54 protein-coding genes, 1 other RNA gene and 1 pseudogene (1 of these 56 running past the window's edge) are annotated in these 50116 nt (G+C 40.1%); 42 read left to right on the forward strand and 14 right to left on the reverse strand.

The features are described 5' to 3' along the window. From pbp1b to HMPREF0848_RS09090, 4 genes are all read left to right on the forward strand, one after another. Positions 1-1562, forward strand: the 3' portion of a protein-coding gene (gene pbp1b, locus HMPREF0848_RS09075; RefSeq protein WP_008536095.1) for a penicillin-binding protein PBP1B. It extends 862 nt beyond the left edge of the window; the window shows 1562 of its 2424 coding nt (coding positions 863-2424); the start codon falls outside the window, past its left edge; the stop codon is at positions 1560-1562. Positions 1563-1905: 343 nt separating this feature from the next. After that, a complete protein-coding gene (rpoB, locus tag HMPREF0848_RS09080) occupies positions 1906-5487 on the forward strand; it encodes a DNA-directed RNA polymerase subunit beta (protein WP_008536096.1) in 3582 nt (1193 codons plus the stop codon). Positions 5488-5588: 101 nt separating this feature from the next. Continuing rightward, entirely contained in the window at positions 5589-9227 is a 3639-nt protein-coding gene (rpoC, locus tag HMPREF0848_RS09085; RefSeq protein ID WP_008536098.1) for a DNA-directed RNA polymerase subunit beta', read from the forward strand. Positions 9228-9384: 157 nt separating this feature from the next. Further along, positions 9385-9747 carry a DUF1033 family protein gene (locus tag HMPREF0848_RS09090; RefSeq protein ID WP_002887450.1) on the forward strand — a complete coding sequence of 121 codons (363 nt, stop codon included), beginning with the start codon at positions 9385-9387 and terminating at the stop codon, positions 9745-9747. A 237-nt stretch (positions 9748-9984) separates the two neighbouring features. Here HMPREF0848_RS09090 and gap read toward each other — a convergent pair whose 3' ends face one another. Together gap and HMPREF0848_RS09100 are read right to left on the reverse strand one after the other, a co-directional pair. After that, positions 9985-10998 (reverse strand): type I glyceraldehyde-3-phosphate dehydrogenase, encoded by a 1014-nt coding sequence (gene gap, locus HMPREF0848_RS09095; RefSeq protein WP_008536101.1) that lies wholly within the window; start codon positions 10996-10998, stop codon positions 9985-9987. Between the two features lie 316 nt (positions 10999-11314). Continuing rightward, the gene (locus tag HMPREF0848_RS09100; protein ID WP_002887448.1) at positions 11315-11794 is read right to left on the reverse strand and encodes an RrF2 family transcriptional regulator; all 480 of its coding nucleotides are present in this window, start codon (positions 11792-11794) and stop codon (positions 11315-11317) included. Positions 11795-11986: 192 nt separating this feature from the next. Here HMPREF0848_RS09100 and HMPREF0848_RS09105 point away from each other — a divergent pair, with 192 nt between their 5' ends. The 14 genes from HMPREF0848_RS09105 to HMPREF0848_RS09170 all read left to right on the forward strand — a co-directional run bounded on the left by HMPREF0848_RS09105 (position 11987) and on the right by HMPREF0848_RS09170 (position 21464). Then, positions 11987-12889: a DMT family transporter gene (locus tag HMPREF0848_RS09105; protein WP_002887447.1), complete on the forward strand. Its 903-nt coding sequence runs from the start codon at positions 11987-11989 to the stop codon at positions 12887-12889. A 305-nt stretch (positions 12890-13194) separates the two neighbouring features. Further along, positions 13195-14136 carry a competence type IV pilus ATPase ComGA gene (comGA, locus tag HMPREF0848_RS09110; protein WP_008536104.1) on the forward strand — a complete coding sequence of 314 codons (942 nt, stop codon included), beginning with the start codon at positions 13195-13197 and terminating at the stop codon, positions 14134-14136. Further along, entirely contained in the window at positions 14018-15118 is a 1101-nt protein-coding gene (gene comGB / locus HMPREF0848_RS09115; protein ID WP_156781001.1) for a competence type IV pilus assembly protein ComGB, read from the forward strand. The genes comGA and comGB overlap by 119 nt, the downstream gene beginning before the upstream one ends. Positions 15119-15126: 8 nt before the next feature. Next, a complete protein-coding gene (comGC, locus tag HMPREF0848_RS09120; RefSeq protein WP_037609465.1) occupies positions 15127-15441 on the forward strand; it encodes a competence type IV pilus major pilin ComGC in 315 nt (104 codons plus the stop codon). Then, positions 15401-15829, forward strand: a complete 429-nt coding sequence (comGD, locus tag HMPREF0848_RS09125) for a competence type IV pilus minor pilin ComGD (RefSeq protein ID WP_008536109.1) — start codon at positions 15401-15403, stop codon at positions 15827-15829. Before comGC ends, comGD begins: the two co-directional genes overlap by 41 nt. Continuing rightward, positions 15801-16091 carry a competence type IV pilus minor pilin ComGE gene (gene comGE / locus HMPREF0848_RS09130; protein WP_008536111.1) on the forward strand — a complete coding sequence of 97 codons (291 nt, stop codon included), beginning with the start codon at positions 15801-15803 and terminating at the stop codon, positions 16089-16091. The genes comGD and comGE overlap by 29 nt, the downstream gene beginning before the upstream one ends. Further along, positions 16078-16515, forward strand: a complete 438-nt coding sequence (gene comGF, locus HMPREF0848_RS09135) for a competence type IV pilus minor pilin ComGF (RefSeq protein WP_021152629.1) — start codon at positions 16078-16080, stop codon at positions 16513-16515. Before comGE ends, comGF begins: the two co-directional genes overlap by 14 nt. After that, the gene (gene comGG, locus HMPREF0848_RS09140; protein WP_008536113.1) at positions 16493-16810 is read left to right on the forward strand and encodes a competence type IV pilus minor pilin ComGG; all 318 of its coding nucleotides are present in this window, start codon (positions 16493-16495) and stop codon (positions 16808-16810) included. The genes comGF and comGG overlap by 23 nt, the downstream gene beginning before the upstream one ends. Positions 16811-16854: 44 nt before the next feature. After that, positions 16855-17811 carry a class I SAM-dependent methyltransferase gene (locus HMPREF0848_RS09145; protein WP_008536115.1) on the forward strand — a complete coding sequence of 319 codons (957 nt, stop codon included), beginning with the start codon at positions 16855-16857 and terminating at the stop codon, positions 17809-17811. 56 nt (positions 17812-17867) lie between these two features. Next, on the forward strand, positions 17868-19061 hold the full coding sequence (locus HMPREF0848_RS09150; RefSeq protein WP_008536116.1) for an acetate kinase: 1194 nt from the start codon (positions 17868-17870) through the stop codon (positions 19059-19061). A gap of 245 nt (positions 19062-19306) precedes the next feature. Further along, positions 19307-19504, forward strand: a complete 198-nt coding sequence (locus tag HMPREF0848_RS09155) for a helix-turn-helix transcriptional regulator (RefSeq protein ID WP_021146567.1) — start codon at positions 19307-19309, stop codon at positions 19502-19504. Between the two features lie 11 nt (positions 19505-19515). After that, positions 19516-20172 carry a CPBP family intramembrane glutamic endopeptidase gene (locus HMPREF0848_RS09160; RefSeq protein ID WP_037609445.1) on the forward strand — a complete coding sequence of 219 codons (657 nt, stop codon included), beginning with the start codon at positions 19516-19518 and terminating at the stop codon, positions 20170-20172. 73 nt (positions 20173-20245) lie between these two features. Continuing rightward, positions 20246-20689 (forward strand): hypothetical protein, encoded by a 444-nt coding sequence (locus tag HMPREF0848_RS09165; protein WP_008536123.1) that lies wholly within the window; start codon positions 20246-20248, stop codon positions 20687-20689. A 112-nt stretch (positions 20690-20801) separates the two neighbouring features. After that, positions 20802-21464, forward strand: a complete 663-nt coding sequence (locus tag HMPREF0848_RS09170) for a CPBP family intramembrane glutamic endopeptidase (RefSeq protein WP_008536126.1) — start codon at positions 20802-20804, stop codon at positions 21462-21464. A gap of 26 nt (positions 21465-21490) precedes the next feature. Here the strand turns inward: HMPREF0848_RS09170 and proC are convergent, their stop codons facing one another. Then, positions 21491-22261, reverse strand: coding sequence for a pyrroline-5-carboxylate reductase (gene proC / locus HMPREF0848_RS09175; protein WP_008536128.1), 771 nt, complete (start codon positions 22259-22261; stop codon positions 21491-21493). Positions 22262-22276: 15 nt separating this feature from the next. Beyond that, positions 22277-23344, reverse strand: coding sequence for a glutamyl aminopeptidase (pepA, locus tag HMPREF0848_RS09180; protein ID WP_008536130.1), 1068 nt, complete (start codon positions 23342-23344; stop codon positions 22277-22279). A 99-nt stretch (positions 23345-23443) separates the two neighbouring features. Here pepA and HMPREF0848_RS09185 point away from each other — a divergent pair, with 99 nt between their 5' ends. The 7 genes from HMPREF0848_RS09185 to tadA all read left to right on the forward strand — a co-directional run bounded on the left by HMPREF0848_RS09185 (position 23444) and on the right by tadA (position 28032). Next, positions 23444-23728, forward strand: a complete 285-nt coding sequence (locus HMPREF0848_RS09185; protein ID WP_008536131.1) for a DUF4651 domain-containing protein — start codon at positions 23444-23446, stop codon at positions 23726-23728. Continuing rightward, positions 23725-24039, forward strand: coding sequence for a thioredoxin family protein (locus tag HMPREF0848_RS09190; RefSeq protein WP_008536132.1), 315 nt, complete (start codon positions 23725-23727; stop codon positions 24037-24039). The genes HMPREF0848_RS09185 and HMPREF0848_RS09190 overlap by 4 nt, the downstream gene beginning before the upstream one ends. A gap of 9 nt (positions 24040-24048) precedes the next feature. Beyond that, positions 24049-24672, forward strand: coding sequence for a YtpR family tRNA-binding protein (gene ytpR / locus HMPREF0848_RS09195; RefSeq protein ID WP_008536133.1), 624 nt, complete (start codon positions 24049-24051; stop codon positions 24670-24672). 137 nt (positions 24673-24809) lie between these two features. Further along, entirely contained in the window at positions 24810-25841 is a 1032-nt protein-coding gene (locus tag HMPREF0848_RS09200) for a YeeE/YedE family protein (protein WP_008536134.1), read from the forward strand. 14 nt (positions 25842-25855) lie between these two features. Further along, on the forward strand, positions 25856-26083 hold the full coding sequence (locus HMPREF0848_RS09205; protein WP_002887422.1) for a sulfurtransferase TusA family protein: 228 nt from the start codon (positions 25856-25858) through the stop codon (positions 26081-26083). 206 nt (positions 26084-26289) lie between these two features. Continuing rightward, positions 26290-26682 carry a single-stranded DNA-binding protein gene (locus tag HMPREF0848_RS09210; RefSeq protein WP_002888680.1) on the forward strand — a complete coding sequence of 131 codons (393 nt, stop codon included), beginning with the start codon at positions 26290-26292 and terminating at the stop codon, positions 26680-26682. 831 nt (positions 26683-27513) lie between these two features. Further along, positions 27514-28032, forward strand: coding sequence for a tRNA adenosine(34) deaminase TadA (gene tadA, locus HMPREF0848_RS09215; RefSeq protein ID WP_008536135.1), 519 nt, complete (start codon positions 27514-27516; stop codon positions 28030-28032). A 78-nt stretch (positions 28033-28110) separates the two neighbouring features. Here the strand turns inward: tadA and HMPREF0848_RS09220 are convergent, their stop codons facing one another. From HMPREF0848_RS09220 to HMPREF0848_RS09230, 3 genes are read right to left on the reverse strand one after another with little or no spacing between them, the layout of a single operon-like run. After that, positions 28111-28374, reverse strand: coding sequence for a hypothetical protein (locus tag HMPREF0848_RS09220; RefSeq protein WP_037609448.1), 264 nt, complete (start codon positions 28372-28374; stop codon positions 28111-28113). Positions 28375-28427: 53 nt separating this feature from the next. After that, a complete protein-coding gene (locus HMPREF0848_RS09225; protein WP_008536136.1) occupies positions 28428-28595 on the reverse strand; it encodes a class IIb bacteriocin, lactobin A/cerein 7B family in 168 nt (55 codons plus the stop codon). Between the two features lie 20 nt (positions 28596-28615). Continuing rightward, positions 28616-28780 carry a class IIb bacteriocin, lactobin A/cerein 7B family gene (locus HMPREF0848_RS09230; RefSeq protein WP_008536137.1) on the reverse strand — a complete coding sequence of 55 codons (165 nt, stop codon included), beginning with the start codon at positions 28778-28780 and terminating at the stop codon, positions 28616-28618. A gap of 309 nt (positions 28781-29089) precedes the next feature. Here HMPREF0848_RS09230 and ffs point away from each other — a divergent pair. From ffs to HMPREF0848_RS09260, 7 genes are all read left to right on the forward strand, one after another. Further along, positions 29090-29186: signal recognition particle sRNA small type (gene ffs / locus HMPREF0848_RS10545), an RNA gene on the forward strand. A gap of 8 nt (positions 29187-29194) precedes the next feature. After that, positions 29195-30028 carry a putative RNA methyltransferase gene (locus HMPREF0848_RS09235; protein WP_008536138.1) on the forward strand — a complete coding sequence of 278 codons (834 nt, stop codon included), beginning with the start codon at positions 29195-29197 and terminating at the stop codon, positions 30026-30028. Between the two features lie 118 nt (positions 30029-30146). Beyond that, the gene (locus HMPREF0848_RS09240; protein ID WP_037609470.1) at positions 30147-30899 is read left to right on the forward strand and encodes an HAD family hydrolase; all 753 of its coding nucleotides are present in this window, start codon (positions 30147-30149) and stop codon (positions 30897-30899) included. A gap of 85 nt (positions 30900-30984) precedes the next feature. Continuing rightward, the gene (gene dapD, locus HMPREF0848_RS09245; protein WP_002886999.1) at positions 30985-31683 is read left to right on the forward strand and encodes a 2,3,4,5-tetrahydropyridine-2,6-dicarboxylate N-acetyltransferase; all 699 of its coding nucleotides are present in this window, start codon (positions 30985-30987) and stop codon (positions 31681-31683) included. Positions 31684-31756: 73 nt separating this feature from the next. Then, positions 31757-32890: an N-acetyldiaminopimelate deacetylase gene (locus HMPREF0848_RS09250; RefSeq protein ID WP_008536143.1), complete on the forward strand. Its 1134-nt coding sequence runs from the start codon at positions 31757-31759 to the stop codon at positions 32888-32890. 67 nt (positions 32891-32957) lie between these two features. After that, entirely contained in the window at positions 32958-33485 is a 528-nt protein-coding gene (locus tag HMPREF0848_RS09255; protein ID WP_008536145.1) for a 5-formyltetrahydrofolate cyclo-ligase, read from the forward strand. Continuing rightward, a complete protein-coding gene (locus HMPREF0848_RS09260; protein WP_008536148.1) occupies positions 33476-34150 on the forward strand; it encodes a rhomboid family intramembrane serine protease in 675 nt (224 codons plus the stop codon). Before HMPREF0848_RS09255 ends, HMPREF0848_RS09260 begins: the two co-directional genes overlap by 10 nt. A 43-nt stretch (positions 34151-34193) precedes the next feature. Here HMPREF0848_RS09260 and galU read toward each other — a convergent pair whose 3' ends face one another. From galU to HMPREF0848_RS09290, 6 genes are all read right to left on the reverse strand, one after another. Continuing rightward, on the reverse strand, positions 34194-35108 hold the full coding sequence (galU, locus tag HMPREF0848_RS09265; RefSeq protein WP_002888695.1) for a UTP--glucose-1-phosphate uridylyltransferase GalU: 915 nt from the start codon (positions 35106-35108) through the stop codon (positions 34194-34196). Between the two features lie 18 nt (positions 35109-35126). Then, entirely contained in the window at positions 35127-36149 is a 1023-nt protein-coding gene (locus HMPREF0848_RS09270; protein WP_002888697.1) for an NAD(P)H-dependent glycerol-3-phosphate dehydrogenase, read from the reverse strand. A 117-nt stretch (positions 36150-36266) separates the two neighbouring features. Then, on the reverse strand, positions 36267-36827 hold the full coding sequence (locus HMPREF0848_RS09275; protein WP_008536151.1) for an MptD family putative ECF transporter S component: 561 nt from the start codon (positions 36825-36827) through the stop codon (positions 36267-36269). Between the two features lie 8 nt (positions 36828-36835). Continuing rightward, positions 36836-37627, reverse strand: a complete 792-nt coding sequence (locus HMPREF0848_RS09280; RefSeq protein ID WP_037609453.1) for a formate/nitrite transporter family protein — start codon at positions 37625-37627, stop codon at positions 36836-36838. A 116-nt stretch (positions 37628-37743) separates the two neighbouring features. Next, positions 37744-38994, reverse strand: a complete 1251-nt coding sequence (locus HMPREF0848_RS09285; RefSeq protein WP_008536154.1) for an NAD(P)H-dependent oxidoreductase — start codon at positions 38992-38994, stop codon at positions 37744-37746. An 18-nt stretch (positions 38995-39012) separates the two neighbouring features. Further along, complete coding sequence (locus HMPREF0848_RS09290; RefSeq protein WP_002888707.1) at positions 39013-39615, reverse strand: NADPH-dependent FMN reductase; 603 nt, start codon at positions 39613-39615, stop codon at positions 39013-39015. Positions 39616-39836: 221 nt separating this feature from the next. On the opposite strand from HMPREF0848_RS09290, the gene HMPREF0848_RS09295 reads away from it, so the two are divergent. The 5 genes from HMPREF0848_RS09295 (at position 39837) to HMPREF0848_RS09315 (ending at position 43553) form a co-directional block, all read left to right on the forward strand. Further along, complete coding sequence (locus HMPREF0848_RS09295) at positions 39837-40283, forward strand: dUTP diphosphatase (RefSeq protein ID WP_002888708.1); 447 nt, start codon at positions 39837-39839, stop codon at positions 40281-40283. A gap of 10 nt (positions 40284-40293) precedes the next feature. After that, positions 40294-40761, forward strand: a complete 468-nt coding sequence (locus HMPREF0848_RS09300) for a cysteine hydrolase family protein (RefSeq protein WP_008536157.1) — start codon at positions 40294-40296, stop codon at positions 40759-40761. Continuing rightward, positions 40758-42119 carry a DNA repair protein RadA gene (gene radA, locus HMPREF0848_RS09305; RefSeq protein WP_083802115.1) on the forward strand — a complete coding sequence of 454 codons (1362 nt, stop codon included), beginning with the start codon at positions 40758-40760 and terminating at the stop codon, positions 42117-42119. The genes HMPREF0848_RS09300 and radA overlap by 4 nt, the downstream gene beginning before the upstream one ends. A gap of 90 nt (positions 42120-42209) precedes the next feature. Beyond that, positions 42210-42905 carry a TIGR00266 family protein gene (locus HMPREF0848_RS09310; RefSeq protein WP_008536168.1) on the forward strand — a complete coding sequence of 232 codons (696 nt, stop codon included), beginning with the start codon at positions 42210-42212 and terminating at the stop codon, positions 42903-42905. Between the two features lie 150 nt (positions 42906-43055). Further along, complete coding sequence (locus HMPREF0848_RS09315) at positions 43056-43553, forward strand: beta-class carbonic anhydrase (protein WP_008536172.1); 498 nt, start codon at positions 43056-43058, stop codon at positions 43551-43553. 96 nt (positions 43554-43649) lie between these two features. On the opposite strand, the gene HMPREF0848_RS09320 is transcribed toward HMPREF0848_RS09315, so the two are convergent. Further along, entirely contained in the window at positions 43650-44003 is a 354-nt protein-coding gene (locus tag HMPREF0848_RS09320) for a DUF3397 domain-containing protein (protein WP_008536173.1), read from the reverse strand. A gap of 171 nt (positions 44004-44174) precedes the next feature. Here HMPREF0848_RS09320 and rplK point away from each other — a divergent pair, with 171 nt between their 5' ends. From rplK to HMPREF0848_RS09345, 5 genes and pseudogenes are all read left to right on the forward strand, one after another. Beyond that, on the forward strand, positions 44175-44600 hold the full coding sequence (gene rplK, locus HMPREF0848_RS09325; RefSeq protein WP_002885648.1) for a 50S ribosomal protein L11: 426 nt from the start codon (positions 44175-44177) through the stop codon (positions 44598-44600). Between the two features lie 98 nt (positions 44601-44698). After that, entirely contained in the window at positions 44699-45388 is a 690-nt protein-coding gene (gene rplA / locus HMPREF0848_RS09330; protein WP_002888715.1) for a 50S ribosomal protein L1, read from the forward strand. A 181-nt stretch (positions 45389-45569) separates the two neighbouring features. Beyond that, complete coding sequence (locus HMPREF0848_RS09335; RefSeq protein ID WP_008536174.1) at positions 45570-47540, forward strand: peptide ABC transporter substrate-binding protein; 1971 nt, start codon at positions 45570-45572, stop codon at positions 47538-47540. A 235-nt stretch (positions 47541-47775) separates the two neighbouring features. Beyond that, positions 47776-49230 carry a glutamate--tRNA ligase gene (gltX, locus tag HMPREF0848_RS09340; RefSeq protein ID WP_008536178.1) on the forward strand — a complete coding sequence of 485 codons (1455 nt, stop codon included), beginning with the start codon at positions 47776-47778 and terminating at the stop codon, positions 49228-49230. A 121-nt stretch (positions 49231-49351) separates the two neighbouring features. After that, positions 49352-50116: pseudogene (locus HMPREF0848_RS09345) on the forward strand (transposase); the annotation flags it as partial.

The following is a 50116-nucleotide window of genomic DNA, read 5'->3' on the forward strand; positions in this document are numbered from 1 at the left end:
TCTATTCGCCTTATACCGCAGATGGTCAACTCAAGAACGCAAATGACCTGTCTTATGGCTTAGCGCGTCAAAAAGATGTCCTTTACAATCTCTATCGAGGCGGCTACCTAGATAAGTCACAATACGATAGTTACAAGAATTATGATATTACTAAAGATTTCAAGGCTGGAGAAAATCCAGATGCTGTCAGTCATGACTATTTGTACTATTCAGTCATGTCTGAAGCTCAGGATGTCATGTATGATTATTTGGTGAAGCGTGACAAGGTATCAAGTCAAGAGTTAAAAAATGATAAGACAAAGGAAACCTACCGTGAGATGGCTCTTCGAGAGCTACAAACAGGTGGTTATCATGTCAAGACAACAATTGACAATGCCGTCTATAATGCGATGCAAAATGCTGCTAGTCAATATGGTGGCCTACTCGATCAAGGTGGCAATAGTGGCGTTGAAGTCGGAAATGTACTGATGGACAATGCGACTGGAGCAATTCTAGGATTTGTTGGTGGTCGTAGTTATGAAAATAACCAAAATAACCATGCCTTTGATACGGCACGTTCCCCTGGTTCTTCTATTAAGCCCATTATCGCTTATGGTATTGCTATTGATCAAGGTTTGATGGGAAGCTCCAGTATTCTTTCCAATTATCCAGCCAATTTTACGGGTGGGACACCGATTCTTCACGATGGTAATAAGGGTACGGCTATGATGAATCTGCAGGAGGCTCTTAATACCTCATGGAATATTCCTGCTTTTTGGACCTACCAAATGCTTCAGCGTAATGATGTTGATGTTGAGGGATATATGACCAAGATGGGTTACAATATTGCTAACTATAATATTGAGAGTCTACCTCTTGGTGGTGGGATTGAAACGACAGTCGCCCAACAGGTCAATGCTTATCAGATGCTTTCAAATGGTGGTGTCTACGAAAAAGGTTATATGGTTGATAGTATTACTGATCGTACAGGCGAGGTTATTTATCAGCATAAATCCGAAGGGGTTCAAGTTTTCTCGAGGGCTACGGCAAGTATCATGGATAATCTCCTCAAAGAAGTTGTCGTTAAGGGGGCAACGACCCAGTTCCATTCTGAATTGAAAAATGTCAATGGTTCAGCAGCTTCAGCCGATTGGATGGGTAAAACAGGAACGACAGATAACTTTGCGGATGCTTGGCTGATTGTGTCAACTCCTGGGATTACCCTTGGTGGTTGGGCTGGTTATGACAATAATACGCCGACCGATTCTAAAACAGGTTACACCTACAATGCCCAATATATGGCTCGTTTAACGTCAGCTATCTACAATGCTAATCCAGGTATTTTTAAGACGGGTGATAAGTTTAACATGGATTCAAGTGCCATAAAAGCCAGTGTGCTCAAATCAACAGGTCTTAAGCCGGCAACAGTGTCGGTCAATGGCCGTAATGTTTCCGTAAGTGGTGAAATGGTTGATAGTTACTGGGCCAAAAATGGGCCTGGCGACACCACTTACAAGTTTGCTATCGGAGGAACGGATAGTGACTATCAAAAGGCTTGGTCTAGTATTCTTGGAGGTCATTAAAATCTCCCAAAAACTTGCAAAAAAGCTAAAAATTAGGTATAATATAGGCAACTATTTGTCGTCTTACTTGGTTGAAATATTGTCCAATCAAGAGATACAGCAGTTAAATCAACGTTTTTTCGGTCAGATTTAGCTGCTATTTTTGTGCTTATTTTTAGGATTTTCAAGCATTGTAATGCATATTTAAAGGTTCTAAAAATTCACATCTTGCCCTATCTCTGATTATCTGTTATTAGAGTGGTCAGATTTAGCATTTGATTGGATAAAGCACTAAAAAAATGGCAAATATTTAAAGTGCACGACTTGCAAAGCAGGTCTCGAATGTAGAAAAGGAGTAGAAGACTTGGCAGGACATGACGTTCAATACGGGAAACATCGTACCCGTCGTAGTTTTTCAAGAATCAAAGAAGTTCTTGATTTACCAAACTTGATTGAAATCCAAACGGATTCATTTAAAGATTTCTTGGATACTGGTCTTAAAGAGGTTTTTGAGGATGTACTTCCTATCTCAAACTTCACAGACACTATGGAATTGGAATTCGTTGGTTACGAATTGAAAGAGCCTAAGTATACACTTGAAGAAGCTCGTATCCACGATGCATCATACTCAGCACCAATCTTTGTGACTTTCCGTCTTATTAACAAAGAAACTGGTGAAATCAAAACTCAGGAAGTCTTCTTTGGAGATTTCCCTATTATGACTGAGATGGGTACTTTCATCATCAATGGTGGTGAACGTATTATCGTTTCTCAGTTGGTGCGCTCACCGGGTGTTTACTTTAACGATAAGGTTGATAAAAACGGTAAAGTGGGTTATGGCTCAACAGTTATCCCTAACCGTGGGGCATGGCTTGAACTTGAAACAGATTCAAAAGACATCGCCTATACTCGTATCGACCGTACACGTAAGATTCCATTCACAACGCTTGTGCGTGCGCTTGGATTCTCAGGTGATGACGAAATTGTTGATATCTTTGGTGATAGCGAGTTGGTTCGCAACACTGTTGAAAAAGATATCCACAAAAACCCAGCAGATTCACGTACTGATGAAGCGCTTAAAGAAATTTATGAACGTCTTCGTCCAGGTGAACCTAAAACTGCCGACAGTTCACGTAGCTTGCTTGTAGCTCGTTTCTTTGATCCACGTCGTTATGACTTGGCTGCTGTTGGTCGTTACAAGGTTAACAAAAAACTTAACATCAAGACACGTCTTTTGGGACAAACAATTGCTGAAAACTTGGTAGATCCTGAAACAGGTGAAATCCTTGTTGAAGCTGGTACTGAAATGACACGTGATGTGATTGATTCAATCGCAGAACACTTGGATGGTGATTTGAACAAATTTGTATACACACCAAACGATTATGCGGTGGTTACAGAACCTGTTGTTCTTCAAAAATTCAAGGTTGTTGCACCAAATGATCCAGATCGTGTGGTTACAATTGTTGGTAATGCCAATCCAGACGATAAGGTTCGTGCTTTGACGACAGCGGATATCTTGGCTGAAATGAGCTACTTCCTTAACCTTGCTGAAGGTATCGGTAAAGTAGACGATATCGACCACCTTGGTAACCGTCGTATCCGTGCCGTTGGTGAATTGCTTGCTAACCAATTCCGTATTGGTTTGGCTCGTATGGAACGTAACGTGCGTGAACGTATGTCAGTTCAAGATAACGAAGTCCTGACACCGCAACAAATTATCAATATTCGTCCTGTAACTGCAGCGGTTAAAGAATTCTTTGGTTCTTCTCAATTGTCACAGTTCATGGACCAACACAACCCATTGTCAGAGTTGTCACACAAACGTCGTTTGTCAGCCTTGGGACCTGGTGGTTTGACACGTGACCGTGCCGGATACGAAGTTCGTGACGTGCACTATACACACTATGGTCGTATGTGTCCAATCGAGACACCTGAAGGACCTAACATCGGTTTGATTAATAACTTGTCTTCATATGGACACCTTAACAAGTATGGTTTCATTCAAACACCATACCGTAAGGTTGACCGTGCAACTGGTAAAGTAACCAACGAAGTGGTTTGGTTGACTGCTGATGAAGAAGATGAGTACACAGTTGCTCAGGCCAACTCTAAATTGAATGAAGATGGAACATTTGCAGAAGAAATCGTCATGGGTCGTCACCAAGGTAATAACCAAGAGTACCCATCACACCTTGTAGATTTCGTAGATGTTTCTCCTAAACAGGTAGTTGCCGTTGCGACAGCATGTATTCCATTCTTGGAAAACGATGACTCTAACCGTGCCCTCATGGGTGCCAACATGCAACGTCAAGCTGTGCCATTGATTGATCCAAGAGCACCATTTGTTGGTACTGGTATGGAATATCAAGCTGCCCACGATTCAGGGGCTGCTGTCATCGCTCAACATGATGGTAAAGTTGTTTACTCTGATGCCGATAAGGTTGAAGTTCGTCGTGAAGATGGTTCGCTTGATGTTTATACTGTTCAAAAATTCCGCCGTTCAAACTCAGGTACTGCTTACAACCAACGTACTTTGGTTAAGGTTGGCGATATTGTCGAAAAAGGTGACTTCATCGCTGACGGTCCATCTATGGAAGGTGGCGAAATGGCCCTCGGTCAAAACCCTATCGTCGCATACATGACATGGGAAGGTTACAACTTCGAGGATGCCGTAATCATGAGTGAACGTCTTGTGAAAGATGATGTTTATACATCTGTTCACTTGGAAGAATTCGAATCAGAAACACGTGATACAAAGCTTGGGCCTGAAGAAATCACACGTGAATTGCCAAATGTTGGTGAAGAAGCCCTTAAAGACCTTGACGAAATGGGTATTATCCGTATCGGTGCTGAGGTTAAAGAAGGTGACATTCTTGTTGGTAAGGTAACACCTAAGGGTGAAAAAGACCTTTCTGCTGAAGAACGTCTTCTCCACGCTATCTTTGGTGACAAATCTCGTGAAGTACGTGATACGTCACTTCGTGTTCCTCACGGTGGTGATGGTGTCGTTCGTGATGTTAAAATCTTTACACGTGCCAACGGTGATGAATTGCAATCAGGTGTTAACATGCTTGTTCGTGTTTACATTGCTCAAAAACGTAAGATCAAGGTCGGAGATAAGATGGCCGGTCGTCACGGTAACAAAGGGGTTGTTTCTCGTATTGTTCCGGTTGAAGACATGCCTTACCTTCCAGACGGTACACCAGTTGATATCATGTTGAACCCACTTGGGGTGCCATCACGTATGAATATCGGACAAGTTATGGAACTTCACCTTGGTATGGCTGCTCGTAACTTGGGTATTCACATCGCAACACCAGTCTTTGATGGAGCAAGTTCAGAAGACCTCTGGGATACTGTTCGTGAAGCTGGTATGGATAGCGATGCTAAGACAATCCTTTACGATGGACGTACAGGTGAGCCGTTTGATAACCGTGTGTCAGTTGGTGTCATGTATATGATCAAACTTCACCACATGGTTGATGATAAACTTCACGCTCGTTCAGTTGGTCCTTACTCACTTGTTACTCAACAACCTCTTGGTGGTAAAGCACAATTTGGTGGACAACGTTTCGGTGAGATGGAGGTTTGGGCCCTTGAAGCTTACGGTGCTTCAAACATTCTTCAAGAAATCTTGACTTACAAGTCTGATGATGTTAACGGACGTTTGAAAGCCTATGAAGCGATTACTAAAGGTAAACCAATTCCAAAACCAGGCGTTCCAGAATCATTCCGAGTACTTGTTAAAGAATTGCAATCACTCGGTCTTGACATGCGTGTCCTTGACGAAGACGATCATGAAGTTGAATTGCGTGATCTTGATGAAGGTGAAGATGACGACGTTATGCACGTTGACGATCTTGAAAAAGCACGTGTGCAACAGGCCAAAGAAGCTGCTGAATTAGAAAAAGCTAAAGAAGAAGCTTCAAATAAAGAAGAATAAACATAAGCTTTAGAAGTGGAAGATTCTTCCCCCTCTAAGGTAGCTGATAAAGGTGACAATAGAGCTACTATTGTCAATAGAAAAAAAGAAAGGTAATACTAGTGGTTGACGTAAATCGATTTAAAAGTATGCAAATCACACTAGCTTCACCAACTAAAGTCCGTTCATGGTCTTATGGTGAAGTTAAGAAACCTGAAACAATCAACTACCGTACGCTCAAACCAGAACGTGAAGGTCTCTTTGATGAAGTGATCTTTGGTCCAACTAAGGACTGGGAATGTGCGTGTGGGAAATACAAACGTATCCGTTATAAAGGTATCGTTTGTGACCGCTGTGGTGTTGAAGTAACACGTGCTAAGGTTCGTCGTGAACGTATGGGTCACATCGAGTTGAAAGCACCAGTATCACATATCTGGTACTTCAAGGGAATCCCTTCTCGTATGGGATTGACTTTGGATATGAGCCCTCGTGCGCTTGAAGAAGTTATTTATTTCGCAGCTTACGTGGTTATCGATCCAAAAGAAACACCACTTGAACCAAAATCTCTCTTGACTGAACGTGAATACCGCGAAAAATTGCAAGAGTATGGACATGGTTCATTCGTCGCTAAAATGGGTGCAGAAGCCATCCAAGATCTCTTGAAACAAGTGGATTTGGAGGCTGAAATTGCTGAACTCAAGGAAGAATTGAAGACAGCAACTGGTCAAAAACGTGTTAAGGCTGTTCGTCGTTTGGACGTTCTTGATGCCTTCTACAAGTCTGGTAACAAACCAGAATGGATGGTACTTAACATCTTGCCAGTATTGCCACCAGATCTTCGTCCGATGGTTCAATTGGATGGTGGCCGTTTTGCAGCATCTGACTTGAACGATCTTTATCGTCGTGTTATCAACCGTAACAACCGTTTGGCTCGTTTGCTTGAATTGAATGCCCCAGGTATCATCGTGCAAAATGAAAAACGTATGTTGCAAGAAGCGGTAGATGCCCTTATTGATAATGGACGTCGTGGTCGTCCAATCACTGGACCAGGTAGTCGTCCACTTAAATCTTTGAGCCACATGCTTAAAGGTAAACAAGGACGTTTCCGTCAGAACTTGCTTGGTAAACGTGTTGACTTCTCTGGACGTTCTGTTATCGCTGTTGGTCCAACACTTAAAATGTATCAATGTGGTGTGCCACGTTTGATGGCCATCGAACTTTTCAAACCATTTGTTATGCGTGAAATCGTTGCGCGTGAATACGCAGGCAACGTGAAAGCCGCTAAACGTATGGTTGAACGTGGTGATGAACGTATTTGGGATATTCTTGAAGATGTCATTAAGGAACACCCAGTACTTCTTAACCGCGCACCTACCCTCCACCGTTTGGGGATTCAGGCCTTTGAACCAGTCTTGATTGATGGTAAGGCCCTTCGCCTCCACCCACTTGCCTGTGAAGCCTACAATGCCGACTTTGACGGTGACCAAATGGCCATTCACGTTCCATTGTCTGAAGAAGCTCAAGCTGAAGCACGCTTGCTCCTCCTTGCAGCAGAACACATCCTTAACCCTAAAGATGGTAAACCAGTCGTAACACCATCTCAGGATATGGTTCTTGGTAACTACTACTTGACAATGGAAGAAAAAGGCCGTGAAGGTGAAAGTATGGTCTTCAAGGATATTGATGAGGCAGTGATGGCTTATCGTAATGGTTATGTTCACTTGCATAGCCGTGTCGGTATTGCTGTAGACAGCATGCCTGATAAACCTTGGAAAGAAAACCAACTTCACAAGATTATGGTAACAACCGTTGGTAAAATCTTCTTTAACGAGATTATTCCAGCAGAAATTCCATACCTCCAAGAAATCACAAATGAAAACTTGACCGATAGTACGCCAGATAAATACTTCCTTGAACCAGGTCAAGATATCCAAACCGTTATTGATAGTTTGGAAATCAATGCACCATTTAAGAAGAAAAATCTTGGTAACATCATCGCTGAAACCTTCAAACGTCTTCGCACGACTGAAACGTCAGCTTTCCTTGACCGTTTGAAAGACCTTGGTTACTATCACTCAACACTTGCTGGTTTGACCGTTGGTATCGCCGATATCCCAGTTATTGATAACAAACAAGAAATTATTGATGCTGCTCACCACCGTGTTGAAGAAATTAACAAAGCCTTCCGTCGTGGTTTGATGACAGATGATGACCGTTATGTTGCTGTTACAACAACATGGCGTGAAGCTAAAGAAGCACTTGAAAAACGTCTTATTGAGACACAAGATTCTAAGAACCCAATCGTTATGATGATGGACTCAGGAGCTCGTGGTAACATCTCTAACTTCTCCCAACTTGCCGGTATGCGTGGTTTGATGGCCGCTCCTAACGGACGTATCATGGAATTGCCTATCCTTTCAAACTTCCGTGAAGGTTTGAGCGTTTTGGAAATGTTCTTCTCAACTCACGGTGCTCGTAAAGGTATGACCGATACGGCCCTTAAGACAGCCGACTCAGGTTACTTGACTCGTCGTTTGGTAGACGTTGCCCAAGATGTTATCATCCGTGAAGATGACTGTGGAACAGACCGTGGTCTTCTTATCCGTGCGATTACTGATGGTAAAGAGGTTACAGAAACACTTGAAGAACGTCTTCAAGGTCGTTACACTAAGAAATCAGTTAAGAATCCTACAACAGGTGAAGTCATCGTAGGTCCAGATACCTTGATTACTGAAGAAATGGCTGCTGCTATTGTCAATGCTGGTGTTGAAGAAGTCACTATCCGTTCAGTATTTACATGTAACACACGCCACGGTGTCTGCCGTCACTGTTATGGTATTAACTTGGCAACTGGTGATGCGGTTGAAGTTGGTGAAGCTGTTGGTACTATCGCTGCCCAATCTATCGGGGAACCTGGTACACAGCTTACTATGCGTACCTTCCACACCGGTGGGGTAGCCTCAAACACCGATATCACACAAGGTCTTCCACGTATCCAGGAAATCTTCGAAGCTCGTAACCCTAAAGGGGAAGCGGTCATTACTGAAGTTAAGGGTAATGTTATCGAAATCGAAGAAGATGCTGCAACACGTACTAAGAAGGTCTTCGTTCAAGGTAAAACTGGCATGGGTGAATATGTTGTACCATTTACAGCTCGTATGAAAGTTGAAGTGGGAGATGAAGTTCACCGTGGTGCCGCTCTTACAGAAGGTTCAATCCAACCAAAACACCTTCTCGAAGTTCGTGATACCTTGTCAGTTGAAACTTACCTTCTTGCAGAAGTACAAAAAGTTTACCGTAGCCAAGGGGTAGAAATCGGAGACAAGCACGTCGAAGTAATGGTTCGTCAAATGCTTCGTAAAGTACGTGTCATGGATCCAGGTGACACAAATCTTCTTCCAGGAACACTTATGGACATTGCAGATTTCACAGATGCTAACAAGGATATTGTTATTTCTGGTGGTCTTCCTGCAACATCACGTCCAGTTCTTCTTGGTATCACTAAAGCCTCACTTGAAACAAATTCATTCTTGTCTGCGGCTTCCTTCCAAGAAACAACACGTGTCCTCACAGATGCTGCTATCCGTGGTAAGAAAGACCATCTTCTTGGTCTTAAAGAAAATGTTATCATTGGTAAGACTATCCCTGCTGGTACAGGTATGGCTCGCTACCGTAACATTGAACCACTTTCAGTTAACGAAGTTGAAGTTATTGAAAACATTGCTGTTGATGAAGCAATTGTGGAAACATCTGAAGACTAATATTACAGTAAAAGGGCTCACAGCTGTGAGTCCTTTTTGTATTTATATGACCAGAATGCCTCTTTTCTTGATAAATATGAAAAATAAAACCATTTTTTTTATCTTTCCCAGAAAATTTTGTATAATAGGAAAACAAAAGATGAAGTGAGAAAGAAAGATGTACCAAGTAGTTGAGATGAAAGGTGACTTGGAGCCGTGGTGGTTCTTAGAAGGCTGGCAAGAGGATATTATCAGCATAAAGGAATTTGAAGATTTTTACGATGCTCTAAAGTACTACAAAAAACTTTGGTTTGCCATGGAAGAAATCTTGCCAAGCTATATTAGTCGTAGTAGTGTCATGACTGCCTTTTGGGATCAAAAGGATAAGCATTGGTGTGAGGAGTGTAACGAATATCTGCAGGTTTACCAATCTATCGCCCTCTTGGATGATTGGAAGGAAATTCCTGAGGAAAAATATCGTCCAGGCTATGAAAAGCGTAATGATCTTCCAACTCATGCTCATTGTAAAATAAAACGATAATCAGGATTATTGAATTGAAGCTCGAAGATTTTCGTTTTTTCTGATTATTTGATTAAATCTATAAAATTGTCAATATTGTAGAGTTTTGGATTATTTGGTTTTTATGGGTAAAAACAAGTTAGAATAAGGAATTCCTCTGTGATGTAAGAGAAAAGTAGAATATTGTGTTAAATAAAAAGTAGCGAAGATATTTTCTAAAAACATCTTCGCTGCTTTTTATTGATTCTTACTATTCAATTATTTGGAAATATTAGAAAAATATTCTAGGGTGCGGATTAATTGAGCTGTGAAACTCATTTCATTATCGTACCAAGCTACAGTCTTAACAAGATAGTTTTTTCCATCTGTAGTAACTTCTGTTTGAGTTGCATCGAAGATTGAACCATGGGTGTCACCGATAATATCACTAGAGACAATGAAATCCTCATTATAGGCAAAACTTTCATTTTGTGCGGCTTTCATTGCAGCATTTACCTCTTCGACAGTGACGGGTGTTTTTACGAGACTAACTAGTTCTGTCAGAGAGCCAGTAGGAGTTGCCACACGTTGTGCATGGCCTTTTAGCAAACCATCTAATTCTGGAATAACTAGCCCAATAGCTTTGGCAGCACCAGATGAAGTTGGAACCGTATTTACTGCGGCTGCTCTCGCACGTCGTAAATCTCCTTTGCGATGAGGAGCATCAAGAGTCATTTGATCTCCAGTATAGCTATGAATTGTTGTCATAGTACCAACTAGAATTCCGAATTTTTTATTTAAAGTGTCAGCCATAGGAGCTAGGCAATTTGTTGTACATGAACCTGGTGAAATTACTGTTTCTTCACCAGTCAAGGTTTTATGATTGACATTAAATACAACAGTTTTTACATCATTTCCACCTGGTGCTGTGATGATTACCTTCTTTGCCCCACCATTTTTATGGAGATGTTTTTCTGCTTTTTCTTTCGTTGCAAAGAAGCCTGTTGCTTCTAGCACAATATCTACACCAGATGAAGCCCAATCAATTTTTTCAGGATCAGGCTCACTAGTTACTTTGATAAACTTGTCATTAATAACAAAACCATCTTCTTTAACATCAATTGTTCCCTTAAATTTTCCTTGAGTGCTATCATATTTTAAAAGATGAGCTAACATTTTTGAATCAGTTAAATCATTAACGTGGGTAACTTCTATGTTATCGAGTGTTTGAATACGACGTAATGCCAAGCGACCAATTCGACCAAATCCATTAATTCCGACTTTAACTACCATTTTAGTGGTCCTCCTTTATAGTATTTATACAACTTGGATTTTATTAAAAATCAGCTGTAAAACTCGCTATAACCTTATTAAAACTCTCTAGTCTATTATAGAAACTATCACTTTATAATCAGTATCTAGCACTAAATTTTTAGTAGAAATATTTCTCAAACTATAGTTAGAAAAGTTTCATAAGAATTTGCTGTTTTCATCTAGATGAAGTGTACAATATATATTACGATAAAGAAGATATATTATATCTTCAAATAAAATATAAAACAAATGGAGATTTTTGTCAAGAATTTATAAAAAGTTGAAGATTTATTCTTCAACTTTTTTGATGTTTGTTAATCCAATTTCGAATATCAGTTAAATCGTAGTTCATTTCAGCTTGAAATGCAACTTGACTGAGAGTGATAGAAATTAATGTGGAAACTAGTGTGTTTTCAATGACATCAAGTGAATTAGTGACAACACATTTTTTAGCTCTTGAACCTTCCTCGTCTCCTAAAAATTTTTTTAGGAGGTTTTGACTTTCAAAGATTCTATTTTTCCCCTCGATTGCAACAAAGACATCATAAAAACTGATTTTACTCAGAGGTTTGGAGAGGGCTATTCCTCCATTTTTTCCTCGAACTGATTTCACTAACCCCTCGTTATCTAATAGCTTAATAATTTTTTTTAAATAAGAATCTGAAACTCCCAGTCGTTCACTCAAGAAAACAGAATTGATATATTTTCCTTCTGGTAGTTGATCTAGCATGAGTAAAACATAGATAGATTGCTCCCATCCTGATGATAAACGCATCTTAGCACCTCCGTATAAAAGATAAGTTTCATTCAAAGTAACAGTATAGACTTTTTTTTTATTTTTCTCAATACGCAATAAAGTAAAATATCATTTTAGGATTTTTGATAAATATCTTGACAATTCAATTTTATTGACTATAATAAAAGACAAAAAATACCATAAATATCTTTTAATAAGGATGTGCTATAAATGAAGAAAAATTCTGACATTATTTTTGTTATTTCTATTCTACTTACAACTATTTTTATGGGCTCCTCTTTTCCAACAGGAAAGTATCTAATAGCGGTTGAAAATACTCCACCATTATTGATTGGAGGTGTAAGATTTATTATTGCGGGAGTAATAATGCTTGGCTTAACAATTATAAATAGAAACTGCTTTTCTATTATTCCTAAAAGTGGAGAAAGTAAATTAAGAGGACTTGCTCTTGTAGCAACTATTGGGTTGTTGCAAACTGCGGGAACTATGGGTTTTCTTAATCTTGCTTTAGCTTATGGTGTTTCGTCCTCAATGTCTTCAATTATTTTATTTACGAATCCCCTTTGGTTAGCACTTTTAGCTCACTTTTTTCTTAAAGATAAACTCACATTTAAGAAAGTTAGTGCTTTACTATTAGGAATTGCAGGAGTTTCAACTTGTATTGGATTGGATAGTACAGCATTTAATTTTGGTTCTCTATTTGCTTTACTAGGTTCATTTTGTTGGTCTATTAATACGATTATTACCAAAAAAGTTCCATTTGATAATGGTCCGTGGGTTTTTACAGGATGGCAACTGTTGCTTGGTGGGGTATTTCTTTATTTGTTTTCATTGCCTTTACATGAAGGTTATGATTTCTTGAACTTGGGCTTATGGGGTTGGATTTGGTTTGTATGGTTAATTATACCTGCCTCTGTTGGTTCGTTTGGATTATGGTTTTTTAGTTTAGGACAAAAAGGAGCAACGGTGGCTAGTAGTTTTTTGTTTTTAGTTCCTGTATTTTCAACTATCTTTTCAATTATAGGGTTGCATGAAAAATTTTCTTTAAATTTGTTGATAGGTGGTGTCATGGTAGTATCTGCTCTAGTTTTGGTAAATTGGAAATACAAATAATGATGGAGTGATTTATGGAAGTTGGAAATGAAATTTTTATTCGAGATGAAGGCTTTTGGTTTGGAGCTTTCCAAAAGGTATAGGTTGATTTATATTGATATTAAAGTAATTAAATATATATGTTATTAGAGATTATAATTTGACGTAAGATACCTAAATTCCCAAATTGTTTGGAATTTGGATGTATTGACTAATTAATAGCTTCATGACATGAAAAGAGGAATTTGCACTGATTTTAGAGTTAATCCTCTTTTTTTTTAGTCCTTTTTACAATCTTTTGCGAATAGGACTATGAGGAGGTCCTTATGGTAACAGAATTTGCTAAGGAAATGATCAAAAATGCTGATAGTTGTGGGGCTCAAGACATCTATATTATTCCACGTCAGGATAATTACGAGCTCTATATGCGAATTGGGCAAGAGAGGAGATTGATTGATGTATATCGGCCTGATTTCATGGCTAGTCTTATTGGTCACTTTAAATTTGTGGCAGGAATGATGGTAGGTGAGAAACGTAGGAGTCAATTGGGCTCTTGTGACTATGATTGTGGTGATGGTCACTTGGTTTCTCTGCGTTTATCAACTGTTGGAGACTATCGAGGCTTGGAAAGCCTGGTTATTCGTGTTCTTCATTCCGAACGAAGAGAGTTAACGTACTGGAATCAAGGAATTCAGCCAATTGTGGATGCATTGGATTATCGAGGTTTGTACCTTTTTGCAGGTCCTGTGGGTTCTGGGAAGACGACGCTTATGCATGCCTTGGTACAGGAGCGTTTTAAGGGGCAACAGGTGATTTCAATTGAGGATCCTGTAGAGATTAAACAGGATAATGTCTTGCAGCTCCAGGTTAATCAGGCGATTGACATGACCTATGATAATTTGATTAAGCTATCTCTTCGTCATCGTCCGGATGTTCTGATTATTGGAGAAATTCGGGATAGAGAGACTGCCCGAGCCGTTATTAGGGCTAGTCTGACAGGAGTGACTGTTCTTTCAACCATTCACGCCAAGAGTGTGGCCGGTGTTTATGAACGCCTCCTGGACCTTGGTGTAGACAAGTCTGAATTGGATAATGCGCTTCAAGGTATTGCCTATATGCGTTTGATAAAGGGAGGAGGGGTGATTGATTTTGCCAAAGAAAGTTTCCAAAACCATTCGTCAACCAGCTGGAACCAGCAACTGGAAGACTTGGTTAAACAGGGACATCTCACTGAAAGGGATATCCAAGGGGAGAAAATTAAAGATTAACCAACAAGTCAAGGTTATTCAGCTTTTCAAACAACTCTTGAAGGCAGGATTCACCCTAACTGAAATTGTGGCTTTCTTGGAGCGCAGTCATTTGTTGAAAGAATCCTCATTATCTCTTATGAAAGAGAGTTTAATGCGAGGTGAGAGATTGGACCAGATGTTTGCATCAGTGGGCTTTTCGGATAATATTGTCACTCAGATTGCACTTGCTGACAAGCATGGAGATCTTTTAGGGAGCTTGACTAAGATTGAAACCTATATGCTTCGCATGACCAAGGTTCGTAAGAAACTCATGGAAGTGGCGACTTATCCTATCTTGCTTTTGGGGTTCCTGATTTTGATTATGTTGGGACTCAAAAATTATCTTTTACCACAACTTTTAGAAGGTGATGGTAAGGATAACTGGGCAGTACAACTGGTTCAAATGTTTCCTCAGTTGTTCTTTGTGAGTTTGTTTGGATTCCTTGTGTTAGGGATTCTCCTCTATGTCTGGGTGAAACGCCAGTCAGCTCTTGTTTTTTATAGGCGAATAGCCAAAATCCCATTTATTGGTCAGACAGTAAGGCTTTACACGACAGCCTATTATGCTAGGGAGTGGGGAAATCTATTAGGTCAAGGCGTTGACTTGCTAGATTTAGTGGCTCTTATGCAAGAGCAAAAATCCAAGCTCTTTCGTGAGCTGGGGACCGATTTGGAAGAAGCCTTGATGCTGGGGCAGAGTTTCCCTGAACGTATTGCCAGTCATCCGTTTTTCACTGAGGAGCTCTCCCTAATTATTGCTTATGGGGAGGCTAATGCGAGGTTGGGATATGAGCTTGAAGTCTATGCTGAAGAGGTTTGGCAGACCTTCTTTAACCGTCTTAATAAGGCGACAACCTTTGTACAACCCCTCATTTTTATTATTGTTGCTGTCGTGATTGTAATGATCTATGCAGCCATGTTATTACCGATGTATCAAAATATGGAAGGAATGATGTCATGAAATTGATGTTGAAAAAATTGAATGCCGTTAAGTTACGTGCTTTTACTCTGATTGAAATGCTGGTCGTGTTGCTCATTATCAGTATTCTTCTTTTGCTCTTTGTTCCTAACTTGAGTAAGCAAAAGGATTCTGTAAAAGAAACTGGAAATGCAGCTGTCGTCAAAGTTGTGGATTCTCAAGCAGAACTCTATGAAATGAAAAATAACAAGACAGCTAGTTTAGCAGCTCTTGTTTCATCAGGTCAAATTACACAAAAACAGGCAGATTCATACAATGATTATTATGCGAAACATGGTGGTGAAAGCCGCTCAGTTGCCAATTAGGGCCTTCACCTTGTTGGAAAGCTTGGTGACATTAGCAGTCGTTGCTTTTCTTACTCTGAGTTTGTCAGGGTCAGTGACGGGTATTTTTCAGCAAGTCGAGACTAATCTTTTTTATCTACGCTTTGAGTATCTGTACCGGGATAGTCAGCGCTTGGCAGCAGCGGAAGGGACTAACATTGAATTGCAGCTGACTAAGGATAAGATTAGTAATGGAAGAACCAGTCTCTCTATTCCTGAAAACATTCATCTGGATAAGGGGCAGACCCTAGTATTTGATGCTAAAGGAGGCAATTCTAGTCTTAGTAAGATTCGTTTCTCAAGTAACAAGGAGGTGGTGACTTATCAGCTTAACATGGGCAGTGGAAAATATAAAAAGACGGTCTCTTAGAGGCTATATTCTCATCGAAAGTTTGGTAGCCATGGCCGTTTTAGTGCTTGTCAGTAGCCTCATCTTAGAGCAAATTAACACTAATCGTAGGTTAATGGCTAAGAATCTTCATCAACAAGAGGTCTTGAGTGTGGCAACTATGGCCGTCCAGACCAAACAGGATCAGTTGACCTTAAATGGCATCACGGTAACAGTGAAACGTAGCAAGCAAGGCATCACAGTTTATGAATCAGGAAAGGAAATTACTCATGTCTCTAAATAGTAAGGTTCGCGCCTTTACCCTTTTGGAATGTCTGGTAGCCTTACTGGTTATAGCTGGTTCTGTCCAAGTATATCAAGGCTTAACCACCGTTCTGGTGAGCAATGTTAAACAGGTAAGACAACAAGAAAATCAAGATTGGCTTCTGTTTGTCCAACAAATGGAGGCAGAGTTAGAAGGTTGTCAGTTGGTTAAAGTAGAAGGCAACAAGCTTTATGTCAAGCAGGATAATCAAGACTTGGCATTTGGTATCTCAAATGCTTCTGATTTTCGAAAAACTAACGCCGATGGTCGAGGCTATCAACCCATGCTTTTCGGTTTAAAATCTAGTACAATCAGTCAAAAAAATCAGATAGTCACCATTGAAGTTATTCTTAAAAATGGTCTGCAAAGGAGTTTCGTTTATGCTTTTGAAAAAACAAGTTAGGGGAGGTGTTCTCCTCTATTCCCTTTTTATGGCTGGCATTTTTACACTTCTTCTTCAGGTTTATTTGGATAGGGTAGTTGCTAGCTCTAGACAAAATCAAGCACAAACAGTAGCTAGTCAGAGTCGACTTATGGCAGAAATGACGGTGGATTTGGCTGATAAGGAGTCGGGTTCTTTTAGTTTTGCTCAGGGAAATACGACTTATGAGGTAAAAGACAAGAAGATGATTATTAGAGTTGAGAATGAAGGACACACCAAGACCTATCACTATGTGAAGAAAGAGGACCAGAAATAGCAATTCTCCCCCCTTTTTGATATGATAGAGGGACGGAGGAAATCATGAATTTTGAAGCAATTGAGACAGCTTTTGCGCTGTTGTTAGAAAATGTCCAAACCATTGAAAATGATCTTGGGACCCATGCTTACGATGCCCTTATCGAGCAAAATTCCTATTATTTGGGGGCTGACGTTGATAACGAACTTATCATCAAAAATAACGAGAAATTACGTGCCCTTAATCTAAGTAAAGAGGAGTGGCGTCGAGCCTTTCAGTTTTTGTTTATCAAACTAGGGCAGTTGGAAGCCTTACAAGCCAATCACCAATTTACACCAGATGCTATTGGATTTATCATTCTTTACCTACTTGAGGGTTTGACTAAGGACAATCAATTAGATGTCTTGGAGATTGGTTCAGGTACAGGTAACTTGGCAGAGACTCTTTTAAATAATAGTCACAAAAACCTTAATTATATGGGGATGGAAGTTGACGATTTGCTTATTGATTTGTCAGCCAGTATTGCGGATGTAGTGAACTCAAAAGCGGTTTACATTCAAGAAGACGCAGTTCGCCCCCATATCCTCAAAGAAAGCGATGTTATTATCAGTGACCTTCCAGTAGGTTACTACCCTAATGATGAAATTGCGAGTCGTTTCAAGGTGGCAGCAACTGGTGAACACACTTATGCCCATCATCTTCTTATGGAGCAATCGCTTAAGTACTTGAAGAAAGACGGTATTGCTATTCTTTTGGCACCAACTAATCTTTTAACGAGTCCACAAAGTGATTTGCTTAAGAAGTGGCTATCAGGATATGCTGATATTATTGCTGTAATCACTCTTCCTGAAGCAGCTTTTGGCAATAAACACAATATGAAGTCTATCTTTGTGCTTAAAAAGCAAACAGAAAATGCTCCAGAGACCTTTGTTTATCCACTTAGTGATTTACAAAATCCAGAGATTCTCAAAGATTTTACTGAGAATTTCCAAAAATGGAAATCAGACAATTCCATTTTATAAAAAAACATGATAAAATAAGACTATATTACTGAAAGCGTTTTACAAAGAGGTGACTTATGACAAAAACAATCGCAATCAATGCAGGAAGTTCAAGTTTGAAATGGCAATTGTATGAAATGCCATCTGAAGTTGTACTTGCCAAAGGGTTGATTGAGCGTATCGGATTAAAAGACTCTATTTCAACAGTTAAGTTTGATAATGATTCTGAAACGCAGATTTTAGATATTACCGATCATGTTCAGGCTGTAAAAATCGTACTTGATGATTTGATTCGTTTTAATATCATCAAGAATTATGATGAAATCACAGGTGTAGGTCATCGAGTGGTTGCTGGTGGTGAGTATTTCAAAGAATCAAGTTTGGTAGATGATGAAGCATTAGCGAAAATCGAAGAATTGTCTGCTTTGGCTCCACTTCATAATCCTGGCGCAGCCTCAGGGATTCGTGCCTTTAAGGAGCTCCTCCCAGATATTACCAGTGTTGCTGTTTTTGACACAGCCTTCCATACATCTATGCCAGAAGTGGCTTACCGTTATCCAGTGCCTAATCGTTATTATACAGACTATCAAGTTCGTAAATACGGAGCACACGGAACAAGCCACCAATATGTTTCTCAAGAAGCAGCTAAGCTACTAGGAAAACCTATTGAAGAAACTAAGATTATCACAGCCCATGTCGGAAATGGTGTTTCAATTACTGCCGTGGACGGTGGTAAATCAGTAGACACGTCAATGGGATTGACACCACTTGGTGGGGTTATGATGGGAACACGTACTGGGGATCTTGACCCTGCGATTATTCCATTCATCATTGACCGTGAGCCTGATATGGCCGATGCTGAACGTATTCGTCATGTCTTTAATAAAGAATCAGGACTCCTTGGTATCTCTGAAAGATCAAGTGATATGCGTGATATCATTGCTGGTAAAAATGAAGGAGATGAAAAATGTATTTTAGCCTACAATCTTTATGTAGATCGTTTGCGTAAATACATTGCTCAATACTTTGGTGTATTGAACGGAGCAGATGCCATTGTCTTTACGGCAGGTATCGGTGAAAATTCTGCAGAAGTTCGTTCTTCAATTTTAGATGGTTTGACTTGGTTTGGTATTGAAGTGGATCCTGAAAAGAATGTCTTTGGACATGTTGGCGATATTACAACAGCAGAGTCACCTGTTAAAGTTTTTGTCATCCCAACAGATGAAGAATTGGTGATTGCGCGTGATGTTGAGCGCCTTAAATCTAAATAAGTTATCAAAAAATTGATAAGACCAGAAAAGTTGGCTGAGTGATTGGCCAGCTTTTTTGAGTACTCGGAAAGAATTATTCGCCTATATCCGGATATGTCATTCGATAAGTAAAGAAAACTTTACAAAAAATGTAAAATAGACTTTACAAAATATGTTAAGTGAACTATACTATAGATGTGAAGTTAACTTAACAAAGAGATGGGAGTTTAACTATTTGAGAATAAACTATAAGGTTGAGGCATCATATGGAAACAAAGATTCAGGAACTTCGCAAGGCTAATAAGATTAGTCAGGCAGAGTTAGCAGATGAGATGGGAGTCACGAGGCAGACCATCATTTCACTCGAAAAAGGTCGCTATAATGCGTCCTTGGAACTAGCTTTTAAAATTGCTAGGTATTTTGGAAAGACTATTGAAGAAGTCTTTCTTTTTGAGGAAGATTAAGGAGAAAAAATATGTTTAAACAAGTAATGAAGAAAATTGGTGTTATTTTTTTAGCGCTCACTCTACTAATCTTAGATTTAACACTATTAGGTGCTTTCCCGCTACTTACTCAGGATGGTAAGTTTTCACTTGTGGAGCAAATAGGTTACGGTGTTTGGGCATTAGGGAGTTTGGCTATTTTTATCGTGATTGCTTATAGATTTAAACTCTTATCGCTTAAAGAGATTAATTGGAGACGTCTCGTTGCGATTGCTTCTCTTAATCTCGTCATCTTTTTCCTAGGTGATCTTCTAGGGTATTTTGTTGGTCAGTTAACACACAATGCGACTATGGAAAATCAAGATGCTTTAAATGATATCTTTGCCCACGTACCATTCTATCTTTACCTAGTAGTCGCCGGTTTTATTATTCCAATTATGGAAGAAATCATTTTTAGGGGACTCTTAGCCAAGGTGCTCTTTGGAAAATACTTTAAGACGGGTCTTGTTATTTCGAGTCTTCTCTTTATGGCTGGTCACTCAGCATTTACGCTTCAGACAATTATCATCTATGGTATTATGTCAGCTGGTCTTGCGATAACATATTATAAGACTAAGCGTATCGAGTACAGCATGGGTGTTCATATTTTAAACAATAGCATAAGTGTACTACTCAGCCTTTTTATGTAAGGTGAATGTTTAAAGTTATCATTGAAAAATTTTATATTGCTCTTTTAAAGGATAATGAAAGGAATGTTAAGATATGTTATTAAAAACGTTAGGAAAGAGAAAAACAGAATCAGAGTATAAAAGATACATAGCCCGAGTAGCATGTTCTTTCTTTTCTTTGGGTATTTTGGGATTATTTATTGTTCGCTCTAACAGTCTTAGTGATTTTGCACTAGGATTAGTAGTGGGGGTTACCATTGCGAGTTATGCCCTGTCGATTTATTATTTTGTAGCGCTTAGGCATTCGAAACGTCTTCACCAGATGTACATTGCTACCTACGATGAGAGAAATAAACAGATTTTGCAGGTGACAGCAGTTGCAACACTGGTTCTGGAGTTTTTGCTTATCTTTGCTTTAATCGCCTTATATGCCTTTGTCAATATTCAGTTGCCCTATGTTACAGTCTTATCTATCTTGCTCTATGGCTTAGTATTGGGATTTGCCCTTATTCGTCTCATTCTATCTAAAATAGGATAAGAGTCCTTCATCTTTTCAAGATTGAATCTCTTATTTTTACGGTGTCTTGTCAAATTAGTTTAATTGTATTATAATAAAGGTACAAAATAACAATAAAAAGAGGTAGCTTCTTATGAACAAAGAGTCCATTTTAAAACGCTTTCTTTATTTCTTACTGGCTTTCCTAATTTTGTGTATTGAACAGACTCCAACCATATTTGTTCGTGTTAAAGATGTGAGGGCAGTTAGTCTCCTAATTTTGGTTATGCTACTCATTAGTGCAGGAGCTCTTTTCTTGGGCAAACGTATGGGTCTTCTTGAGGGCTTTAGGGCGCTGTCTTCCATGAAGGCATGGGGAATGATTGGCCTGACCTACCTAGGTATTTACATTGTCACTGGGCTTGGTGCAATGGTCATGATGTGGGAAGGTGTTAGTAGCAGCACTAACCAGGCAGCCATAGAAAATGCCCATATGAATCCCTTTGTTCTTATAACAATTACAGTGATTATGGCACCGATTGTGGAAGAGTTGGTTTTTAGAGGGCTTCTTATGGGACGGGTCTTTAATCCAGATTCTATTGTTGGTTTGATTCTAAGTGGTTTACTCTTTGGCCTTGTTCATACGCCTAATAGTATGGGTGTCTGGATTATATATGGAGGTATGGGCCTTGTCCTTGCAACTGTTTATCGTGTATCTAAGAAGCTAGAATATAGTATCATGGCTCATATGATTAACAATAGTATTGCGGTTTCAATGATGTTACTCCTACAATTGTTAGCGCCATATATCAAATAAAGCTCGTAATTTTCCGAGCTTTTTTCTTATAGTTTTTTAGCTTTAGCAATGGTTGTATCAATACTTGAAACCACACTATGGGTGAGGCCTGTACGCTCAAGGTCCATGAGGCCGGCGATAGTGGTCCCACCAGGGCTACAAACCTTGTCAATAAGATCATGTGGGCTGTCGCTACCAAGACTAAGGTTTTCAGCAGTAGCTAGAACTGTCTGTGTGGCAATGGTCAGAGCGACCTGCTTACTTAGGCCATTTTTGACGCCAGCCTTGGCTAGTGCCTCGATAAAAAGGGCAATGTAGGCCGGGCTTGAACCAGCTAGGGCAGTAAAGGTATCAAAGTCCTTTTCAGCCAATTCGACAGTGGTTCCAAAACTGTCTGTGATTTCCTTGGCAACTGCCAAAAGGTCCTCGGATACCTTATCGTTGGTACAAAGACCAGTAGTGCTCTTAAGAATCTGAGCATTAAGGTTAGGCATGATACGAATAAGAGGAAGGTCTGGACTGGTGAGTGAAGCGAGGCGTTTCAAGGTCACTCCAGCAGCCATGCTCATGATAGGTTGACGGAAGTTGAGGCCAGCTAGTACCTTATCAAACATTTGGGGTTTGATACCTAGGATGACCAAATCAGCCTTATCCAACAATTCCTGATGGGAAGCAGCTGCTTCAACCTCTAATTCCTCTGCAATTTGGCGTGAACGAGCCAAGGAAGACCCTGAAATAATAATACGATGTGAGCTTGTGTTTAGGCCGTTGATAATGGCTGTTGCCATCTTTCCAACGCCGATAAAACCAATAATCATGGGTTACTCCTTGTCTTAGTAGTTCTTAATCAAATCCACTGTTGAACGATCCAACTTCTTAACAATGGCTTGTAAAAAGGCTTGTGCTTCTAGGAAGTCATCCAAAGCATAAAGGGTTTGGTGTGAGTGGATGTAACGGGCACAAACGCCGATGGTTGTTGATGGAACACCAGCATTCTGCAAGTGAGCGGCACCAGCATCAGTACCGCCTGCAGCACAGTAGTATTGGTATTTGACACCAGCTTCTTCAGCAGTAGTCAAAAGGAAATCCTTCATATTTGGCAGCATGATATGTCCTGGGTCGAAGAAACGAATAAGGGTACCGTCGCCTACCTTACCTTGATTACCATAGATATCACCTGCAGGAGAGCAGTCTACCGCAAAGAAGAGCTCAGGATTAAATTTTGTGGTTGAAACATGGGCACCACGTAAACCGACTTCTTCTTGAACGTTAGCCCCAGCGATTAGAGTATTGTTGAGTTCTTGGTTTTTGACATTTTCCAAGAGTTCACGAATCATGAGGACACCATAACGGTTATCCCAGGCTTTAGAAATCACGTTTTTTTGATTGGCTGTGAGAATAGTTTCTGATTGAGGAATGATGACATCACCCGGGAAAACACCATAGGCATTAGCTTCTTCTTGGTTGGCAAAACCAGCATCAAAGACGATATCAGAGACACTAGGAAGACTTGCAGCGCCACCGCTAGCACGTAAGAAATGAGGTGGTACTGAACCTGAGATGACAGGATAGACATGACCGTCACGTGTGTGTAGGGTAAAGCGTTGAGAGCTGACAACCAGTGGGTTCCAGCCACCAAGTTCGACGACACGGAAAGTCCCGTCTGCCTTGATTTCCTTAATCATAAAGCCGACTTCGTCCATGTGGGCAGCCACAAGCACCTTAGGGGTATTTTCTGCCTGACTGTACTTAATACCGAAAATACCGCCGAGGCCATCTGTTTGCACCTCATCTACGAGTGGCGTGATAGTTTTGCGAAGGTAGTTGCGTACAGGAGCCTCAAATCCTGAAGTAGCACCAAGCTCGGTGACTTCCTTAATTTTGTCAAATAGAGTAGTCATAAAATCCTCCTTGAGTAGTACATGCTACTATTTTAGCACGATTTTCAAGAGATAGGTAGCCTCTCCCCATTCCTCTAAAAATATGGTAAAATGTTTCATATGAAACGTAAAACATTAGCTTTGTTTGCTGGCGGGCTAGGAGCTTTAAGTCTCTTGGCAATGGCAGAAAAGCAGAGACGCTCACATGTAGAAGCAAAGAATACCGTATTAATTCAAAATATTAGACAAGAACTATCACATTTAGGGACTGTTGCCGTTCTCTATACGAATCCTACTGATAAGGAAAATCCAGGGCTTACGGGAGGTATCGTATTAGAAGATGGGCGGACTTATCGTTTTGTCTATGCTGATGATGTCTTGACTTATGAGGAGGAGCAGGCATGATTATTCCGAAGAATCTCGAAGAACTTGCAGGTTATGTTGACAGTGACCAAAAAGTGGTCTTCTTTTTCACTGCTGATTGGTGTCCAGACTGCCAGTTTATCTATCCCGTTATGTCTGATATTGAGGCTGCCCATCCAGATATGACCTTTGTGCGTGTTAACCGTGATGATTATATGGCTTTGGCGCAAACTTGGAATATTTTTGGTATCCCAAGTTTTGTTGTGACTCAGAAAGGTCAAGAATTGGGGCGCTTGGTCAATAAAGCTCGTAAAACCAAAGAAGAAATCAATGCCTTTTTGGCAACAGTATAAGGAGAACCCATGATTTTTGCATACAATAAAGAACAAGTTGGCGACGTTTTGTTGGTTATCTTGGAAGATACTAAGGACATTAAACGTAGCGTAGAACGTAAAGGTAAAGTGGCGCGTGTCACAGCTGATGAAACAGGCAAGACCCTTGCTTGGAACATTTTTGAAGCATCAAGCCTCATTGATATCAATGGAAATGGTCAAGTTTTCTTGTCAGACCAAGATGTAGCTGTCTTGAACGAGGAATTGGCTAAAGAAGGTTTTGAAGAACGCTTGGAAAACACACAAGGTCCAGTCTTTGTGGTTGGGCAAATTGATGAAATGGTTGCACATCCAGATAGTGACCACCTTAACATCTGCCAAGTGAATATCGGCGATAAGAAGGTCCAAATCGTTGCAGGAGCACCAAACGCAGCGCTTGGTCTTAAAACTATCGTAGCCCTTCCTGGTGCTATGATGCCTAGTGGTGCCCTTATCTTCCCAGGAAAACTTCGTGGTGAAGATAGTTATGGTATGATGTGTGCCCCACGTGAGTTGGCACTTCCAAATGCTCCACAAAAACGTGGTATTATTGAACTTGATGATTCAGCAGTAGTCGGTGAGGCTTTTGATCCAGCCAAACACTGGAAAGGGTAAGTAAGAGAAGAAGCGGTAATAATCCGCTTTTTTTGTTTGTCATAAAGAAAGTTTATAGCTAATCATAAAAAAGAAAGATTATGCAAGCTATAATATTTTTCTTAAAATGTAATCAACATTTACTTTAGGAGGTACCTATGCTTACGACTGTTCTTTCTGGTGGGCTCATTGGTCTGATATTTGGATTTATTTTACAACGAACTCGTTTTTGTTTGACGGGTGGTTTTCGAGACATGTATATTGCACGTAATAATACCTTATTTTACGCTTTCCTTATTGCAATCACAGTGGAAAGTATAGGAGTACTTTTCTTGATTAAATTGGGTATTATTGGAAACCCTTATGAAGACTTTTCCGTGTTAGGAGCGATTGTGGGCTCCTATCTATTTGGTATTGGAATTGTTCTCGCAGGGGGATGTGCCACGGGAACGTGGTATCGTGCTGGAGAAGGGCTCCTGGGTAGTTGGGTTGCACTATTCTTTTATATGACGAGTGCGGCAGCTATGAAATCAGGATTTCTTGTTCCTTTGAATCAATTAATAGCTAAGCACTGGGTAATTAATGATGATTTAGCTGGTCAATTAGGAATTCCAGTTTGGTATCTTCTTATTTTCTTAGTAGTTATAACAAGTTTCTTTGTAATTAGAGAGTTACGTAAGCCCAGACGTCAGATTGCTTCTCTTCCACCAAGATATAAGGGAGTGAGACACTACCTTTTTGAGAAAACTTACCATAAATATTTTGCAGGACTTCTAATAGGTCTTGTTGCTTTAATTGCTTGGCCAGCTAGTCAGCTGACTGGTCGTGTTGGAGGGTTAGGGATTACAACACCATCGGCACATCTAATTAGTTATATTATTACAGGCGATAGTAAGCAACTTGGTTGGGGTGTTTTTCTTGTATTGGGTATTTTTATTGGTTCCTTTCTTGCTGCAAAGGGATCTCAAGAGTTTCGCTGGCGTTTGCCAGACTTGTCAACCATTGGTAAGAGCACACTAGGGGGGATTTTTATGGGAATTGGTGCCTCATGGGCTGGTGGCTGTACAATTGGTAACGGTTTAACAGCTACAGCAATTTTTTCTAGTAAGGGATGGATTGCTTTGCCAGTGACTATTTTAGGTGTTTGGACGGCTTCCTACATTATCTTTGTAAAACCAAACAAAAATTAAGAGGAGAATATAATATGACTTTGGTAAAACTTGAAACTGGTGGATTGGTATGCCCATTCCCATTGATTGATGCGAAGAAGAAAATGGCTGAATTGGCTGTTGGAGATGAGTTGTTGATTGCTTTCGATTGTACGCAAGCAACGGAAAGTATTCCAAACTGGGCTGCAGATAATGATTATCCTGTAACTCGCTTTGACCAAGTCGGTCCTGCTTCTTGGGAAATTGTGGTTCAAAAACGTTGAGTTAGCTAAGCGAGTCGAGAAGATTTAAAGATTCATTGTTGTAATGAAAATATCTGATGGAGTACTATTTCTAGAAAAATAATAACCTTCGAGTAGTAGAGAGATTCGAGTATTAGAAAGGATCTTATCGAGAGAATCTGTAAAACTATTTAAAAATAACCTATTTTTTTACTTCCTCTTACGAATAGATAGGTGGAGGTAAAAAAATGTATAACAAAGTTATTTTGATTGGACGTTTGACAGCGACACCTGAGATGGTTAAGACTGCTAGTGATAGGTCTTTTACACGTGTCACAGTTGCGGTTAATCGGCGCTATAAGGCGCAAAATGGAGAGCGTGAGGCTGACTTTATTACAGTGGTTGTCTGGGGGCGTTTGGCTGAGACCTTAGCCTCTTATGCTAGCAAGGGGAGTTTAATTTCTCTTGATGGTGAGCTTCGTACCCGTAAGTACGATAAGGATGGTCAAACTCATTATGTTACGGAAGTGCTTTGCTCCTCTTTCCAACTTCTTGAGAGTCGTGCCCAACGTGCTGTCAGAGAAAATCAGCCTGAAAATGACTTGGCTGACCTTGTTTTGGAAGAAGAACTTCCCTTCTAGTTTGTCAGTTTACTTGGTCGCTTCTAAAAAATAAATATTCTTTCTTGCCAAAGTTAGAGTATTATTGGATTAAATATTAAACACTTGTAAGACTTAATTAACAGTAAAATTAGATAAGACTTAGAATTATAGGTGATTAATGACCTTGTTAGAGTGGAAAAAATAATTAAAATCGTTGACAAGTGCAATGATAACAAGGGTTCCAGCATTTATAAAATTATTCAAAACGAAGTGTACAATTAACAGTTACTCCTCATTTGTATCATTGTTTTATTACCAATTTTTAAATTAAATGATAGAGGTTTCATGATAAACTATAGGTGGGTAAGGAAAAAGCTATGAAAGTTACCTTTTACTTTTGTAGTAGACATTATTTGTTTGGAAGGAAAGTGTGGAACACCTTAACTAGAACACTGTCCTTGCAATTGTTTGATACAGTTGCGTTTTTGTTATGTGTCTATAGGTTGATATAATGATTTCACAGACAATTGGTTGACATTCCGACTGACATATTAACTAGGATGTTAAGCGGTCATTGACTTTTCGTTAGACTTGGAGAAACACATTGGTGTGACTCCTAAGATTCACCAAACTAATGTGTTTGAAGCTAAGCGGATTCGTCTTAGCTTTTTTTGTCTACTTTGGTAAGGCTACCCTTGCTCAAGCTTTTCTTATGTTATAATAAAAAGAGTTAAGCGAGGGGGGTACGCCAAAACCTTAAAAAGGGTCGGTTGTCTAGAAGCCACCTTTTTTAAAATCATGGAAGACCATCACACTGACATTTTGACTCTGTGGTGATATATGAAAAATCTTGGAACAGGAGTAACATTTATGATTGACTTTACTCAAGAGGAGAAAGACTTTTTCATGTCTGAGGCTCTTAAGGAGGCTCAAAAATCTTTAGATAAGGCAGAAATCCCAATTGGCTGTGTTATTGTTAAGGATGGAGAAATTGTTGGCCGTGGACACAATGCGCGTGAGGAACTTAACCAAGCAATCATGCATGCTGAGGTCATGGCTATTCAGGAGGCAAATAGGACCATTGGTAATTGGCGTTTGCTTGATTGCACTCTTTTCGTCACTATTGAACCTTGCGTAATGTGCAGTGGTGCCATTGGTCTGGCTCGTATTCCTAAAGTTATCTATGGAGCGAGTAATCAAAAATTTGGTGGAGCGGGGAGCCTTTACGATATTCTAAGAGATGAGCGTCTCAATCATCGTGTTGATCTTGAGACTGGTGTTATGGAGAAAGAATGTGCTGAAATCATGCAAAACTTTTTCCGTCAAAGTCGTGAACGAAAGAAAGAAGCTAAACGTCTGGCAAAATTAGAAGCAATACAAGAGATGTAAGCGCAAAATGCAAGCCCTTTTGGGCTTGCATTTTTCAATGGGAAATGAGAGTTTTTGTTTTCTTGAAGACTGTATGAGTTACTCTGTCTTAGCTTTAGGTTTTTCTTTCTCTCTTGTCAAAAGAAAAATGGGGAGGAAGAAGATAAGAGTATTACAAGCAGATTTCAAATTAGTATCAATAATTGGTGTACCCAATCGTACATAAAAGATAAGGTTGATTAGAAGTATCAGAAGTAGGGTAGAGATAATACAAATCAAGGCCCCTTTTACGAGCAGATAATTATTGCGTTTAGACGATTGCTTATTAGTAGTATCGTTTGTTTGATTTCTTGTATCTTTCATAGGTTATCGTCCTCAAAATCTTTGAGATGTCATCATGGTGTAAGCTCTTATTGTTAGTGTGTGAGGTTGTAATAAGTTTTACCAACGGCATAGCTTAGGTCGTAAGTCAGCTTTGCAGCAGCAATCCCGACGGAGATAGCAGCCCAAGGAACCGCCCCACCTGATACACTTTCAAGCTCTTTAAGAGTCATGTTTTGATGTGTTTTGAGTTTATTAATCATTGTTGTTGTCTCTTTTCATCTTATCGTGCAGAATCCTTGTAGCCATTATAAGCGCCAACACATACAAGAGTTCCGATAGGTCCTGAAGCTAGGCAGAGTCCTCCAATAGCGATGTTGGTCTTCCATCCGCCTCCTGTGACTGCAGCTAGGTCTGCAACATTCATTTCTTTAGTCATCTTTGTCATTCTCCTTTTTTATTTTTGGTGAGTTCTTTAATCTCTTAGCCTCTTCACCATGAAGTAAGAGATATTCTAAAATAATTTTCTTCTTTCCATTGAGTTAGCATTGTCACTAGCTTTTGGTCTTTTCCTCAAGCTATGGTTTTATTATAAATAGTGGAGAAATAAAAAAGTAGTGACATAGATGTCACTATGGCCTTAGTTGTGGTGTTAGAAGTTGGTAGTGACCGAAGTTATTTGTAGGGAGGTTTGGAGGATAAGTTTCATTGACAGTATCGGGGGTTCGCTACTTGCAATCACTTCGATTTATGGTATAATATCATTCGGAGCAACATCTGTGCGTGAAGCGGGTCAGGGGAGGAATCCAGCAGCCCTAAGCGATTTCAGGTGTGTGCTCTTTTTTGGTGTCGAGGAGGATTTATGGCCAAATTTAGTGTTTTTAAAGATCAAGAGAGTCTTTTTGCGTGTCCCCTTTGTCAGGCACCAATGCGTTTGGACCAGTCTAGTCTGGTTTGTCAGACCAGGCATACCTTTAATATCGCAAAGCAGGGTTTTGTTAATTTTTTGAGACAGAATAAGGGAGATAAGCACTATGATATGGCTTCTTTTGAAAATAGAAGTCATATTCTGGCAGCGGGCTACTATGATCCTATTCTTGAGGTGATTTCAGAGCGCTTGCGTGACCTTCCTAGACATTCGCATGTTCTAGATGTTGCCTGTGGTGAGGGCTATTATAGCCGTCAGTTGGCTTTAGAGTTTGACAAGGATTTCATGGCCTTTGATTTATCTAAGGACTCCATCCTTCTTGCAGCCCGTCAAAATCCTCAGAAAAACGTGGCCTGGTTCGTTGGTGATTTGGCTAAACTGCCCTTACGTGAGCACAGTATCGATGTGATCTTAGATATTTTTTCGCCAGCTAATTATCAAGAATTTGGACGACTTTTGACTGATCAGGGCTTGATTTTCAAGGTTATTCCTCATGAGGATCATCTTAAAGAGTTTCGCCAATTACTACCAGAGGCGCAGGCTTATTCCAACCAGGATGTTCTGGAGCATTTTCAGGACTCCTGTGAGCTTTTGGAGCGTGTGACGATTTCTAAGACTTGGTCTATGCCAGCAGAGCATGTTCAAGCATTTGCTGAGATGACCCCTCTTTTCTTCCATGTTGATAAAAAAACTTTAGATTTGACTTCAGTAAGGAAGCTAACGGTTGCAGGAGAATTGCTGATTGGTCGTATCAAAAATGATAAGTAATCCTAACGCCGTTGGGATTTTTTTGATGGAGAATATCTTGGTAAGCTTGTTTGGTTTTCTTAAATGGTGTATGATGAGGATTATCAAGAAGAAAAGTTTAGTAACGAGTAAAAAGGCGATGAATAATAACGTTTATAAGAACTATATTTTTGATTTTTATGGAACCTTGGTTGATATATTAACCGATGAGAAAGACCCTATGTTATGGGATAAACTAGGCCAACTGTACCAAGCTTATGGAGCGTATTATAAGGGGAAAGCTCTTAAAAAAGCTTATGCCAAGCGCGTGGGTCAGGCTCGCAAGGACCTAGTGGCTCTAAAAGGAGTTGCTTATCCAGAAATTGACCTAGCTCACATTTTTAACCAGCTTTATGTAGATGCTAGTCTACAGTCTAGTAGACTTCATCAGCCAGAAGGCTGGGGGCAGCTGATAGCTATGGTCTTTCGGGTCTTATCTCGCAAATACTTGATGGCTTATCCTCATACTAAGGAAGTTTTAGCCTTTCTAAAAGAGCAGGGCTGTCGTCTCTATCTCTTGTCCAATGCTCAAGCAGCCTTTACTAACGCTGAGATTGACCTAATGGAGTTAAGAGCTTATTTTGATGCCATTTACTTGTCTTCGGATGCGGGTATCTGTAAGCCTCAACCAGAGTTTTTAAAGCAAGTTTTGATTGATCATAAGTTGAAGCCATCTGAGACTGTCATGGTTGGAAATGATTTGACGACTGATATTGCTGTGGCTGAAGGAGTTGGGATCGATGGTATTTTGCTCAATACCTTTCCTTACTCACGCCGAGAACTGGAGAACTCCCCAATTAAGCCAAACCGAGTGATTACGGATATAGAAGCTTTAAAGATAGGTTTTACATAAAAATACACTCTATTTGGCAAAAGCAAAGACAATTATCAGAATTTTTGGTATAATAATCCCTAACTTTATGTGAATGGAGAATCTCATGACTGCACAAAAAATGTCTGCTCAAGAAATTATCGCTTTTATCGGTAATGCAGAAAAGAAAACGAATGTTAAAGTAACCTTTGAAGGGGAATTGGCAACTGCTGTTCCAGCTTCTGTCACTAAGCTTGGTAATGTTCTTTTCGGAGACTGGAAAGATATCGAACCACTTCTTGCCAACTTGACTGAAAACAAGGACTACGTTGTGGAACAAGATGGCCGTAACTCAGCTGTTCCATTGCTTGATAAACGTCACCTTAATGCACGTATCGAACCAGGTGCTATTATCCGTGACCAAGTAACTATCGAAGATAATGCTGTCGTTATGATGGGGGCTGTTATCAACATCGGTGCTGAAATCGGTGCTGGTACTATGATTGATATGGGGGCTATCCTTGGTGGTCGTGCTACTGTTGGTAAAAACAGCCACATCGGTGCGGGTGCGGTCCTTGCTGGTGTGATTGAACCGGCTTCAGCAGATCCAGTTCGTATCGGTGATAACGTTCTTGTCGGTGCCAATGCTGTTGTTATCGAAGGGGTTCAAGTTGGTAATGGTTCAGTCGTTGCCGCTGGAGCTATCGTTACTCAAGATGTTCCTGAAAATGTCGTTGTAGCTGGTGTTCCAGCTCGCATCATCAAGGAAATTGATGAAAAAACACAACAAAAAACAGCACTTGAAGACGCCTTGCGTAACTTGTAACATATTGATAGTAGAGGCCGTAAGGCCTCTATTTCTAGATTCTCTATTAAATAAGATAAAAAGGAAAATAAAAATGACACTTGATTTAATCAAAATCAGACGAGACCTTCATCAAATTCCAGAAATTGGTTTGGAAGAGTTTAAAACCCAGGCTTATCTCTTAGAGCGTATTGCTGAAATGACTGAGGGTAAGGACTTTGTGGAGCAACGTACTTGGCGTACAGGTATTCTGGTTTATCTCCATGGATATGCTCCTGAAAAAACCATTGGTTGGCGTACAGACATTGACGCTCTTCCGGTTGAAGAGGAAACAGGTCTTCCCTTCAAATCTACTCATGAGGGTCGTATGCATGCCTGTGGTCACGATATTCATATGACGACAGCGCTTGGACTTCTTGACCAAATGGTTGAGGTTCAACCTAAAAATAATATGCTCTTCTTATTCCAGCCAGCTGAGGAAAATGAAGCTGGTGGTATGCTTATGTATGAAGACGGGGCCTTCGGTGATTGGCTACCAGATGAGTTTTATGGCCTTCATGTCCGTCCAGATTTCAAAGTAGGCGACATTGCGACTAATACGAATACCCTTTTTGCAGGAACTTGTGAGGTACTTGTTACTTTCAAAGGCAAAGGAGGACACGCTGCCTTTCCACATGAGGCTAATGATGCCCTTGTAGCAGCTTCTTACTTTATTACCCAAGTTCAAACTATTGTCAGTCGTAATGTTGACCCTATCCAGGGTGGGGTAGTTACCTTTGGTTCTTTCCATGCAGGAACGACCAACAATGTCATCGCTGAAACAGCAGAGGTCTATGGAACTATTCGTACGCTTACGCTAGAAATGGGTCGTCTTATTCAAAAGCGTGTCAGCCAAATCGCAGAGGGTGTGGCAGCTAGCTTTGGTATGGAAGTGGATGTTGTATTGAAACAGGGTGGTTATCTCCCTGTGGAAAACAACCCAGCCTTGGCCAAAGAATTGATGACCTTCTTTGAAGCCAGTCCAGCTGTTAACTTGATTGATTGTTTACCAGCTATGACTGGAGAAGATTTCGGTTATTTGCTTAGTAAGGTTCCAGGTGTCATGTTCTGGTTGGGGATTGATACGCCATATGCCCTTCACCATCCTAAGATGAGTCCAAATGAGGACGCCCTTGCTTTTGGGGTAGCTGAAATCGGTAAGTTCCTTAAATACAAGGCAGAAGCCTAGTGACATTTTACAAAGCTGAAAAACTACCAGGTCTGACTTTTGGTAGCTTTTTTGATATGATAAACCTATGAAAAATGAACTTAGAAAAACTGTTTTGGCTCAGTTGACTTCACAGGAACCTGAGACCAAGGCTAAGTTAGACCAATATCTTTTAGAGCAATTGATTGCCTTACCTGCTTATAAAGAGGCTCAGGTGATTGCTACCTATTTGGCTTTCCCACATGAATACGACACCAGTCTTTTAATCAATCAGGCTTTAAAGGACGGGAAGCGTCTTGTGGTTCCCAAAACCTATAAACAAGGTCGAATGATTTTTGTCGATTACGATCCAGATAATCTTGTTGCAACCTCTTTTGGCTTGATGGAACCTGCGTCTGATTTGGCTGTGGAAAAATCAGAGATTGATTTGATTCATGTGCCAGGGGTAGTTTTCAATGCTGAAGGCTATCGCATTGGTTACGGAGCAGGTTATTATGACCGCTATTTGTCTGACTTTGAAGGGATGACAGTTAGCATGGTTTATCCCTGTCAGGAAAAGGATTTTACCCCAGATAGCCATGACATCGCCGTTAGGGAGGTTATCACATGCAAGTAAATGAATGGAAGAGATACCCTGCTACCTATCTTTTATTAGGGCTAACGACATTGACTTTTGGGTGTCAATATCTTTTAAATGATTTTCAAGCGACAGCACCCCTTAGTCTTTTTAAAATGGGGGCTATGTATGGTGTTTTTGTTCAATATAGTCCCTTAGACCTTTGGCGTTTAGTGACACCAATTTTTGTACATATCGGTCTGGAGCATTTCTTATTTAATATGCTTACCCTTTATTTTATTGGCAAAATGGCTGAGCAAATTTTTGGGACTCTGCGTTTCCTAGGGCTCTATCTGTTAGCTGGTGTTATGGGGAATGCCTTCACCTTGATTTTTACGCCTAATGTTATTGCAGCTGGTGCCTCTACCTCCTTGTTTGGCCTTTTTGCAGCTGTGGTAATACTTGGTTATTATAGTCATAGTCCCTTACTTAATCAGTTGGGACGTAGTTATCTATCTTTAATTGTCGTCAATCTGATTTTCAATCTCTTCACACCTAGTGTTGGGATTACTGGTCACCTAGGAGGCTTGGTTGGAGGTGCTCTAGCAGCTATTTTTTTGGCTAATAAGGTTGAAAGTCGACTTTTTAGTAGAGGTTGGCGCCTGACAGCATTTTTAACTTATATTATTCTTTTAGTGACTATTGTAGGTTTTACCTATCTTTAGATAATATGAAAAATCCATCGAAAATTTTTCGATGGATTTTATATTAGTCTTTTTGCTCAGGTTTGCCTTCGAGTTTGTGTCCCAAGTCAATAAGATATTTTTTAAGGTCTTCCTTAACTTGAGGGTGTTGGAGGGCGTAGTCAATAGAGGTTTTCATGAAACCAAATTTATCTCCTACATCGTAACGTTTACCTGTAAATTCGCGAGCAAAGACACGTTGCGTTTTATTGAGTTTATCAATAGCATCAGTCAATTGGATCTCATTACCTGCACCTGGTTCTTGTGTTTCCAAAATTCCAAAAATCTCAGGTGTCAGAAGGTAACGTCCGATGATAGCAAGGTCACTTGGAGCATCTTCTGGGTTTGGCTTTTCAACGAAAGTTTCCACGCTATAACGGCCATTGTGACCTTCACCATGAGGGGCGATAACACCGTAAGCTGAAACATCTTCGTGTGGTACAGGCATAACCGCAATAGTAGAAGCGTGTGTTTCCTCATAATCATCAATAAGTTGTTTGGTTAATGGAACAGCATTGTCATCAGTAATATCCATTAGATCGTCACCAAGCATAACAACAAATGGTTCGTTACCGACAAAAGCTTTGGCTTGAAGTACAGCATCTCCGAGACCACGTGGGTGACTTTGACGGATAAAATGGAGGTTGATAGCAGTAGTATCATTAACCAATTTTAGCAGGTCTGTCTTACCTTTTTGTTCTAAGTTGTATTCCAACTCAAAGTTTGAGTCAAAATGGTCTTCGATAGATCGTTTTGACTTACCAGTCACGACCAAGATATCTTCGATGCCTGATTTGAGAGCTTCTTCAACGATAAATTGGATAGTTGGTTTATCAACGATTGGTAACATTTCTTTGGCCAAGGCCTTTGTAGCTGGCAAAAAGCGTGTACCAAGTCCTGCAGCAGGGATGACAGCTTTTTTGACTTTTTGATTCTTCATGAGAACTCCTTAGATTATTTATTTTTTATCCCATTCATTTTCAGAGCGCAATTCATTGGACATCATATTGAGAATAGATTCCTTGATGTCAGCACCCTCATAGATGGATTTGTAGATTGCTGTTGTAATTGGCATATAGACATTGAGTTCTTGAGCGATTTCGTAGGCAACCTTAGTAGTTGAAATTCCCTCAATTACCATACCCATGTTACGTTCAATGTCTTCCAGTTTTTCGCCACGACCGAGTGCATCACCAGCACGCCAGTTACGTGAATGAATAGAAGTCCCTGTAACAATAAGATCACCAACCCCAGAAAGACCGCTGTAAGTCAAAGGGTCAGCACCAAGTTTTACACCCAAACGAGTGATTTCTGCGAGACCGCGAGTAATAACGGCTGCCTTAGCATTATCTCCATAGCCCATACCATGAAGGGCGCCGGCACCGACGGCAATAATGTTTTTAAGTGCCCCAGCTGTTTCAACACCAATAACATCTGAATTGGTGTAAAGGCGGAAGTAGTTATTACTGAACATACCTTGAACATAGCGTGCAGTCTCAAGATCTTTTGAGGCCGCTGTAATTAAGGTGATATCGCGAACGATAGTTTCTTCAGCATGGCTTGGACCGGATACGACAACAATGTCACTGCGAAGTTCTGCAGGAATCTCTTCCTCAAGGATAGTTGAGAGGCGTTCGTGTGTTCCTGGCTCCAATCCTTTTGAAGCATGCATGATAACAACTTCATGGTCCAAAAGTTCGGCAACTTGTTTGGCTACCAAACGAGTAACCTTGGTTGGAACAACGAAGAGAATAGCATTAACTCCATCTAAAGCTTGGGAAAGTTCTTTGTAGGCTTTAATGTTTTCATCCAAAACCACATCTTTGAAATAACGGGTGTTGGTATGTTTCTCGTTAATTTCATCAATTTGTTCAGGGATATTTCCCCAAATACGAACCTCGTGTCCGTTGTCATTGAGTACCTGAGCAAGGGCAGTTCCCCAAGAACCTGGGCCCAAGACAGCGATTTTTTGTTTTTTCATCATTAGGTCTCCCTTTAGGTCCTTTCTAACAAAGCAGAAAAAGACTATATTCCTTCTCATTATAACATAAGAAAAGCGTGTTTGTCTTGTACTCTCTGTTAGGAACGTAGGTGGTTATTATTTTTTAAGCCAGTTTTTAGCAATGTAACCTCCAATGAGAGCAGCCATGAGAGTTCCACCTATTAGAATTAAGACATGGCTAGTTGTAAATGGAACCATAACTTGGTCTACATAATCCTGTGTTTTCCCCTTGGCAAGGAGTTGTGCAATATAGGCTTTAGGAGCTAACCACATGGTAACAATGGGAGCCAAGTTTCCCAGAGAGAATATCATGTAGGAAAGTAGATTAAATTTATCATTCTCATAATTACCTTGCTTGGCAATAAAATCAGCGATTAGACCAGCTAAAAGGTTGGGAAGGAAGGTAAGGACAAAGTGACCAGAAGCAAAGAAGAAGACGGACATAAATATGCCTAGACAGGTAATAGCTCCAAATTGCTTGGTCTTTCGGATAAGCCCCAAATAAACCCATCCTGCAAAGATAGCCACCATAGCAGGTGTGTGATACATGTTTTTGACTTTAAAAAATATTAAATCAATGGCGACAGCTATAGCTAAGCAAATAAAATAAAGCAGCATAGCCAGGATAGTCTCTTTGATAAGTCTTTTTTGACGCATGTGGCCTCCTAATCAATGTGAGGTGTCTTAGTTTTATTGAGCCAAGAGTATGCCAAACCAATGAAAATACCGCCGCCAATCCAGTTACCGAAGAAAACGACTACCCACTGACGTAGAATATTTGCCAATGTGAAATTGTCCACAGCATCACGGACACCATTGAAGCCTAGCAACATAAAGGAAGCAAAGTTAGCAATCAAGTGTTCATTCACCAAGAAGACAAACATAAAGATGGCTGATAGGGCAATGAAAATCTTGGCAGACTCTTCTTTGAGGAGCATATAGCCCAAGATAGCAAGGTTGACGAACATATTAGCAGTAATACCTTCAGTAAAGTTCATCCAATCTGTTTTTCCAAGTTTAGTGGAAACAGCAGTGACTAGGAAGCTCTTGTCTGTCAAATGGTGGAAAGAGAAGGATTGATTGAAAAACCAAGCTAAGATAAGAGCTCCGACAAAATTAAAGAAAGTACAATAGAGAAGGATGGTACAAACCTTACTCCATTTGATTTTGCCATAATAGGCACCACTAGTAAGGAACATCATGTTTGAAGTGGCTAACTCTCCGTTGAAAATGAGAACGAAGACCAATCCGATAGCAAAGATAAAGGCAAATACAAAGCGAGAAAGGGCTGGTATACCTGTAGCAATAATATCAGCACCAATAATCCCTACCGCAGTTGACATGGTAAGATAAGCGCCTGCAAGCATCGAACGCAAGGCATAGCGACCAAGGCTTTCGTTGAAGAGCGCTTCTTTTTTAGCGCAAGCAGCAAAAACTTTTTCTTGGAATTGAGACATAAATTTACCTCTAAGTAGTGTGACATGGAGCATGAGTAGCTACACATGCTTGGATGAAGGTTAATCTAAGATGACCATGAAAAAAGCCAGGACAGTTGTCCCAACTTTTCCAAGTCTTAATGTGAGGATGCTCCAGATGTTGCATCTGCGTCTGGAGCTGCATCGCCACCGTGACTGCCGGCATCTGATGCTCCAGATGTTGCGTCGCTACCGCCATGACTAGCTGCAGCCGGTGCAAAAGGACCACTTCCTCCGACAAGGCGTTGACCAGTTGTTTCGAGATACCAGTCAAGCCATGGTTTAAAGTTAAAGACGATTTCATTGATTCCTGCATAAGAACCATCATCATAGTACATAGCCTGATAATTGTGTGTGTTGATAACCCCTTCAGGTGAGCCTGGGACAATCGTACGCACATATTCTTGGTTGCCGTTACGAAGGGTACCGATAACCCATTCCACATTTTTCATACGAGCTGGTGGAAGTGAACCGTGAACTGTTGACATACGGCTACCTGATTGAGGTGGCACACGTTTGGCAAACATGGTATCAGGATCTTGATGGGCATTATTGTAGTAGAGGAATTGGTTATTATCATCGGCATAAGTTAATTCAAATGGCATAGCCTTGAGGAACATGTCAATTTGGTTAACTGTCAAAATACCGTGATCTAGTTTAACATATGTATCACCAGACACTGCACCAGTGATTTCAGCTACTTTTTCTACCCATTCTGGATCGTCAGGATCAACCTCGGTAACAGTTGTAGCGATTGGGTTGTTACAATCTAAGTCTTCTGGTTCAATTGGTTTTGGTTTTTTCAATTTAGAAACCACTCCTACATATTGGACAAAATTGTCTAAGCATTGTTCAAGGAAGTTAACAGTACCTTCATTTGTGATGTTACCATCAAGGTCGAAAGCTTCTTTGGCCTTACCAAGCAAGAATTCATTACCTGGAAGTGTATAGGCGTTGACACCAGGTGCTTCAAGGATTTTACGCAAATGTACTTGGGCGCGTGAAGTTCCTTGGTCGTAGTAAGATGCCCCAACAATCATGACAGGTTTGTTTTCAAATGGGTGCACTTCGAATGAGAGCCACTCTAAAACAGATTTAAGCGCTGCAGAAATGGTGTGGTTGTGTTCGGGAGTTGCAATGATGACCCCATCAGCGCGTGTAATCTTGTTGTTAAGCAAGCGAAGTTGGAAGCTTTCGTCCCATTTTTCGTCTTGGTTAAACATAGGCACTTCGTCAATTTCCAAGACTTCAAGTTCAAATTTAATTTTAAAATGTCTTCTGATAAATTCGAGCAATTTACGGTTGTATGATTGATCATAATTTGCTCCAACAAGTCCAACAAATTTCATAGTTTCTAGTCTCCTGTATTATAAGCTTTCCCAGTCAAAGTTTTCAGCTTCTTTATGTAGCAATTCTGTAGCGTGTGAGAGTTTACCAGTGATTTTAACAAACAGACGGAAGTCATCAAAAATGGCGTCTAATTTTTGAATAACATCAAGGTCAACCAAATCACCATTGCCATCAAAAGCTTGGAGAGAATGTGATAGCAAGAATTCGTCTGGAAGCACATTAGCTTTGATTTCTGGAGCGTTCAAGATTTGACGGAGTTGTAGCTGTGCGCGAGAAGCACCAAGAGTTCCGTAAGATGCCCCTGTAATCATAACGGGTTTATTCAAAAGAGGGAACACACCGTATGACACCCAAGCTAGAGCGTTCATAAGAACAGCAGGAATAGAATGGTCATATTCAGGTGTTCCAATGATGACCCCATCGGCTTCTTCAATTTTCTTAACAACCTCTAGGACATTTTCTGGAAGTTGTTTATTGGCTGGCTTGTTAAAGACAGGGAAGTCTTTAATTTCTACGAGTTCGATGTCTGCCTTATCTGCAAAATGTTTCTGAATATATTGCAATAATTGTCTATTAGTTGAACGCTTTGAATTCGTACCAACAAGTCCGATGAATTTCATGACAATTCTCCTTAAAAGTATTATATCTTATACTATGTTAGCGTTTTCCTACCTAAAAGTCAATCTTAGTTTAATGAGAATGCCATTAGACTGCTACCTTTGTCATCTTATTTCGAATAGATTATAATAGGATGGATATCAAAAAAGCTACTCTTTTTGTTAAAGCTAGTGTTGCTAATTTTACAAGACAAAGTCAATAGATGTATCGAAAGGAAAAAATAATGACAAAAATTCGTGGATTTGAACTCGTATCAACCTATAACAATCAGGACTTGCTTCCAAAACGTGAGACAGCTCATGCTGCAGGCTATGATTTAAAGGTAGCAGAGAACACTGTAATTGCTCCTGGAGAAATTGTTCTCGTTCCAACAGGTGTTAAGGCTTACATGCAACCTGGTGAGGTCCTCTATCTCTTTGACCGTTCATCGAACCCTCGTAAAAAGGGGCTGGTTTTAATCAATTCTGTAGGTGTTATTGATGGCGATTATTATGGTAATCCTGGAAATGAGGGTCATATCTTCGCTCAGATGAAAAATATTACTGATCAACCCGTGACTCTTGAAGTTGGCGAACGCATTGTTCAAGGTGTCTTTATGCCTTTCTTGATTGTTGATGGAGATGAGGCAGATGGTGTGCGAACTGGCGGATTTGGGTCAACTGGACAGTAGAGGGAGCAAAGTGGCAGATTATTTGTTAGTAATCGATATGCAGTCAGATTATGTTGCTGTAGGAAAAGCATATCATGAAGAACTGATTGCAGCTGTAAATGACAAAATTGCTAGCTATCCCAGCGACCGGGTTATCTATATTCTCAATCGTTTTTTCTGGGAGAGAAAAGATAGAAAGAAGAAATTTGCGACCGGCTTGCTGCTTGTATTTTCTCGTATCTTTGAGAAATCTCGGGCTTCTTGCTTTACTAATCCAGATTTAAAAGATTTTTTAGAGGAAAATGGTGCTAAGAGCATAGAGTTTATAGGGGTAGATGGCAATGGCTGTGTCAAGGCTTCCGTTTTAACGGCTGTCAAGGAGAATTATCAGGTTTCTGTCGATTTGTCTGCTGTCGGAGTTGTCAACCAGAAGAAATTTCAAAATACATTGTATAAGTGGCGCTCTATAGGAGTTGCAGTAGAAGGAGAATTATTATAGCTAAGAAAAAATCAACTTTTGTTTGTCGAGAATGTGGCTACAATTCACCCAAATATCTAGGGCGCTGTCCCAACTGTTCTTCTTGGTCCTCTTTTGAGGAAGAAGTTGAGGTGCAGGAGGTTAAAAATGCCCGTGTCAGTTTGACGGGTGAAAAGTCTAAACCAACTAAATTAAAAGAAGTCTCTTCGATTAATTATGCTCGCATAAAGACCGACATGGATGAGTTTAACCGTGTCTTAGGTGGCGGTGTGGTTCCAGGTAGCCTGGTTCTTATTGGAGGGGACCCAGGGATAGGAAAATCGACCCTTCTCTTACAAGTGTCAACACAGCTGGCTAACAAGGGAACTGTCCTCTATGTATCTGGGGAAGAATCTGCCGAGCAAATCAAATTGCGGAGTGAACGTTTAGGTGATATTGATAACGAATTTTATCTTTATGCTGAGACCAATATGCAAGCCGTTCGCAGTCAAGTGGAGGCTATAAAACCTGATTTCCTCATTATCGACTCTATTCAGACCATCATGAGTCCAGAGATTTCTGGCGTTCAAGGTTCGGTTTCTCAGGTTCGTGAAGTTACTGCTGAACTCATGCAGATTGCCAAAACCAATAACATTGCCACCTTTATCGTTGGGCATGTGACCAAGGAGGGACAGCTGGCTGGGCCACGTATGTTGGAACACATGGTGGATACTGTGCTCTATTTTGAGGGGGAACGTCACCATACCTTCCGTATTTTACGAGCAGTCAAAAACCGTTTTGGTTCAACCAATGAGATTGGGATTTTTGAGATGCAGTCTGGTGGTTTGGTAGAGGTTCTAAACCCTAGCCAAGTTTTCTTAGAAGAACGCCTAGACGGTGCCACAGGTTCTGCCATTGTTGTCACAATGGAAGGTAGCAGACCTATCCTAGCTGAAGTTCAAGCCTTGGTGACACCAACCGTCTTTGGTAATGCCAAGCGGACAACAACAGGACTGGATTTTAACCGTGTTAGCCTTATCATGGCTGTTTTAGAGAAACGCTGCGGACTTCTTCTTCAAAATCAAGACGCCTATCTCAAATCAGCTGGTGGTGTCAAATTAGACGAGCCGGCTATTGACCTTGCTGTTGCCGTTGCTATTGCTTCCAGTTACAAGGAGCTTCCAACCAATCCCCAGGAAGCCTTTATAGGAGAAATTGGCTTGACTGGAGAGATTCGCCGTGTGACTCGGATTGAGCAGCGCATCAATGAAGCCGCTAAACTAGGCTTTACTAGGATTTATGCCCCTAAAAATTCCCTTCATGGCATGGCAATTCCAGAAGGTATTCAGGTTGTTGGGGTCACAACGGTAGGAGAAGTGCTCAAAAAAGTCTTCTCTTAAAAAAATCTTGCCCAAAGCGATATATTGTAAGCGCTTGCAAAAATATCTGTTCAATGCTATACTTTTCTTAAGAATAGGGAGGTATTTATGATGCAATTTTTCACAGACAGCAATATGCAATTCCCACTGGTAGAGTTAACTCTTAATCAAGGTGAAACGGTTTTTATCCAACGTGGCAGTATGGTATACCACACACCTAATGTAACCCTGAGTACTAGATTAAATGCTAGTGGCTCAGGGTTGGGTCGCCTTGTGAAAGCGGTTGGGCGTTCAATGGTTTCGGGTGAAAGTAGCTTTATTACTCAGGTTGTTGCTCAGTCCAATAATGGTTATTTGGCTTTGGCACCTGATTCCCCAGGTCAGGTGATTCCTTTGTATCTGGGTGAAAAGCAGTACCGACTTAATGATGGTGCCTTTCTAGCACTTGATGGCACGGCCTACTATACAATGGAATACCAGTCTGTTGGTAAGGCTCTTTTTGGTGGCCAAGGTGGCTTCTTTGTGATGACGACACAAGGTCAAGGGACCCTTTTGGCCAATGCTTACGGTTCCATCAAAAAAATTGAGCTGAACAATCAAGAAGTGACTATTGACAATGCCCATGTTGTTGCTTGGAGTCAGTCTCTGGATTACAATATTCATTTGGAAAATGGTTTCTGGCAGTCTATCGGAACAGGAGAAGGGGTTGTTAATACCTTTAGAGGGACAGGCGAGATTTATGTTCAGAGTCTCAATCTTCAGACCTTTGCAGGCCTTCTTAATCGCTACTTACCAAAACGATCATAATAGTAATGACGAGAGTATCCTAACCTTTGTGATACTCTTGTTTTTCTTTTTCAGCAATTCATTTAACTGACAAGGTTTTTAAAAGGTGGTAAGATATAACCTAGATAATTTAATGTTTATCCTAATTTGTCCACTAGAAAGTGAGTTACTATGTCTTATTTTAAAAACTTTCTCAATGCTAATAATGCCTATGTCGATTTGCATGGGACAGGCCATCTTCCCTTGAAACCAAAGACAAAGGTTGCTATTGTGACCTGTATGGATTCTCGCCTTCACGTTGCTCAAGCCTTGGGCTTAGCTCTTGGTGATGCCCATATTCTACGTAATGCAGGTGGGCGTGTGACAGAAGACATGATTCGTTCTTTAGTCATTTCTGAACAACAGATGGGAACACGTGAAATAGTGGTTCTCCACCATACAGATTGTGGTGCTCAGACCTTTAAGAACGATGAATTTACAGCTTACCTCAATAAAGAACTAGGTGTTGATGTGTCTGATAAAGACTTTCTTCCATTCACTGATGTTGAAGAGAGTGTTCGTGAAGATATGGCTATTTTACGTCAGTCACCGCTTATTCCTGAAGATGTCGTTATTTCCGGTGCAGTTTATGATGTTGATACTGGACGAATGACCCAAGTAAATCCTTAATACTGAATAGTTAAGCAGGCACGAATGCCTGCTTTTTATGATTCAACGCAAAAAAACTCAGCACACTGAAATAATGTACTGAGTCTGTCTCATTGTCTAAGTGACGATAAAAATAAGAATGACAGTCCCTAAATAGAAGAGACTGGTGATGAAGAAACTGATGCGCCAGAATAATTTAAAGAACCGTTTAAACTTAAAGGATTGTGTCTTCCTTAACATCTGAATTGTGATAATGATAGCTGCCAAGGATAGCAAGATTGTGATGTATGGCAAAAAACTATGAGTAAAGGAACGTGCTGATACGGCAACTACTTCAATAAAGTATAGCGGAAAGGTTAAATCAGCAAAATTAAGCCCAAGGTATTTTAAACTGAAGAAGCGATGGATAATAAAAGCAAAGATAGGTGTTAAAATCAAAAATGCTATGGCAAAGAATTTATATAGAATCATAAATCTATTTTACCTCGAAAAGGGCTTTATGTAAATTTTTTCCTAAACTTAATAAGAATTTCTTGCATCTAAAAGGAATTTCTGTATAATAGATAAGGTATGTAAAAACATACTTGTGGGAGGTAACAAAACTTACTTACCGCCAAAACCACAATAGGAGGAAATTACAAAATGGCTAAAAAAGTCGAAAACATCGTAAAACTTCAGATTCCTGCTGGTAAAGCGACTCCAGCTCCACCAGTTGGACCAGCCCTTGGTCAAGCCGGAATCAACATCATGGGATTCACTAAAGAGTTTAACGCTCGTACAGCTGACCAAGCTGGTATGATCATCCCAGTTGTTATCTCTGTGTATGAAGATAAATCATTTGATTTCATCACTAAAACACCACCAGCTGCTGTTCTTTTGAAAAAAGCAGCAGGTGTTGAAAAAGGTTCAGGTACTCCAAACTCAGTTAAAGTTGCTTCAGTAACTCGTGCACAAGTACAAGAAATTGCTGAAACTAAAATGCCTGACTTGAACGCCGCAAACATCGAATCAGCTATGCGTATGATCGAAGGTACTGCACGTTCAATGGGATTCACTGTTACTGACTAATTCAGTTAACAAGAAAACCACAGACGTCGTCTCACTTCGCTGAGTGACGTGGAAGATGAAAGTCGTTATGACCACATTACACAAGGAGAAATAATTAAATGGCTAAAAAAAGCAAACAAATGCGTGCTGCTCTTGAGAAAATCGACAGCACAAAAGCTTACAGCGTAGAAGAAGCTGTAGCTCTTGCACAAGAAACTAACTTCGCAAAATTCGATGCTACTGTTGAAGTATCATACAACCTTAACATCGACGTTAAGAAAGCTGACCAACAAATCCGTGGCGCGATGGTATTGCCAAACGGTACTGGTAAAACTCAACGTGTTCTTGTATTTGCTCGTGGTGCTAAAGCTGAGGAAGCTAAAGCAGCAGGTGCTGACTTCGTTGGTGAAGATGAACTCGTTGCTAAAATCAACGGTGGATGGCTTGACTTTGACGTTGTTGTTGCAACACCAGATATGATGGCTATCGTTGGTCGTCTTGGACGTGTCCTTGGACCACGTAACTTGATGCCAAACCCTAAAACTGGTACAGTAACTATGGACGTTGCTAAAGCAGTTGAAGAGTCTAAAGGTGGTAAAATCACTTACCGTGCTGACAAAGCAGGTAACGTACAAGCTATCATCGGTAAAGTTTCATTTGAAGCTGAAAAATTGGTTGAAAACTTTAAAGCATTTAACGATGCTATCCAAAAAGCTAAACCAGCTACAGCGAAAGGTGCTTACATTACAAACCTTTCAATCACTACTACACAAGGTGCTGGTATCAAAGTTGATCCAAACTCATTGTAAGAGTAGTAAGGAACCTATCTTCGGATAGGTTTTTTTGTTGCCTGAAGTGAGATGTATGAACAGAAAATAAAAATATTCAGAAAGTAGTTTTAATTTTCCGAACTTATGGTATAATTTAAGCGTATACACATCATTATTGAATGTTTAAACTTATGACATTGCAAATTTAAGGAGACGATGCATGAAAAAGAGTAAGGTATTTTTGCTGGCGGCCGTAGGTCTGCTATCTGTGGGTGTTTTAGCAGCTTGTTCGTCATCAAGTAAGACATCTGGGAAGACTTATAATTATGTTTATGGTGGTGATCCTGCAACCCTAGATTATGTTTCTACAAATAAGAAAAATATGACTACAGCTGTTAGTAATGGTGTTGATGGTTTGTTTGAGAATGACCAATATGGTAACCTTAAACCATCTGTAGCTGAAAGTTGGTCTGTTTCCCAAGATGGTTTGACCTATACCTATAAGATTCGTAAGGGTGTTAAATGGTACACTTCAGATGGTGAAGAATACGCTGATGTGACAGCCAAGGACTTTGTGACTGGGCTTAAACATGCTGCTGATACAAAATCTGAGGCTATTTACTTGTTGCAAAACTCTGTTAAAGGCTTGAATGACTATGTTTCAGGAGATAATAAAAACTTTGCAGATGTAGGGATTAAGGCTATTGATGATCATACCTTGCAATATACTCTTAGTGAACCAGAGCCTTATTGGAATTCCAAGTTGACTTATTCAGTGACTTGGCCTGTTAACGCAGATTTTTTGAAATCGAAAGGGAAAGACTTTGGTAAATCAACAGATCCAACTTCTATTCTTTATAATGGACCATTCCTTCTTAAATCACTGACAACTAAATCCTCAATTGAGTTTGTTAAGAACGAAAATTATTGGGATAAGGACAATGTCCACTTTGACAATGTTAAGTTAACTTACGATGATGGGACAGACCAAGAATCTTTGGAACGTAATTTTACGGATGGTGTCTACAACCTAGCACGTCTATTCCCAACAAGTTCGAATTATTCTAAAGTTGCCAAACAGTATAAAGATGACATCTACTACACACAACCTGGTGCCGCTGTAGAAGGTGTTGGTATTAACATTGATCGTCAAACTTATGGTCATACTTCTAAAGAAAATGATCAACAAAAGTCATCAACGAAAGCAGCTCTTCTTAACAAAGATTTCCGTCAATCGTTGAGTTTTGCCATTAATCGTACGAATTATGCAGCTCAATTGAATGGTAAAGAGGCAGGAAAAACAGCTGTCCGTAATATCTTTGTCAAACCTGATTTTGTACAGGCAGATGGCAAAAACTTTGGAGCTATGGTGATGGAACAACTTCCAGCCTTTGGTGATGAGTGGGCAGGCGTGAATCTTGCCGATAGTCAAGACGGACTTTACAACCCAGAAAAGGCTAAAGCTGAGTTTGCTAAAGCTAAAGCAGCTCTTCAAGCAGAAGGAGTACAGTTCCCTATTCATTTGGATGTTCCTGTTAATCAGACAAATAAGATTTATGTGAATCAAGTACAATCACTTAAAGAATCTGTTGAATCTGCTCTAGGAAAAGATAATGTTGTACTTGATCTCCACCAAATGTCATCTGATGATTTCTACAATATCACTTATTCTGCGGCAAATGCAGCAGCAGAAGATTGGGATTTATCAGTTGGTGTTGCCTGGGAACCAGACTATCTAGATCCATCTACTTACCTTGATGTCTTGAAGACTACTAATAGCGAGAATACGAAGTCCTTTATGGGATATGATAATCCTAATAGCCCAGCAGCTGAAAAAGTAGGTCTTAAAGAATACGATCAGCTCGTTGACGATGCTTCTAAAGAAACAACCAATTTAACAGCTCGTTATGAAAAATATGCCAAAGCTCAAGCATGGTTGACAGATAGTTCGCTGTATATCCCAACAACTACTTATAATGGGGCTGCAGCTGTGATTTCACGTATCAAGCCATTCTCTGGAGCTTATGCTCAAGCAGGTGATAAAGGTTCGACTTACTACTTCAAGTATCTCCAATCTCAAGATAATATTGTTACTAAGAAACAGTATGATTCGGCCTACAAAGATTGGTTGAAAGAAAAAGCGAAATCTAATGACAAGGCTCAGAAAGATTTTGAAAAACACATTAAGTAATCTATACAAAACGACTTCCTATAGGTGGTCGTTTTTTTGATAAAATTTCTCGAACCATCTCTAGATTGTGATATAATAAGAAGGATTGGTACTCGCTTACAAACCTTTATTGTGAAGGTAAAAAAAGTTGAGTTGCCTGCTGATACTTGAAATTTTAGAGTCGCCTCTTGAGATAGATTCTAATCTAATGAAGTATCCAAAGACTGAAGAATGAAACATAAAAAGGAGACTTATCTTGGCTAAAGATATTCGTGTTCGTTACGCACCAAGTCCAACAGGACTTTTACACATTGGTAATGCCCGTACAGCATTGTTTAATTACCTCTATGCTCGTCATCATGGCGGTACTTTCATTATCCGTATTGAAGATACTGACCGTAAACGTCACGTTGAAGATGGTGAACGTTCTCAACTTGATAACTTGCGTTGGTTGGGAATTGACTGGGATGAAAGTCCAGAGACACATGAAAATTACCGTCAATCAGAGCGTTTGCCACTTTATCAAAAATATATTGATCAGCTCTTGGCAGAAGGTAAGGCTTACAAGTCATATGTGACTGAAGAAGAATTGGCAGCAGAGCGTGAACGTCAAGAAGCTGCTGGTGAAACACCTCGTTATATCAATGAATTTCTTGGCATGACTGAAGAAGAAAAAGCTGCCTACATCGCCGAACGTGAAGCGGCAGGTATCGTTCCAACAGTTCGTTTAGCTGTTAATGAGTCAGGAATTTACAAATGGCATGATATCGTTAAAGGAGATATCGAATTTGAAGGTGGTAATATCGGTGGTGATTGGGTTATCCAGAAGAAAGATGGTTACCCAACTTACAACTTTGCGGTAGTTATTGATGACCACGATATGCAAATTTCACACGTTATCCGTGGAGATGACCACATTGCTAATACACCAAAACAACTTATGGTTTATGAAGCTCTTGGTTGGGAAGCTCCTGAGTTTGGACACATGACCCTTATCATCAATTCTGAAACAGGTAAGAAGTTGTCTAAACGTGATACGAACACCCTTCAATTTATAGAGGATTATCGTAAAAAAGGTTACCTTCCAGAAGCAGTCTTTAACTTCATTGCTCTTCTTGGTTGGAATCCTGGTGGAGAAGACGAAATCTTCTCTCGTGAAGAGCTGATTAAACTCTTTGATGAAAATCGTCTCAGTAAATCTCCAGCAGCCTTCGATCAAAAGAAATTAGATTGGATGAGTAATGACTACATTAAGAATGCAGATTTCGACAAGGTCTTTGCTCTTTGTAAGCCTTTCTTGGAAAAAGCTGGCCGCTTGACAGACAAGGCTGAAAAATTAGTGGAACTCTACAAGCCACAAATGACAGCTGCAGAAGAAATTGTTCCTCTTACGGATCTCTTCTTTGAAGATTTCCCAGAATTGACAGAAGCTGAAAAAGAATTTATGGCTGGTGAAACAGTACCAACAGTGCTTAAAGCCTTTAAAGCGAAACTTGAAGCAATGTCAGATGATGAATTTGTCACTGAGAATATTTTCCCACAAATTAAGGCTGTTCAAAAAGAAACAGGAATTAAAGGGAAAAACCTCTTCATGCCAATCCGTATCGCTGTTTCAGGAGAAATGCACGGTCCAGAATTGCCAGATACTATTTTCTTGCTTGGTCGTGAAAAATCAATTAAACATATTAATCAAGTTCTTGAGACGCTATAAAAACGAACCCAACATCTGTTGGGTCAGATTGAAGACAAAGCCCTCAGAAGTTATACTTCTGGGGACTTTTCTTGCTTCGAAGGAGTATAATAAAAGAAAAGGTATTTGATGAGGTACTCCTATGTTTCACAAAGATAATCCTGAATATAATCGTCGTCAAATAGGTTTCTATACACTTGATGAACTTGTGCCTAAAGACCATTTTCTAAGAAAAGTTGAAGAAACGATTGATTTTTCTTTTATTTATGATGTTGTTGAGGATAGTTATTCTTCAGATAATGGTCGCCCTAGTCTAGACCCTGTTTTGTTAGTTAAGATTCCTTTGATTCAATGTTTTTATGGCATTCGTTCTATGCGCCAAACCATCAAGGATATCGAGGTGAATACGGCTTATCGTTGGTTTCTTGGCTTATCTCTGGATGATAAGGTACCACATTTTACAACTTACGGTAAGAACTATAGCCGACGCTTTCAAAATAAAGAATTGTTAGCACACATTTTTAGTCATGTGCTTCATCACGTTTTGGAGGCGGGGCTCATTGATCCCTCAGAAATCTTCATCGATGGGACACATATCAAGGCAGCTGCTAATAATCATAAGTACCAAAATGTTGTTGTTGATCAAAAAGCTAAATTCATGAGTGAACAACTGGATGTTGAGATTAATTTAGACAGGAAGAAGCATGCAAAAAAGTTCTTAAAGCCCGACCAAAAAAGGCGAAGGACTAAATCTAAAGAAACAATCAACGACTGATCCAGATAGTGGTTGGTTTCACAAAGGGAGAACACAAGGAAGTCTTCGCTTATAATGCTCAGGTAGCTTGTGATAAACATGGTTGGGCCTTGGCTTATACAGTTGAAGCAGGTAACATCCATGATAGTCAGG

This window comes from Streptococcus sp. C150, assembly GCF_000187445.1.
In the GTDB taxonomy this organism is placed as follows: Bacteria; Bacillota; Bacilli; order Lactobacillales; family Streptococcaceae; genus Streptococcus; species Streptococcus raffinosi.

Coding starts and splice junctions, on each gene's coding strand:
- gap (WP_008536101.1), bottom strand. CDS start 10,998: ATGGTAGTTAAAGTCGGAATTAATGGATTTGGTCGAATTGGTCGCTTG.
- HMPREF0848_RS09270 (WP_002888697.1), bottom strand. CDS start 36,149: ATGAAAAAACAAAAAATCGCTGTCTTGGGCCCAGGTTCTTGGGGAACT.
- HMPREF0848_RS09285 (WP_008536154.1), bottom strand. CDS start 38,994: ATGAAATTTGTTGGACTTGTTGGAGCAAATTATGATCAATCATACAAC.
- ytpR (WP_008536133.1), top strand. CDS start 24,049: ATGATTTTTGCATACAATAAAGAACAAGTTGGCGACGTTTTGTTGGTT.
- HMPREF0848_RS09210 (WP_002888680.1), top strand. CDS start 26,290: ATGTATAACAAAGTTATTTTGATTGGACGTTTGACAGCGACACCTGAG.
- HMPREF0848_RS09165 (WP_008536123.1), top strand. CDS start 20,246: ATGTTATTAAAAACGTTAGGAAAGAGAAAAACAGAATCAGAGTATAAA.
- dapD (WP_002886999.1), top strand. CDS start 30,985: ATGACTGCACAAAAAATGTCTGCTCAAGAAATTATCGCTTTTATCGGT.
- HMPREF0848_RS09100 (WP_002887448.1), bottom strand. CDS start 11,794: ATGCGTTTATCATCAGGATGGGAGCAATCTATCTATGTTTTACTCATG.
- HMPREF0848_RS09200 (WP_008536134.1), top strand. CDS start 24,810: ATGCTTACGACTGTTCTTTCTGGTGGGCTCATTGGTCTGATATTTGGA.
- HMPREF0848_RS09160 (WP_037609445.1), top strand. CDS start 19,516: ATGTTTAAACAAGTAATGAAGAAAATTGGTGTTATTTTTTTAGCGCTC.
- HMPREF0848_RS09235 (WP_008536138.1), top strand. CDS start 29,195: ATGGCCAAATTTAGTGTTTTTAAAGATCAAGAGAGTCTTTTTGCGTGT.
- HMPREF0848_RS09090 (WP_002887450.1), top strand. CDS start 9,385: ATGTACCAAGTAGTTGAGATGAAAGGTGACTTGGAGCCGTGGTGGTTC.
- HMPREF0848_RS09155 (WP_021146567.1), top strand. CDS start 19,307: ATGGAAACAAAGATTCAGGAACTTCGCAAGGCTAATAAGATTAGTCAG.
- galU (WP_002888695.1), bottom strand. CDS start 35,108: ATGAAGAATCAAAAAGTCAAAAAAGCTGTCATCCCTGCTGCAGGACTT.
- HMPREF0848_RS09275 (WP_008536151.1), bottom strand. CDS start 36,827: ATGCGTCAAAAAAGACTTATCAAAGAGACTATCCTGGCTATGCTGCTT.
- HMPREF0848_RS09185 (WP_008536131.1), top strand. CDS start 23,444: ATGAAACGTAAAACATTAGCTTTGTTTGCTGGCGGGCTAGGAGCTTTA.
- tadA (WP_008536135.1), top strand. CDS start 27,514: ATGATTGACTTTACTCAAGAGGAGAAAGACTTTTTCATGTCTGAGGCT.
- pepA (WP_008536130.1), bottom strand. CDS start 23,344: ATGACTACTCTATTTGACAAAATTAAGGAAGTCACCGAGCTTGGTGCT.
- HMPREF0848_RS09335 (WP_008536174.1), top strand. CDS start 45,570: ATGAAAAAGAGTAAGGTATTTTTGCTGGCGGCCGTAGGTCTGCTATCT.
- HMPREF0848_RS09225 (WP_008536136.1), bottom strand. CDS start 28,595: ATGATTAATAAACTCAAAACACATCAAAACATGACTCTTAAAGAGCTT.
- comGG (WP_008536113.1), top strand. CDS start 16,493: ATGCTTTTGAAAAAACAAGTTAGGGGAGGTGTTCTCCTCTATTCCCTT.
- comGA (WP_008536104.1), top strand. CDS start 13,195: ATGGTAACAGAATTTGCTAAGGAAATGATCAAAAATGCTGATAGTTGT.
- HMPREF0848_RS09145 (WP_008536115.1), top strand. CDS start 16,855: ATGAATTTTGAAGCAATTGAGACAGCTTTTGCGCTGTTGTTAGAAAAT.
- HMPREF0848_RS09250 (WP_008536143.1), top strand. CDS start 31,757: ATGACACTTGATTTAATCAAAATCAGACGAGACCTTCATCAAATTCCA.
- HMPREF0848_RS09280 (WP_037609453.1), bottom strand. CDS start 37,627: ATGTCTCAATTCCAAGAAAAAGTTTTTGCTGCTTGCGCTAAAAAAGAA.
- HMPREF0848_RS09170 (WP_008536126.1), top strand. CDS start 20,802: ATGAACAAAGAGTCCATTTTAAAACGCTTTCTTTATTTCTTACTGGCT.
- HMPREF0848_RS09105 (WP_002887447.1), top strand. CDS start 11,987: ATGAAGAAAAATTCTGACATTATTTTTGTTATTTCTATTCTACTTACA.
- HMPREF0848_RS09295 (WP_002888708.1), top strand. CDS start 39,837: ATGACAAAAATTCGTGGATTTGAACTCGTATCAACCTATAACAATCAG.
- HMPREF0848_RS09190 (WP_008536132.1), top strand. CDS start 23,725: ATGATTATTCCGAAGAATCTCGAAGAACTTGCAGGTTATGTTGACAGT.
- HMPREF0848_RS09220 (WP_037609448.1), bottom strand. CDS start 28,374: ATGAAAGATACAAGAAATCAAACAAACGATACTACTAATAAGCAATCG.
- HMPREF0848_RS09260 (WP_008536148.1), top strand. CDS start 33,476: ATGCAAGTAAATGAATGGAAGAGATACCCTGCTACCTATCTTTTATTA.
- HMPREF0848_RS09320 (WP_008536173.1), bottom strand. CDS start 44,003: ATGATTCTATATAAATTCTTTGCCATAGCATTTTTGATTTTAACACCT.
- HMPREF0848_RS09290 (WP_002888707.1), bottom strand. CDS start 39,615: ATGAAATTCATCGGACTTGTTGGTACGAATTCAAAGCGTTCAACTAAT.
- rplA (WP_002888715.1), top strand. CDS start 44,699: ATGGCTAAAAAAAGCAAACAAATGCGTGCTGCTCTTGAGAAAATCGAC.
- proC (WP_008536128.1), bottom strand. CDS start 22,261: ATGATTATTGGTTTTATCGGCGTTGGAAAGATGGCAACAGCCATTATC.
- comGD (WP_008536109.1), top strand. CDS start 15,401: ATGCGAAACATGGTGGTGAAAGCCGCTCAGTTGCCAATTAGGGCCTTC.
- HMPREF0848_RS09150 (WP_008536116.1), top strand. CDS start 17,868: ATGACAAAAACAATCGCAATCAATGCAGGAAGTTCAAGTTTGAAATGG.
- HMPREF0848_RS09315 (WP_008536172.1), top strand. CDS start 43,056: ATGTCTTATTTTAAAAACTTTCTCAATGCTAATAATGCCTATGTCGAT.
- HMPREF0848_RS09240 (WP_037609470.1), top strand. CDS start 30,147: ATGAATAATAACGTTTATAAGAACTATATTTTTGATTTTTATGGAACC.
- rplK (WP_002885648.1), top strand. CDS start 44,175: ATGGCTAAAAAAGTCGAAAACATCGTAAAACTTCAGATTCCTGCTGGT.
- comGF (WP_021152629.1), top strand. CDS start 16,078: ATGTCTCTAAATAGTAAGGTTCGCGCCTTTACCCTTTTGGAATGTCTG.
- HMPREF0848_RS09310 (WP_008536168.1), top strand. CDS start 42,210: ATGCAATTTTTCACAGACAGCAATATGCAATTCCCACTGGTAGAGTTA.
- HMPREF0848_RS09205 (WP_002887422.1), top strand. CDS start 25,856: ATGACTTTGGTAAAACTTGAAACTGGTGGATTGGTATGCCCATTCCCA.
- HMPREF0848_RS09230 (WP_008536137.1), bottom strand. CDS start 28,780: ATGACAAAGATGACTAAAGAAATGAATGTTGCAGACCTAGCTGCAGTC.
- HMPREF0848_RS09255 (WP_008536145.1), top strand. CDS start 32,958: ATGAAAAATGAACTTAGAAAAACTGTTTTGGCTCAGTTGACTTCACAG.